Below are 57,671 nucleotides of genomic sequence, written 5' to 3' on the forward strand. Positions count from 1 at the left end.
TGCCAGCTGGCCGGATTCGAGCAACTGGTACGGCACACCGGCATCTTCCAGCACGGCGATATCTTTCGCCGCGCTTTCAAACTGCTGCGCGGTGCGGAAAAGCTGTAACGTGCCGCCCTGACGCCCTTCGTACTGAATGCCGGTGTCATCGCGCAAGGCCTTCATGCAATCGCGGCTGTATTCCGCCAGACGAACCATGCGGCTCTTGTTGGTCTGATAGTGGTCCATGTCGCAGTTACGCAGCATCTGCCACATCCATTTCAGCTGGAACTGCGTGCCATCGAGACGGATCGCCAGCGGCGCGTGTTTCTGAAACATCCACTTCACGGCTTTCACCGGCACGCCCGGAGCCGCCCACGGCGCGGCATAGCCCGGTGAGATCTGTCCTGCATTCCCTGCGCTGGTTTCTTCTGCCGGGCCTGACTGACGATCAATGACTGTCACCTGATGACCCGCTTTAGCCAGATACCATGCACTGGCGACACCGACCACACCACTGCCTAAAATCACCACACGCATATCGACTCCACTCCACGACAAAACAAAGCATAATATTCTGATGACAGGAAATTAACCTGACTGAGAAAAATCACCAACACAGGCACGCATAACCGTGAGGTCTTTCACATTTATTTATCGTTCATGACGAGATTTATTTCAATAGTCATAAATAAATAACGATATCCCGCAACATTACGTCTAATGGAAGAGAAATTTATGGTTTTCTGACAGCATTGACTTCATTGAAGTCACCCGCCCCTTCCGATAAGAAAGCGCCTTCCTTTGCAGGGTATTATTCTTGTATACAAGGATAAAATTAGCATTAAACACTACAAAGCGCGCCACCCGTGATATTACCTCAGAGAGTGACGGAAGAGGTGATGACGGCAGACCGGGGATTTATAAAGGTCAGGTGAAACGAGGAAAATCCGATGTCTGCGAAAACTGTCATCCGTATCTCGTTGTGACCGGGCTGTCTGCTCTTTTATTCGACGATTGACAGGTCCCGGCCATAAGGATATAGATTTGTGAAAGAAGGGATTCATGGTGTTTATCTAACGGCACACTCAGATTGAGCTACGATTATCAATGGACGTGCGAAATCTTAAGAAAAGGTTGTGAATCAAACACTCTGTAGCGTCCATAACTAATGAGGGTGCGGCTTATGACGACAGTGACCCAAAAGCAAAAAACTGAGGACAAACGTCTTAACGATGGACCGGACTGGACGTTTGAGTTGTTGCAAACCTATCTCGCAGAGATTGACCGGGTAGCCAAGTCGTACCGGCTGGAAACGTATCCGCATCAAATCGAGATCATCACTTCTGAACAAATGATGGATGCCTATTCAAGCATTGGCATGCCGATCAATTACACTCACTGGTCGTTCGGTAAAAAATTTATCGAAACCGAACAGCTGTATAAACACGGGCAACAGGGTCTGGCGTATGAAATCGTCATCAACTCCAACCCGTGTATCGCTTATCTGATGGAAGAAAATACCATCACCATGCAGGCGCTGGTGATGGCACATGCCTGCTACGGACATAATTCTTTCTTCAAAAACAACTACCTGTTTAAGAGCTGGACTGACGCCAGTTCCATCGTCGATTATCTGCTGTTCGCCAAACGTTATATCAGTGAGTGCGAAGAACGTTACGGTGTCGATGAAGTGGAGCGCCTGCTGGATTCCTGTCATGCACTGATGAATTACGGTGTCGACCGTTATAAACGTCCGCAAAAAATCTCCCTGCAGGAAGAACTCGCCCGACAAAAAAGTCGCGAGGCATATCTGCAAAGCCAGGTGAACACACTGTGGAAAACGCTGCCACGTAAAGACAGCGTGGACGCACCGGAACAGGCGCGCCGCTTCCCGTCTGAACCTCAGGAAAACCTGCTGTATTTCATGGAAAAAAATGCACCTCTGCTGGAACCCTGGCAGCGCGAGATTTTGCGTATCGTACGTAAAATCAGTCAGTATTTTTATCCGCAAAAACAGACACAAGTCATGAATGAAGGCTGGGCCACATTCTGGCACTACACCATCCTGAATCATCTGTATGACGAAGGGAAAGTGTCCGACCGCTTCATTCTGGAATTCCTGCACAGCCACACCAATGTGGTGTATCAACCGCCGTATAACAGCCCCTATTACAGCGGGATCAACCCGTATGCGCTCGGCTTTGCCATGATGCAGGACATTAAGCGTATTTGTCAGGAACCGACCGAAGAAGATCGTTACTGGTTCCCGGACATTGCCGGTTCCGACTGGCTGGATACGTTGCACTTCGCGATGCGTGACTTCAAGGACGAGAGTTTTATCAGTCAGTTCCTGTCGCCAAAAGTGATGCGTGATTTCCGTCTGTTTACCGTGCTCGATGATGACCACAATAATTATCTCGAGATCGCCGCGATCCACAACGAGGAAGGCTATCGCGCCATCCGTCAGGAGTTATCAGCGCAGTACAATCTGAGTAATCATGAACCGAATATTCAGGTCTGGAACGTGGATTTACGCGGGGATCGCTCGCTGACCCTGCGTTACATACCGCAGGATCGTGCGCCGCTGGACAAGAGCCGTCGTGAAGTCATGAAACACGTTCATCGTCTGTGGGGGTTCGATGTGTTCATCGAACAGCTTAATGAAGACGGCAGCGTTGAATTGCTCGAACGCTGCCCGCTGCGCCCCGCTCCACTCTAACCCGCGCCGTTTTCAGCCAGTAAAAAAGGGCGCTAAGCGCCCTTTCTGATATCTGTCTGTCTCACACTCAACGATGCTTTTGTTCAGTCAGGTCACCGGGCATCGCGCTCTGCATGCTGTGCCAGATTTCACCACTCTGACGTCCATAATTGCGCACGCAATCCACAATCTGCTCGTAGCTTTTTTCGTGGCAGATATCTGACAGTTTCTTGTAGAAACTGATCGCCAGTTTACGCGCTTCAGGATTGGAGAAGTAATAGCGTCCGACGCGGGTATAAAGCCCACGCAAGCCGTTGATGATCAGGCCGTAAATCGGATTACCGGAAGCAAAGGCCAGACCACGGAAGATACCGTAATCAAGCGCGGTGAACGCTTCTGCATGATCTTCGACTTCAGCGGCTTTTGCCAGCACCTGTTGGGTTTCTTCCGGATTGGTGCGCATGGCTTTGCGGATAAAGATGGTGGCGATGTTGGTGCGGACTGACAGCAGATTATCAATCAGTTGCGGCACGCTGTCGTGATCGAGGCGCGCCAGGGTTTCCAGAATATTCAGCCCCGACGTTTCCCAGAAGTTATTCACTTTCGTCGGTTTTCCGTGCTGGATTGTCAACCAGCCATCCCGGGCAAGTCGCTGTAACACCTCACGCAATGTGGTTCTGGTCACGCCAATGAGTTCTGAAAGTTCTCTCTCAGCAGGCAAAATTGAACCCGGAGGGAATCGGCTGTTCCAGATACTTTCGATGATATACTCTTCGGCAAAACCGGCAGGACTTTGTGCCTTAATAACCATGTGTTTGTCGTTCCGTGTGGGACTTTTATTAGGGATATAGTTCAGCTCATCATACCAGATGAAAATCGCCTGTTATAGCGCTCCGGCGGAACTAATGTTGAAACTGTGCAGGGGTTGGCAGAATTTCACATTTCTTCGCATGTGATTGCCTCGTCTTTTGCGGTGAAAATTTTTGGCCGGAAGAATAAACTGGGCTATCGTTTTGATACATCTATAAATTACTTATAAAGGATCTTTGGGGACTATGGAAACTACCTTCAGTCGTGCATTCATCAGAAACTTTTTGGGTCAATCACCCAACTGGTACAAGATTACTATTCTGGCTTTCCTGATCATTAATCCGCTGGTTTTCTTTCTTGTCAGTCCGTTTTTAGCGGGCTGGCTGCTGGTCATTGAGTTCATCTTTACACTGGGCATGGCACTCAAATGCTATCCGCTTCAGCCAGGGGGTTTGCTGGCTATCGAAGCCGTGATGATCGGCATGACCAGTGCAGAGCGCATCCGTGAAGAGATTTCGGCCAATCTGGAAGTCATCCTGCTTTTGATTTTCATGGTGGCAGGCATCTATTTCATGAAGCAGTTGCTGCTGACCGTGTTCACCAAGCTGCTGTTAAACCTGCGCAATAAAATCGCCCTGTCGATGGCGTTTTGTTTTGCGGCCGCCTTTTTATCCGCCTTCCTCGATGCGCTGACAGTGATCGCCGTGGTGATCAGTGTTTCCGTGGGTTTCTATACGATTTACCACAACGTTGCCTCAAACCAGTCTGAAAAAGACGCTGTTGATGATGACAGTTCATTTACCGGCAGCCAGCAACATGCCGCGGTGCTGGAACAATTCCGGGCCTTTTTACGCAGCCTGATGATGCATGCCGGTGTCGGTACCGCACTGGGTGGCGTCATGACGATGGTCGGCGAACCGCAAAATCTGATTATCGCCAAAAGCGCGGACTGGCAGTTTGTGGATTTCCTCATCCGTATGTCCCCCGTCACCGTGCCCGTGTTTTTCTGCGGCTTTATCGTGTGTGCCCTGGTGGAACGTTTCCGCTGGTTTGGCTACGGCGCGCAACTGCCACAGCCTGTGTTTGAAGTGCTCAGGCAATATGATCAAAAAAACAGTGAGAACAATACCAAACAGGAACGCATTAAACTGGTCATTCAGGCTGTTATCGGTGTATGGCTGATTATCGCGCTGGCCTTCCATCTGGCCGAAGTCGGCCTGATCGGACTGACCGTCATTATTTTTGCTACCGCGTTTTGTGGCGTCACCGATGAACATGCGATCGGTAAAGCCTTTCAGGATTCCCTGCCGTTCACCGCCCTGCTGACGGTATTTTTTGCCATCGTCGCCGTGATCGTCGAGCAACATCTTTTCAGCCCGATCATTCACTTCGTGTTGCAGGCCGCGCCGTCGAATCAGCTTTCGTTGTTCTATCTCTTCAACGGATTGCTTTCTTCGGTATCAGATAATGTCTTTGTCGGTACGGTTTATATTAATGAAGCGAAATCTGCGCTGGTGAGCGGCGTGATCGACCTGAAGCAATTTGAGCTGCTGGCGGTAGCGATTAACACAGGCACCAACCTGCCGTCGGTTGCCACCCCGAATGGTCAGGCCGCATTCCTGTTCCTGCTGACCTCGGCTCTCGCCCCGTTGATCCGCCTCTCCTATGGCAGAATGGTCTGGATGGCGTTGCCTTATACGGTGGTCATGACGCTGGTTGGCTTGTTGTGCGTTCAGTATCTGCTGCCCGATATGACGCAGTGGTACACCGACATGGGATGGCTGAGCTTGCCACCGGTCAGTGAAGTGATGCCCGCACACTGATTCAGAGATTTACTGAAGTTAAAGTCGAATTGTCCGATTTATCGTAATTATTTACCGAATATTTATTCAGACAGGCTGGCAGCAGTGTGCAATTGGTTTACACTGCGTACCAGTTGCTCACTGCAGGGAAAATTTTTCTATGTTGCAATATCTTAACCGCTGCTCACAAGGACGCGGTGCATGGCTTCTGATGGCGCTAACCGCACTGGCTCTGGAGCTGGTTGCGTTGTATTTCCAGCACGTGATGTTGCTAAAACCGTGCGTCATGTGTATTTATGAGCGCTGCGCGTTGATGGGCATTCTGCTGGCAGGACTGGTGGGTGCGATTGCGCCTTCAACCTGGTTGCGTTATGCCGGTATCCTGATCTGGATTTACAGCGCTTACGAAGGGATCCGCCTGTCATGGGAACACACTATGATTCAGCTCCACCCTTCACCGTTCGCGACCTGTGATTTCGCCGCACGATTTCCGACCTGGTTGCCACTGGATAAATGGTTCCCGTGGATGTTTATCGCCAACGGTGACTGCGCAGAAAAACAGTGGGAATTCCTGTCATTGGGTATGCCACAGTGGCTGGTCGTGATTTTCAGCGTGTTTATGGTGATCGCGATTCTGGTGCTGATTTCTCAGTTCGTGAAACCGAAACGCCGCGATTTGTTCGGCCGTTAATTAGGCCCGGGCAATCCGTTTAGAAAGCGCCTCAGGGCGCTTTTTTTTATGCCCGTTTGAACGCCATATGACAGCCACAGCCTCTTCATAAAAAACTGTTCTTTATTTGTAAATTCAGTAATGCGCTCTATGCTACGAGGGCAACAGGATCATCTGAGGAACAATTATGGTAGTTAAAGGATTTTCAAAAGGTTTTTTCATCGCGATTCTTCTCATCGTGACTTTGGCTTTTTTTGATGTATTACGGCCTTACTATTCTTCCGTACTCTGGGCGATTATTCTGGCGGTTATTTTTAACCCGCTTAAAAACAGGCTCAAACAGTATGTAGGTGACCGTAACGGAATTATTTCGCTGATAACCGTCCTGGTCATTTGCCTGATCGTTTTTACTCCACTGGCGATCATTACGTCTTCGCTGGCGATTGAATTCAACGCGGTATACACAAAGCTTCAGGGCAATGAAACCCAGCTGCCCGTCGTTCTTTCGGATTTCATCCATCACTTACCAAGATGGGCGCGGCATTTCCTGACAGATCACGATCTGGACAGCACTGCGGAGATCCAGAAGAAACTTTCCGATGCGGCTATGCAGGGCAGTCAGTATCTGGCGGGAAGCGTCTTTGTCATCGGTAAGAGCACGTTCAGCTTCGTCGTGGGCTTCGGCATTATGCTCTACATCCTGTTCTTCCTGATTAAGGATGGTGCGTATCTGGTCAATCTGACGCTGGAAGCCCTTCCGCTGTCACGTCATGTCAAACATCACCTGTTTATGAAGTTTGCGGCAGTGTCACGCGCAACCGTCAAAGGTACGGTCGTTGTGGCTGTCGTACAGGGGGCTTTGGGCGGGCTGGCGTTCTATATTGCGGGGCTGGATGGCAGTCTGCTGTGGGGCGCGCTGATGGCTTTCCTGTCCATCATTCCGGCAGTAGGTTCAGCGATTATCTGGGTTCCTGCAGCGATTTATTTCTTTGCTTCAGGGATGCTGTGGCAGGGGATCTTTATTGTGGTCTTCTTCGTGGTGGTGATTGGTATCGTGGACAATGTCTTGCGTCCGTTGCTGGTCGGTAAAGACACCAAGATGCCGGATTATCTGATTCTGGTCACCACCCTGGGCGGTATGGAAGTGTATGGCATCAACGGTTTTGTCATTGGCCCGTTGATTGCTGCCCTCTTCATTGCCTGCTGGAATATCCTCTCCGGCCGGGACCATCAGAACAACACTGATGTCATCGATGAAGATTTTATCGAGGAAGGCAAAAACCATCCGGATGCCTGATGTGTATTGCGGCAAACTGAGCGGTCTCATCAGGGGCCTCTCAGTTTAACGAAATATGATTATGCAGTTTTCAGAACCTGGCGTAGAAATATAAGGCACAACCCTTTCGATCTGCAGGAGTGACAAATGAAAAATATCATCTTAGGAATGATTGCAAAAATCTCCCGGATGGAAGCCGATTCCAAACAACTTACCGCACAGGTTGAAGCACAGTCACTTCTGTTGAGTGCCGTATTTCTGACTGTCGGGAAAAATGGCGGGCCGCAGGAAATCATCGAAAGCGTGAACAAAGCCATTAACTCTGCGCTGGATTCGGCGGATGAAGTGCTTAAATCTGATGCCAAAATTTTATTTGAACAGTTTCAGGCCCTGATAGACATGACACGTCTGATTGATAAAGCGGATCCTGAACTGGATTCAGATGCGCTGAACGCCCTGAACGGTATACGACCGGACTCAGAAATTTAAACTCAGACGAGCATGAAAAATGCCCTGGCAATTGCCGGGGCTTTTATGTTTCAAAAACAACCAGAATAAAAACGCATAGCAAGTTTCAACATCGTCTTGAGATCAATTTTACGCCAGGTAAGTCTATGACGTTGCATAATATGACCGAGGTAATAAAGATTCTTCGCAAAGCCAAACTGGTCGCAGTGATCCTGACTAAGCTGATACCCTCCACCTTTTGTCAAAAATCTGTTAGAATAGACAATTATATAACATTGGAATTTCATATTACTTATCAAGACTTCATAAAATGGAAAAACTTACACCCAACCAATCTTTGTCGCTTGAGTCCTTACGTGGGGTCTCAGCTTTATCAGTTGTAGTTGCACATTTCTATCAGCTATTCCTGGCCAGATATGATGCATCTCTTTATAAATATTTTGCCTTAGTTGCCCAATCAAGTGTTATGATTTTTTTTGTAATGAGCGGTTTTTTGATTGGAAAATCCATTCAAAATAATTTTCAAAAAAATGTTTATTTCTCATTACCTGATTATGCTTCAAGTAGATTTTATAGAATATACCCACCACTTATCGCCTCAATCGTAATAACTTTCTGCTTATATCAACTGGCCTTTCATCTTTTCCAATCTGGTGGAGCTACCTTTTCCAATCCGGATCTTTGGCTTAAAGGAAGATCGCTATCATTCTATCCATCTCATATGATTGGAGTTATGACGTTTACAAATGGCATCCTTAATTCTCCCTTTTCATTCAATGCCCCTCTATGGAGTTTGCCATTTGAGGCTTGGTATTACGTCATAGCTGGTTTGATTTTCACAAGAAAGCCAATATTAATTGCAATAGCGATAATGATATTTGTTTTTATATGCAGCATAAAACATGAATTTTTTACCTATTCCAAGGTTTGGTTTTTTGGGCTAGCATTATCCTATGCAAAGATCAATTTTAATTACTCAAAACCGATAGCATTCATCCTGCTTGCCATTGTAGGTGTTCATGTATATAAGCATGCCGTTAATTTCATTTCGCACGGTGAAAACATTGAAACTTATAATATGTATTTCGGGTTATTTTTTGGTCTATTCTTATACCTGGTCATTCTGTGTAAAGATGTGAAAATAAATATATTACCGAAGTCTTCTAAGTATTCATACTCACTTTATATTATACACTTTCCTATTATGCTATTTTCAATTGGATGTTTTGAAAATGAAGTTTTAAACAACAGCCCATTTGCCATGTGGTATGGTATTTTTGTTTCTCTCTGTGCAGTTTTAATTGCAAAATTATTGTCACGATATATAGAAGACCCGGCATTCCTGAGGAAATATATGTAGTCGTCACTCACCATTCATCGAAATGTTCTGTATGAGGTAGGTTTTTTTGCTGGTATGACTACTCCTCTTTAACCTCTGCATGTCTCCTGGAAGTTGCTGTGATATTGCTCCAGCAACTTCCAGGAAACTGAAACGAACAAGTTCCTACTAATATCTTTCTCTATGGCAACATTTATGACAATAATACATATCAGTTATGAGTTGAAATTTTCGCACAGCTACGCATAGCATATGCCTCATGTTCAGAAAAAGGTAATTTTTCACGATCAATTATGCATCTTGCTCAAATCTCTATCAGCTATTAATTTTCTGCTTAGCCAGAAAGTTGGTATTTCTATATACTTATGAATTAAAAAGGCTAATACTATAACTATAATGATAAAAGCACCGCTAAAAAATAAAAAATGATTAGCTGCAATGGATTTATTAATGTTTAGCGCTTTAATTAAATACCAAAACACCACTGCATGAATGAGATAAATAGAATATGAAAGATCTCCTATTAACTTCAGCACACCGTGAATAAATTTATTTTTTATCTGCTTGATCATGAAAAAACCGGTGAACAATAAAATAGACATTATTGTATAAAAAACTCTATCCAAGCCAGTAACGATTTTAATTTGGTCACCTATTGTCGGGTAAAAATAGAAACCACTCATAGAGACCAGAATCAATCCAATAGAATATTTTTTTACATTACCGATTTTATTATAAAATAATTTAGTTACAAGAATTCCAGTTACAAAAAAAATAATATTATTTAGCGGGTTAATATATGTCAACCACTGGCTTGCCAAGGAAAAACCAGCATTTAGCAGATGAAATGAAAAATAATAGAATAGCGTGATTGTTATCGCAATGAAAATGAAGAGAGATAGTTTATTTCTCAAAGAAATAATAATTAGTGGGAATAACAGATAGTAAACCATTTCATTCCCAATGGACCAACCGCCAGAAACAATATAATTACCGCCATCCAAAAAACCAAATAACAACGTTATGTTTACTGCAGTTGTCCAAAAATCATAGCGATAAATATCATAATAAGTCCATGCGAAAATTACCACTAATAGCATGGAGAACCAATAAACCGGGGCAACTCTTAGAAACCGTTTAGCATAAAATATTGCAAGATTACGAATTGAAAAACTATCAGCTTTATGGGCAAGAAACAAAGCAGATCCGCTAATTAAATAAAATATTGAGACACCATACACGCCAAAGACCCCAATCATAGTTGATGAATCTGCATCATGTAGCAACCATGACCGAAGATGATAGAAAACAATGAGTAACGAAAGTATGCCTCGTAGATAGTCTATTGAATTAATGCGCATAAAACACCCAATTTGATAGTTCATCAAATCATATCACATTGTGATTCCGCGCACATTTAAGTTGTAATGATTGTTTTAACGCTATCTGTTTTGCCTTACTGAAACATATAAATCCTGTCATAACCAATATGCTCATGGTATTCCTAACGCCTTCTGCATATATAAGTATAAACGCCTCGCCTATTTTTTAGGCCATAACTCAAAAGATTAAAAAAAATTGAATTAATGCAAACTTCTGTTAAGAATCATGATGTGAGGGAATTTTTCTGTGCCTGGAGGGATTTTTTTTGTGTTATGACACTTCCCAATATGCATTTAACCCTTCAAGGGCTCCGTCCAAGTGGGACAATGGCTCTCAAGCGCCGCCTTTAGACGCAAAGAGTAGAAAGCACTTAATTGAAGTGGATGAGCGAGAATAACAGTAATCAGATGGACATTTTGAACGCAGGATTTACGGGTGATGCCCCGTATATGCCCCGCGCTATATCACAGTGATGAAGTTCTTCAATCACTTCAGGTAGTTACTTCGCCCAGCTTGGCTTATTCATAATGTGATCCTGCCAGTCTTCCACGTCGTCTTCACGCACGGCAATATAGCGCACGGAAATCTGCGCGGTGTGCATGGCGGATTTAGACGCTTTGTTCAGCAGTGGATGCCACGGCAGTAACGGGCGGCCTTCACCGATCAGGCGATACGCGCAGGTGGGCGGCAACCAGTCAAAAGTGGTCAGGTTTTCGCGGGTCAGTTTGATGCAATCTTCTTCCAGCGTAAAACGACGCTCGTAGTTGCGGCACTGACAGGATTTGATGTTGAGCTGATTACAGGCGACGTTGGTGAAATAAATTTCATCGGTGTCTTCGTCGATCAACTTATGTAAGCAGCATTGTCCGCAGCCGTCGCACAATGCTTCCCATTCTTCGTCAGTCATTTCAGACAGCGTTTTGTGCTGCCAAAAAGCGGGTTCAGTCATAGTGTGCATCCGGTATAAATAAAATGAGGGTGCTTATATAGACGCTTTGGCGAACAGATGCAAGCAAAGCCGCCGGAAATCCGCTCCGGCGACCTGCAACATTGCGCTAAATCACGCGAGTGGAAACTTGCTTACCGTTAAGTGTAGCTGAGATTTCATCACCGGCTTTTAACGGGCCGACGCCATGCGGTGTCCCGGTGAGAATGATATCACCGGCACGCAGTGTGAAGAACCGGCTCATATAGGCGATCAGCGGTAAAAGCGGCGTCAGCATGTCGCGGGTATTGCCTTGCTGACGCACTTCGCCGTTGATTTCCAAACGCAACTCAGCCTGCTGTGCATCACCGAATTCACTCACCGGAATAAATCCGCTCATCGGGCACGAGCCGTCAAACCCCTTGGCCTTTTCCCAGGGTTGTCCGGCTTGTTTGAACGTCGACTGCAAATCCCGCAACGTCAGGTCAAGCGCCACCCCGTAACCGGCAATGGCATTGGCAACGCGGTCTTCCGTCGCCTGTTTCAGCGGCGTTCCGATCAGCACAGCCAGTTCCACTTCATGATGTACCGAACCCAGATCCTTCGGGATCGCGACAGGCTGGCGGAAATCACACAGCGCGGTTTCCGGCTTAATAAATAAAACCGGTTCCGCCGCCTTCTGCCCCCCCATTTCTTTGATGTGATCGGCATAATTGCTGCCGACGCACACCACTTTATTGACCGGGAAATCCAGTAATGCGCCATGCCAGTCTCTGTGTTGGTACATACGCTACTCCTTGTTATGAGGAATATCAGCCGCTAAACGGATTATGCGGCGCTGGCGCTAAGGGCGCAGGTGTGGTCTGAGCCGGTGCAGTATCACCCGAAGCCAGCGGTGTCTGCGCGCCCATGATGCCATCCGCCATCATGCCGATACTCAATGCGAAATAAGTTGAACGGTTCCAGTGCATGATCGTACGGAAGTTATCGTAAACCAGGAACGCGCGCCCCTGCGTATCATCCGGTGTGATAACCCATGCGCGGGTCGCCGTTGACGTCAGAGGGGTGCCGTCCACTTGCGTCACGCCCAATTGCTGCCAGTAACTGGCCGGATGCATCTGGTTATTTTTTAGTCCCGCCAGAGTGCCATCAAAGTTAGCCGGTAATTTCACTTCCTGACCCCAGCCCTGATCGCCCTTCCAGCCTTCTTTTGCTAAGTAATTGGCCGTCGAGGCAAATACGTCGTCGGTGTTTTTCCAGATATCAATTTTGCCGTCACCGTTGCCGTCAGCCCCGTAAGTCAGGTAGGAACTCGGCATAAACTGCGACTGCCCCATTGCGCCAGCCCAGGAACCTTTCATCATGTCACTGCTGGCTTTTCCTGAATCGACGATCTTAAGCGCCGACATGAATTCTTTGGTGAAGAACGCTTCACGACGCCCTTCGAACGCCAGCGTGGCCAGGGCGGAGAATACGTCTTCTTTACCCTGAATTTTGCCGAAACTGCTTTCCATCGCCCACAGCGCCACGATGTACTGTGGCTGCACGCCGTAACGGTCGCTGGCCTTGGTCAGCGCGGGCAAATTGTTCTGAAGCTGTTCCTGACCTTGTTTAATCTTCCATTCAGGCAGAACGCGGGTCAGATAATCATCGAGGGTCACTTTCTTCTCGAGCTGATTGCGGTCGGAATTGATCACGCGATCAACGAAATGAAGATTAGCGAAGGTGCTGTCGATGGTTTGCTGGCTGATGCCTTGTGAAAGCGCCTGGGCTTTAAGTTGCTCGGCATAGGCCGGGAACTCGGCAGGGTCACGTCCCTGTTCGGCCAGTGACGTTTTGCCTGAGGTGGCGGCGGGTGCCGGTGCCGCCGTCTGGGTGGAGGTGGCTGACGGTGCGGGCGTTTGCCCTGAGGATGCTTTTTGTGCTGCACAACCACTCAGAATGATCAGCGGTGTTAACACGGCCAGTGCCGACAATTTCATCAATTTCTTCCTTTTGACTTCTGCAAATGATTCATCGTTGTAAGCTTTGAGCACGACAACGATGAATGCAAGTCATGACGTCTGAAAGTTCGAGAATTGCCGAAACAAATGTCAGGAATGTGTTATTTAGAGGTATCACCCAGATGGATATTCAATAAACTTTCTGCCGGCGGCGGAACTTGCAGATAATAACCTTGTTCTTCGAGCGACTGACGCACTTTGACAATATCGGCTGTGGCGAGTTTTTCGCGTTCGGCCAGATTGAGCATCATGGAGAACTGAGGCACACCGAAGCCTTTGAGTAATTCTTCCGGCACACGGGAAAAATCGTCTCTTTTTTCGACATACAGATAAGTCTGGTCGCGTTTAGTACTTCTATAGATCACACAAAGCATTTTTTTAACTCTATTTTATTGAAACGGTGGCTTGCCTAGATATAACTGTAACTATAACATGCTTATCGTACATCGGAATATCGCCCCCCGAGTGGTATTCCGGGGATTTAGAGTTGCTGAGACTGAGTCAGGATAGATGTCACAATCGCCAATAGAACTAAAAGGCAGCAGTTTTACCTTATCGGTTGTTCATTTACATAGTTCACAACCTGAGGTTATTTATCAGGCATTACAGGAAAAAGTGGAGCAAGCTCCAGCCTTTTTGAAAAATGCCCCTGTTGTTATCAACGTTGCCTCACTGACAGGTGAAGCAAACTGGAAAGACATTCAACAGGCTGTCGCTTCTGCAGGCTTTCGCGTTGTTGGCATCAGTGGTTGCAAAGATGAAGCGCAAAAACGCGCACTTTCCCGCACCGGTTTACCGCTGCTGAGTGAAGGTCGTGCCCAGCGAATCGCCGCAGAGCCACCGGTTCCTGTCGTGCCCGACAATGCCCCGGCCAAAACCCGCATTGTCAGTACCCCCGTCAGATCCGGCCAACAAATTTATGCCCGTAACAGCGACCTCATCGTGACCAACAGTGTCAGCGCAGGTGCGGAACTGATTGCCGATGGCAATATCCACATCTACGGCATGATGCGAGGCAGAGCGCTGGCTGGTGCCGCAGGCGATGCAAATTGTCAGATCTTTTGCACGCATTTAGGCGCTGAACTAGTCTCTATCGCAGGGCAATACTGGTTGAGTGATCAAATCCCGACTGATTACCTCGGTCAGGCAGCGCGCCTCAGCCTGTTAAATAATGTGTTAACCATACAACCTTTAAACTAAGCCCTTTTGACAAGGAATCCATTCATGGCACGCATCATAGTTGTTACATCGGGTAAAGGGGGCGTTGGCAAGACCACTTCAAGCGCGGCCATTGCTACCGGTTTAGCTCAAAAAGGCAAAAAGACCGTCGTTATCGATTTCGATATCGGTCTGCGTAATCTCGATCTGATTATGGGCTGTGAGCGCCGCGTGGTTTATGATTTCGTTAACGTGATCCAGGGCGATGCCACGTTGAATCAGGCGCTTATCAAAGATAAACGCACCGAAAACCTGTTTATTCTTCCGGCTTCGCAAACGCGCGACAAAGATGCGCTGACCCGCGAAGGCGTGGAAAAAATCCTGAACGATTTAGCCGAAATGGAATTTGACTTCGTGGTCTGCGATTCCCCTGCGGGTATCGAAACCGGCGCACTGATGGCGTTGTATTTCGCCGATGAAGCCGTGATCACCACCAACCCTGAAGTGTCTTCCGTTCGCGACTCCGACCGCATTTTGGGCATTTTGTCTTCAAAATCCCGCCGTGCGGAACAGGGCTTAGAGCCTATTAAAGAACATCTGCTTCTCACCCGTTACAACCCTGGACGTGTCAGCCGTGGCGACATGCTGAGCATGGAAGATGTGCTGGAAATCCTGCGTATTCCTCTGATCGGGGTTATCCCTGAAGATCAGTCTGTGCTGCGTGCGTCCAACCAGGGCGAGCCGGTCATTCTGGATCAGGAATCCGATGCAGGGAAAGCGTATGACGATACTGTCAGCCGCCTGCTTGGGGAAGAACGTGCATTCCGTTTCATTGAGGAAGAGAAGAAGAGTTTCCTGAAACGCCTTTTTGGGGGATAAACCATGGCATTGTTAGATTTCTTTCTGTCCCGCAAAAAATCGACAGCCAATATAGCCAAGGAACGGCTACAGATCATCGTAGCCGAACGGCGTCGAGGGGATAGTGAACCATCGTATCTGCCTGATCTGAAACGAGACATTCTGGCGGTCATCTGTAAGTATATTAAGATTGACCCCGAAATGTTGCAGGTTCAGTTCGAGCAAAAAGGTGACGATATTTCCGTACTGGAACTTAACGTCACCCTGCCAGAGTCGGAAGAAGCGCCTAAATGACAGCAGTCTATTTGCCTTGTTTGCAGGTGTTTTTTTCAGAATAGCGCCCTCTGTTTCCTCAGGGGGCCACTCACTTTTTGTTGATTTCCCTTCGCGTATTATTCCTTACCGCCAATAACCACTGTATATATAACCATTAAACGGATCTATTATTCGTTTATTTGCATCTATTCGTGAAAATTTTGATTAAGACTCATCTCATTCAGGCTGGAAATTAATATCCCTACACTGGCTTAATTCCCTGCTTTTTATCCTGAGTTACTGAAATTAATTCTTCAAAGTGCAGATTTTCAGAAGCCTGAATAAAAAAAGAGCGGGGAATTTACCCGCTCTTATTATCACGACCTGATGGCTAATCCCCCGCTGAGGAAAAAGAAATCAATAATTGCTCAGAATGGCATTCAATCTTTCGGCTAACAATTTTCCACGCCAGCCGCTGATTAATTCAGGCTGCGCTTCTTTATCTTTTAACTTCCAGTGGCTGTTGAGCAACTGGTTAATCTGACGACGTGAAGCCAGCAACTCAACACTCAGCTTACTCTCTTCACTGACGGTCTGGATCAGTGCTTTGATATCCTTGAAGACTTTACGGTAACCCGGCTGATCAATCAGATTCGAAATAGGTGCAGGCAGCTCTGATTCATCCAGTGCATTGGATTCCTCCACCAGCGCCAGCAACGTACGTCCATGATAGCGGATTTCAGGGCCGCTCAGCCCCAGAGCCTCCAGCTCGCCCAGTGATGTCGGCTGATAGCGCGCCACCTGCCAGAGGTTTTCCTCGCGTACCACAAAGTTAACGGCCAGATCACGCTGACGAGCCTGATTAAGACGCCATGCCGCCAGCAACTTCAGACAACCCAGTTGACGCGGACGCAGCTGGAAGGCGTTGCCGATTTCCAGATACGCCAGCTCCGGTTGCAGCACTTCGCTGCGGCGACGGCACAATGCCAGACATTCATCCAGCGCGGCATCCATCCACCCTGCTTCTTCTGTTTCCCGCATCAGTTGTTCAGCCAGCGGCAGCAAATACCACACGTCAGCCGCCGCATACACACACTGTTTTTCACTCAGCGGGCGGGCGATCCAGTCGGTGCGCGATTCACTTTTATCCAGCTCAACACCCGTGGTTTCCGCCACCAGACGCGCAAAACCACAGGACAGCGGGCGTCCGCTGAACGCGGCGAGGATCTGCGTATCAATCAACGGCGAAGGCATCACACCAAACGCATTCAGAAACACTTCCAGATCTTCACTGCCCGCGTGAAGGAATTTGATCACATCAGGATTAACCAGCAAATTGATAAAAGGCTGCCAGGCGGTGATCGGCAAAGGGTCGATCAGCGTGAGCCGTTCGCCATCGAATAACTGGATCAGACCCAGTTGCGGGTAGTAAGTGCGGGTGCGGACAAATTCGGTATCCAGCGCAATTTTGCTGTGCGCTTTTGCCTGAAGACAAACCTGCTCCAGCGCGTCATTGGTGGTGATCAACTGATAATTCAAATCTTAATTCTCTTAATCATTACTACGTTATAACGTGACAACGCCGGACTTCGCCGGCGTTAAGAAACTGACTATCACTGAACCCCTGAGCTGACGTTTATGCCGCATCCTGTTTCGGATCAGCCTTCGGCTTTGCCTGCTCGTCACGAAGCTCCCTTCTGAGAATTTTACCGACATTTGATTTCGGTAACTCGTCGCGGAACTCGACAATCTTCGGTACTTTGTAACCGGTTAATAACCGGCGGCAATGCGCGAGGATCTCTTCGCTGGTCAGCGACGGGTCTTTCTTCACCACGCAAATTTTGACGATTTCACCCGACGACTCGTTTGGCACACCGATGGCGGCAACTTCGAGCACTTTGTCATGTTGTGAAACCACCTCTTCAATTTCGTTAGGGTAGACATTAAAACCGGAAACCAGAATCATGTCTTTTTTGCGGTCAACAATCCGTAAAAAGCCCTGCTCGTCCACTGTAACGATATCGCCTGTCGATAACCAGCCATCTTTTAGCACCTCGTCGGTCGCCGCAGGCCGTTGCCAGTATCCCAGCATCACCTGAGGACCGCGCACCCAGAGTTCACCCGGTAATCCCGGCCCGACATCCTGACCATTATCATCGACCAGACGTACCTCTGTTGACGGCACCGGTAAGCCGATACTGCCGCTGTAATGTTTCAGGTCATACGGGTTACCGGCGACCAGCGGTGAACACTCGGTCAGCCCGTAACCTTCCAGTAAATGTTTACCGGTCAGTTTTTCCCATTTTTCGGCCACGGATTTTTGCACCGACATTCCGCCGCCAACTGAGAGGCGCAGCGTGGAGAAATCCAGCTCGCGGAAATCTTCGTTATTGAGTAACGCATTGAACAGCGTATTGACGCCACTGATCGCCGTAAACGGGTATTTACCCAGCTCCTTCACCATCCCCGGCACATCGCGCGGGTTGGTGATCAGCAGACTCTTCCCACCCAGTTCGAGGAACAGCAGGCAGTTCACCGTCAATGCAAAAATGTGATACAGCGGCAGAGCCGTAACCACCAGTTCGTGCCCCGGCTGCAACAACGGCGCGTACGCCGCTTTTGCCTGCTCGAGATTGGCCTGCATATTACGGTGTGTCAGCATTGCGCCTTTCGCCACGCCAGTCGTCCCGCCGGTGTATTGCAGAAACGCCAGATCGTCATTAATGATGTCGGGTTTGATGTACTGCAGACGACGCCCGCGCTGTAAGGCGGTACGGAACGAAATGGCATTCGGCAGATGGTATTTAGGCACCAGTCGTTTGACATATTTGACCACAAAGTTAACCAGCGTGCCTTTCGCTGCAGAAAGCTGATCGCCCATACGGGTCAGGATCACATGCTTAACCTGAGTTTTGTACACCACTTTTTCCAGGGTGTGGGCGAAGTTGGAGACGATAACAATCGCGCTCGCACCGCTGTCATTGAGCTGATGCTCAAGTTCACGCGGCGTATACAGCGGGTTGACGTTGACCACCACCATACCGGCGCGCAGCACGCCAAACAGGGCAATCGGGTATTGCAGCAGATTCGGCATCATCAGGGCAACGCGGTCGCCCTTTTGCAGACCCAGTTCATTTTGCAAATACGCAGCGAAAGCGCGACTGCGCTCTTCAAGCTTGCGGTAAGTCATCACCTCGCCCATGTTGATAAACGCCGGGGTATCTGCATAACGCAGCGTGGCATTTTCAAACATTTCGACCAGTGAACTGTAGCGGTCGGGATCGATGTTCTCGGGAACATCTGCCGGATAACGTTTTAGCCAAACCTTTTCCAAGGTATCACTCCTGAAATCATGTTCTGTTGCCGTCTCTATTCGACGAGTTTTATCACGTCTTTAACAATATTTTAACTCAGCTTACCAGTTGCGTTTCAAACAATGTCGAGGTTGAGAGGCGGGTCACTATTTCTGCAACCACTCGTTACAGCCATCCCTGGCTAAAAAAGAAAAAGGCGGCAATTAAGCCGCCTTAACAACGATCTTGTCTCAAAGTGTTTTCTTTGGCGGCGGCACAACAGGGTGTGCCGCCGCCGGTTTTACTGCTGCCGGAGGGGGCACGCCATGAGGGGGTGGCGGCGTTCCTTTTGGCGGTGGCGCGCCATGAGGAGGCGGGCTACCGTGCGGCGGCGGTTTATTCTGTGACGACGCTTTCGACCCGTGCGGGTGTCGTGTCATACCAGCCGGGACCCCAACCGGGCCCAAACCCTCGCCCCCAGGAATCATAAGGCCCACCAAAACCGTAGCCCCACGGGCCGATAGGTTGCGGAGGCATAACCACCTGCTGCTGTACCCGCCAGCGTTTATAGCTGTTGACGTTTACAGTGACAAAGTCATAAGACGTCTGCCCTACCGTGCCTTTTTCGACACCCGTAATCGGCCCGACCACGGTGACCAGTTGATCGCGGTAATCGACCGGATCGACGAAGCCATTAATGTAAGCCATGATGCGTCCGCGTGATGCCGCGCCTAATATCGGCCGGGCGGCATCATCAAGGGGAACGGTAGCGATTTCCAGACGTGTTTTGTTCTGCAGGTTGGTCACAGAGACCACCTTGCCACCAAAACGCGATTCCTGCCCGACATACAAATTCGGGGCGCCCTGTACCGCTTGTAAATTCATCTGCGGCGTTGCCGTCGTGCCGCGAATTTCTTCCGGTACGGTGACACAGCCTGATAACACCAGAACGCTGAGTGCCACCGCACTCAGGGCCATTCTCTTACCCGTCTTGCCTGATAACTGCTGAATGACAGACCACTTACGCATTACGATGACTCCTGTGCAAACTCTTCATTTTGACCGCTATTTAATGCACAAGTTGCCATCCCCTACCGGCCTGGCAGCTTTTTCCATGTCACTTCATTACGCAGATAGGTAGGTTCGGCATCTTCCGGATTGACCCGCACGCCGTTTTCCCAGAGCTGAAGCGCCAGCGGCAGCATGTCTTCCGCCTGTGGCAGTAACATTTTGCCATCAAATAAATCCGCCGCCGGAGATTCACCCAGCAAATGCGGATAGGCTTCCCAGCCCGTACCCACGGTGGCAAAACGTCCGTTTAGCTCAACGGCTCGCGCCAGCAGTTGTTCAGGTTTGATGACCGTCTCGGTATTTTCACCGCTCCAGACACCTTGTGCATTGCGGGTAAATTCACCCCAGTACACTTCGCCCATGCGGGCATCAATGGCGGCCAGCACCTGTTCCGCGCCGGTCTGGCGGTAAGCACCCTGCGCCATGGTTTGTAAGGTGGAAACGGGCAACAACGGCAACTCTGCGCCAAGTGATAAACCTTGCGCGATACCAATGCCGATACGCACGCCGGTAAAACTGCCCGGCCCCCGGCCAAATGCCAGTGCATCGAGTTGTTTCAGGGAAAGCCCCGCTTCGGCGAGGATCTGCTGCACCAGCGGCAGAATGCGCTGCGTATGCTCGCGGGCGCAGAGTTCAAAATGGGCGAGCGTTTCGCCCTGATCATAAAGCGCAACCGAACAGGCTTCTGTCGCCGTATCAATTGCTAAAATTCGCGTGGACATGCCAAACCTCAGGCGGGGAAATTAATAAGTTATACCCTCAATACGTCGCGCGCAGTCAACGCATCTGCAACGTGATATATGACGGGTACAAGAGCCTTTTTCGGGGCGGCATCTTAGCATAAACAAAGGGCTAATTCTGCTCTTCAACGTTTTGTAAAAAGCGGATCGCTTGCGTCAGATCACGCGTGCGTGGCGTCGGCGGCAAGCTGTTGAGGAAAACTTCGCCATACGGACGCATCACCAGCCGGTTGTCACAAATCACCATCACACCACGGTCATCCGTATCGCGGATCAGACGTCCGACGCCCTGTTTAAGGGTAATGACCGCATCCGGTAATTGTACGTCATTGAAAGGATCTCCGCCGCGCAGACGGCAATCTTCTATGCGCGCTTTGAGCAGCGGATCGTCCGGTGAGGTAAATGGCAGCTTATCGATGATGACGCACGACAGCGCATCACCGCGCACATCCACCCCTTCCCAGAAACTGCTGGTCGCTACCAGCAACGCATTACCGGCTTCGACAAACTGCGCCAGCAACTGTCCCTTACTGGTTTCGCCTTGTAATAAAACCGGCAGCGTCAGACTGGCCCGGAACTCTTCCGCCAGTTCACGCATCATTTTGTGGGAAGTACACAGAAAGAAACAACGGCCTTTATTCGCTTCAATCAGCGGACGCAACATTCGCGCCAGCTGCTTCGAACTGCCGTGAACGTTCGATTCGGGCAGAAAACGTGGAACACATAACAGGGCCTGTTTGGCGTAATCAAACGGACTCGGCAGCAGCAGCGTTTCTGCCTGATCCAGACCCAGACGTTCGGTAAAATGATGCAGCTGATCGTTCACCGACAGCGTTGCAGAGGTAAAAATCCACGCTCCCGGTTTTTCTTTCATCATTTCGCTGAATTTATCGGTGACCGACAACGGCGTCAGCGCCAGCACAAAATGGCGGGAATTACATTCGTACCAGTAGCTGTAGCCGGGAATGGAGACATCTTTCAGGCGCTTGAGACGGTTGCGGTAAAGCGTGGCGCGTTCGAAAGCTGCGTCCAGCAGTGCAGAACGGCCGAGTGATAATTTGACCACGTCATAGCACAGCTCCAGTGCGTCATCGAGCAGCAGCAAGGCTCGCTGGATGGCAGGCTGGCTGAGAACATCACGCAGATTGCCGCGAAAACCCGGCTCGCCGAGTGCGAGACGGAAATCCATGGTGCTCTGGCTCAGGCGGTCAGCACTTTTCTGCAACTGTACGGAGTCACGCACTTCGGTGCGGTAAGCGATGTTGATATCTTTTGCCATATCGAGCAACTGACGGCTGGTGACCTGCTGGCCGAAATACTGGCTGGCAATATCGGGGATCTGATGAGCTTCGTCGAAAATCATCACGTCAGCCTCGGGGATCAGCTCACCAAAGCCGCTCTCTTTCACCACCATATCCGCCATGAACAGGTGATGGTTTACTACCACCACATCGGCGTCCATGGCCTTACGGCGGGCTTTTACCACGAAGCATTCTTTATACAGCGGGCAGTCACTGCCGAGGCAATTGTCGTTGGTGCTGGTCACCAGCGGCCAGACAAAGCTGTCTTCCGGCACCACGGTGCAGGTGCTGATATCGCCCTCTTCCGTGCTGCTTGACCAGTGACGCAGATGTGCCAGTTCGCTGAGCGCCTGACTGGCGAGATCGCCGCCGGCCAGCGATTGTTGCTCCAGACGTTCAAGACATAAATAGTTTGAACGCCCTTTCAGCAGCGCCAGACGGCCTTTAAATTTCAGCGCATTGGCCACTTTGGGCAGATCGCGGGAATACAGCTGATCCTGTAAGTTTTTGGATCCGGTGGAGATGATGACTTTTTTGCCGGAACGCAGCGCCGGAGCCAGATAGGCATAGGTTTTCCCGGTCCCGGTACCGGCTTCCACCACCAGCCCTTGCTTACCGCTGATGGCTTTGCTGACAGCCTGCGCCATCAGACGCTGAGGTTCACGGGGTTTAAAACCTTCAATTTTCTGCGCCAGTGCGCCGTCTGTTGCGAAATCGTCTGTCACTCTGTCTCTCTACCTGTACGGATCAGCAGTGATTATGCCAACCCAACGCCGTTACGGCTACCGCCATCTGCCAATCCAACGCATTCAACCTTTGTGATACCCTTAGCGCCATCAAAAAAAGTGACTAACTGGAGCCAAAAATATGACCATCGAACGTATCCGCCCTGAGCCACGGATGTCCGACATTGTTATCCATAACGACACCATCTATTACACGGCGGTGCCGGAAAATCTGGAGGCGAATGCGAAAGATCAGACTGCGGAAACGCTGGCCATTATTGATGCTGCGCTGACTGAAGCCGGTTCAGACAAAAGCAAAATTCTGGATGCCACGCTGTTTCTGGTGAATAAAGAAGATTTCCCGGCCATGAATGAAGCCTGGGATGCGTGGGTGTCGCCGGGCAATGCACCAGTGCGCTGTACCGTGCAGGCCAACCTGATGAACCCGAAATACAAAATCGAAATCAAGATCATTGCCGCGCGTTAATTTCTGATTTTCAGACATAAAAAAACCTCCCGCGGGAGGTTTTATATTATCCGTGCAATGCCCGGTTACGCTTTTGCACCCGCGACAGCTTCTTTCGCGAGTTCAGTGATGCGTGCATAGTCACCGCTTTCCAGCGCATCGGCTGGCACCAGCCATGAACCACCGATACACAGCACGCTTTTCAGCGTCAGGTAATCACGGTAGTTCTTCGGTGAAATCCCACCTGTCGGGCAGAAACGCACCTGCGGGAACGGACCGGCAATCGCCTGCAACGCTTTCACGCCGCCGTTAGCTTCGGCCGGGAAGAATTTAAACTCGCGCAGACCGGCATCCAGACCCATCATCAGTTCGGACACGGTGCAAATGCCCGGAATCAGCGGAATAGAACCCGCGTTGGCGGCTTTGAGCAAAGCATCCGTCAGCCCCGGGCTGATGGCGAACCGGGCACCGGCTTCGGTCACTTCGGCCAGTTGCTCAGGATTCAGTACCGTGCCCGCACCAATGATGGCGTCCGGTACTTCTTTTGCGATAGCGCGGATCGCATCCATCGCGCACGGGGTACGCAACGTCACTTCCAGCACACGTACGCCACCGGCAACCAGTGCTTTGGCCAGCGGGACCGCATGCTCCAGTTTGTTGATAACAATCACAGGAACAACCGGCCCTGAGGTCAGAATTTGTTCCGCGCTTGTTTTCCAGTTTTTCATCTTGTTCTCCATTCATGCCCGCAGGCACCGTTGTGATTGATGGCGCGCCCCTGCCACAGGGACCCGCAGATTTCTCTGCAGGTGACCGACCACACCCGATTGGACGATACTACGCTCCCCGTCATACTTGACGCCGCAGCGGCATTGGCTGCGCTTGTTCACCCGAATCACTGACTCATGTCAGTTCATCGGGATTCTCTCACTTGCCGCCTTGCTGCAACTTCAATTATTTTGGGGAGTAATGACTTAAAGAATTATTCGTTACTCGAACTCGTTCCAGGAACGGCCGTCGCGGGTGATCATCGCCACAGACGCTACCGGACCCCATGTCCCGGACTGATACGGTTTTGGTGCTTCGCTTTCTGCCGCCCACGCATTCATGATGGAGTCGACCCATTTCCAGGCTTCTTCCACTTCATCACGACGCACAAACAGCGCCTGGATCCCACGCATGGTTTCCAGCAGCAGACGCTCGTAAGCATCGGCAATATGCTGTTCATTGAAGGTTTCAGTGAAGCTCAGATCCAGCTTGGTGGTTTGCAGACGGTGTTTGTGCTCAAGACCCGGCACTTTGTTCAGCACTTCGATCTCGATACCTTCGTCCGGTTGCAGACGAATGGTCAGTTTATTCTGCGGCAGTTGCTGATAAGAATCACGGAACAGGTTCAGTGCCGGGTTTTTGAAATACACCACGACTTCTGAACATTTGCTCGGCAGACGCTTACCGGTACGCAGATAGAACGGCACACCCGCCCACTGCCAGTTGTCGATATCCACGCGGATAGAAACAAAGGTCTCAGTGCTGCTGGTTTTTTTCGCGCCTTCTTCTTCCAGATAGCCCGGCACTTTCTTGCCCTGCACGAAACCTGCGGTGTACTGACCACGCACGGTGTTTTCACGCACGTTGGACTGGTCGATACGGCGCAGGGAGCGCAGCACTTTCACTTTTTCGTCACGGATGCGGTCCGTGCTCAGATCCGCCGGTGGTGACATGGCGATCATGGTCAGAATTTGCAGCAAGTGGTTCTGGATCATGTCGCGCATCTGACCCGCGTCATCGAAGTAGCCCCAACGGCCTTCGATACCCACTTCTTCCGCCACGGTGATCTGCACATGATCGATAGTGCGGTTATCCCAGTTGCTGGCGAACAGGTTGTTGGCGAAACGCAGTGCCAGCAAGTTCAGAACCGTTTCTTTGCCCAGATAATGGTCGATACGGTACACCTGAGACTCGGCGAAATACTCCGCCACCTGATCGTTAATGACCTGGGAAGACTCCAGAGAGTGTCCCAGGGGTTTTTCCATCACCACGCGCGCAGGCTCTTTATTCAGCCCTGCTTCACCCAGACCCCGGCAGATCGCACCGAAGTGGCTTGGCGCAATGGCGAAGTAGTTAATGGTGGCGCGATTTTGCTGGTCGAGCATTTTGCCCAACACTTTGAAATGCTTCAGATCATTGACATCAAGGTTACAGAAATCAAGACGGGCACTGAGTTTTTCCCACAGTTCCGGATCAATTTTTTCTTTCATGAAGGTGGTCAGTGCTTCTTTAACCACTTCGGTATAGGCCGCTTTGTCCCATTCCGCACGTCCGACACCGATGATGCGGGTGTCCGGGTGAATGTGACCCGCTTTCTCTAACTGATACAGGGAAGGCAACAGCTTACGGCGCGCAAGGTCACCCTTTGCACCGAAAATTACCAGATCACAAGCCTGGGCTGTCTGAGTTACCGCCATGTTCTTCTCCTCAATGCAGGAATACCCTTAGTTATTGGGGTACATATTGTAATTTTATTTCAGCAACAATGTACTCTGATTGCCCGTGAGCCGTAAACCTTGATCTGACAAGGGGATAACTCTGCGGAAAACCTTATTTTTATCATAAGTCTCTCAGGTGCTGTTAAAACCCACAACATTCTGTAATTTTATGACAAAACTGAACAGAATTTACCATACTGAAAGTTAGATCTCGGTCAAACTCTGACAAAAAAAGCGGTATTTTCGCCTGACTGACGCTGCCAACGGCATTAAGCGCGTAGTATATTTTCATCAAATCAACACGATTTCCTCTTTTCAAAGAAATCGTTGAAACCTATGAGTGTCATGCTTATGAATACGTTGGAAAAAATCCAGACTCACCTTGACATTCTGAGCAAGTCAGAACGCAAAGTTGCCGAAGTTATTCTGGCCTCGCCTCACATCGCTATCCACTCCAGTATTGCCACTCTCGCCCGCATGGCCGACGTCAGTGAACCTACTGTAAACCGTTTTTGCCGTCGCCTCGACACAAAAGGGTTTCCAGATTTTAAATTGCATCTGGCACAAAGTCTGGCAAACGGTACACCTTATGTGAACCGCAACGTGGATGAAAGCGACAGCGTCAGCGCCTACACCAGTAAAATTTTCGAATCGGCCATGGCCAGCCTCGATCAGGTGAAAAATACCCTCGATATTGCTGCCATTAACCGTGCGGTGGATTTACTTACTCAGGCGAAAAAGATTTCGTTCTTTGGTCTGGGCGCCTCCGCTGCCGTGGCGCATGATGCCATGAACAAATTCTTCCGCTTTAACATTCCCGTGGTCTATTTCGATGACATCGTCATGCAGCGCATGAGTTGCATGAATTCCAGCGAAGGCGATGTGGTGGTGCTGATTTCCCACACCGGCCGCACCAAAAATCTGGTGGAACTGGCACAACTTGCCCGCGAAAACGATGCCACCGTGATTGCCATCACATCCTTTAATACGCCGCTGGCGCACGAAGCGACCCTGGCGCTGTTACTGGATGTCCCGGAAGACACCGACGTGTATATGCCGATGGTCTCGCGGATCGCTCAGCTGACGCTGATTGATGTGCTGGCGACCGGGTTTACCTTGCGCCGTGGCGCAAAATTCAGAGATAACCTGAAGCGGGTCAAAGAAGCGTTGAAAGAATCGCGCTTTGATAAGGGGATGGTCGTCCCTAACCTGCCAGAGTAAGCTCGCCCTGCGGGTTGGCATACCGAATCATTCACAGATTATATGAACGAAGCACCATTGATTTAATAGGGAGTCTGGCGGGAAATCTACGCGCAACGTGCGCAGGGAGAAAGTCAGACATGAGGTCAGCGGGTCACACAGGTGAAACCCTTTTGTATTACAATTACACCAAACCCAATGTGGGCTCGCTGTTTTTTGCACTACCATGTTTCATCAGTTAACGGAGTACGGCATGTCCAGAAGGCTCAGAAGAACGAAGATTGTTACCACCCTCGGTCCTGCAACTGACCGCGACAATAATCTTGAGAAGATCATTGCTGCCGGTGCAAACGTTGTACGTATGAATTTCTCCCACGGTACCCCTGAAGATCACATCCTTCGCGCCAACAAAGTGCGTGAAATCGCGGCCCGTCTTGGCCGTCATGTTGCCATCCTCGGCGACCTGCAGGGTCCAAAAATCCGTGTGTCTACTTTCAAGGAAGGCAAAGTTTTCCTCAATATCGGCGACAAATTCCTGCTCGATGCCAACATGAGCAAAGGTGAAGGCGATAAAGAAAAAGTGGGCATTGACTATAAAGGTCTGCCTGCTGATGTGGTGCCGGGCGATATCCTGTTGCTCGATGATGGCCGTGTGCAGCTGAAAGTCCTGGAAGTTCAGGGCATGAAAGTCTTCACTGAAGTCACCGTGGGCGGTCCGCTGTCCAACAATAAAGGCATCAACAAGCTGGGCGGTGGTCTTTCTGCCGAAGCCCTGACTGAGAAAGATAAAGCAGACATCATTACTGCGGCCAAAATGGACGTAGATTATCTGGCAGTTTCATTCCCACGCACCGGCGAAGATCTTAACTATGCGCGCCGTCTGGCACGCGATGCAGGCTGTAACGCACAAATCGTCTCTAAAGTTGAACGTGCTGAAGCGGTAGCAACGGACGAAGCGATGGACGATATCATTCTGGCTTCCGACGTGGTGATGGTGGCCCGTGGTGATCTGGGTGTAGAAATCGGTGACCCTGAACTGGTCGGTATCCAGAAAAAACTGATCCGTCGCGCCCGTCAGCTGAACCGTGCGGTGATCACCGCCACGCAGATGATGGAATCGATGATCACCAACCCGATGCCCACCCGTGCGGAAGTCATGGACGTGGCAAACGCCGTGCTGGACGGTACCGATGCGGTGATGTTGTCAGCCGAAACGGCTGCCGGTCAGTATCCTGCGGAAACCGTGGCGGCCATGGCGCGCGTGTGTCTGGGTGCAGAAAAAATCCCAAGCATTAACGTCTCCAAGCACCGTCTGGATGTGGAATTCGATAACATCGAAGAAGCGATCGCCATGTCGGCGATGTACGCGGCGAACCACCTTAAAGGCGTTACCGCTATCATTTCCATGACAGAATCGGGGCGTACCGCCCTGATGCTCTCCCGTATCAGTTCCGGCCTGCCCATCTTCGCCATGTCCCGCCATGAACACACCCTGAACCTGACGGCGATTTACCGTGGCGTCACGCCGGTCTTCTTCGACAGCGTCAATGACGGCGTCGCAGGGGCGCAGGATGCAGTGAATTTGCTGCGAGATAAAGGTTACCTGCTTTCGGGTGATCTGGTCATCATCACGCAGGGCGATGTCATGAGCACTGTGGGCACCACGAATACCAGCCGTATTTTGCGTGTCGAATAACGGCGAAATGTAATAAAATATGTATATAAGGCCGATCATCATGATCGGCCTTTTTATTTTGCACTGCCCGGGGTTTTATTTTCACCTTCTTCACCTCGCTTCCATGATCTTAATTTGATCATTATTTTGCCATTTTCCTGAAATAATACTCTCCGGCGTATAAACCATCACATAGCGTAAATTCATTACACCTACATTCACTGCGTATAAATATAACTTTTCCTATCAAAAACGTTCACGAATAACAGTAATAAACGAATAACAAATACAGATTCATCCCATGGGATCTTAGCTGAACTCAGTGAGGTCAGGATTTTTATGTGAAGCAGATCACATTAGAACACCAAAAAATGCCGTTATGGGCAAATGTTCAATGTCGTTGTTGAATGATAATGATTTGCATTTATAATGATTCTCATTCGTTAAAACCTTGTATACGTCCGCACTAAGGAAATCACACAAGACATATCACTGATTATTTCAGATAACAAAACACATATATCCATACACTTTACAGGCGTGGCCATCAGCCCTGCCTGCTGATGCTTACGTTCACTGAAAAAATCCTGACTTTATCCGGGCGGCCTCCCCACGCCCGCTGCGGATAAAAAGGACACACATTAAGGGTCCATGATGAGCCAGATAAATAATTGGGAAATAATGCCGGTCAGCACCAAAGACCTTACAATGACTCAGGCGAAAATAAGCCAGAATGAGGGTTATATTTTTAACCAACACAGCACGCAGGAATGGCAGGCACACATTGAGCAAGGGATTGAATTAATTAAATCCCATATTAACCATACTGAGAAACCTTTTTCAGGTGTTTCTCCCGCGGAATTAGCCGAGCAATTTCGCCATATTGATCTGACTAAACCTTTAGACGGAACACGGCTGGCGCTTGAGGAACTGGATGATTTATATCTGCAACACGCCGTCTATTTTCATCATCCCAAATACCTCGCACACCTCAACTGTCCGACGGTGATCCCTTCCCAACTGGCGGAACTGTTTATCAGCGCCATTAACTCCTCGGTAGATACCTGGGATCAGAGCGCAGGCGGCACTTTAATCGAACAAAAAGTCATCGACTGGACACTGGCCCGTATCGGATTTGGTGCGCAATCGGATGGCATCTTCACCAGCGGCGGTACCCAGTCGAATCTGATGGCGATGCTGCTGGCGCGTGACAGCCACTGCAAACGTACCCGCCCGCAACACAGCATAAAATATCAGGGGCTGCCGCCGGAAGCTAACCGCTGGCGCATCTTCAGCTCCCAGGTAAGCCATTTCAGCATTCAGAAATCTGCCGCCCTGCTCGGCCTGGGTTATGACGCCGTGGTGCCGGTTGCCTGTGACAGCTCCTTCCGTATGGACATGAGTGCGCTCAAAGCCGAAATCGACCGTTGTCATGCCGAAGGGCTGATCCCGATTGCCGTTGTTGCCACCGCCGGTACGACAGACTTTGGCAGCATCGACCCGCTGAATGACATTGCAGAAATCTGCCGCAAAGAAAAAATCTGGATGCACGCTGACGCCGCATACGGCTGTGGCCTGCTGGTATCCCCTCAGCATCGCCAGCGTATTGAAGGCATTCATCTGGCAGATTCCGTCACCGTGGATTACCACAAATCCTTCTTCCAGCCGGTCAGTTGCAGCGCGTTCCTGGTTAACGATCACAGCCATCTGGAGCACGTCACCCATCACGCCGAATACCTGAACCCGCTGAGTGCAAAACTGGAAGGCACGCCGAATCTGGTGAACAAAAGCATTCAGACCACCAAACGTTTCGATGCGCTGAAAATGTGGCTGACGCTGCGGATTATGGGCCAGCAGGCGCTGGGGGAATCCTTCGATGTGCTGCTGGCGCGCGCAACCGAAACCCATCAGATGATGGAGCAGAACCCGAATATCGAGGTGCTGCACAAGCCGGAACTGAGCACGCTGGTGTTCCGTTTCGTCCCGCGTATGTCGATGAACCATGAACAAATAGATGCGATCAACGCCGGGATCCGCAAGGCGATTTTCCGCGACGGCAGTGCCGTGATCGCCGGTACCAAAGTGCATGACCGTCAGTATCTGAAATTCACCTTACTGAACCCGACCACCACCACGGAAGACGTTGCCGACGTGCTCAGCCTGATCACGCATTACGGCAAAGAACTGACAGCCGCCGCGCTGAGCGCCGCGAAAAACCGGTAACAGGAGCTGCATCATGAACATCACCCCAGACACGCAAATCTACGATTTTATCGCCATCGGCATCGGCCCGTTCAATCTCGGGCTGGCCTGCCTGACCGAGCCGGTGAAAGAGCTGAACGGTCTGTTTTTAGATCAGAATGACAGCTTCGACTGGCACACCGGCATGATGCTGGAAAGCGCGCATTTACAGACACCGTTTATGGCGGATCTGGTGACGCTCGCAGACCCGACCAGCCCATACAGCTTTCTCAATTACCTGAAAATGAAAGGTAAACTTTACTCTTTCTACATCCGTGAAGATTTCTTCATGATGCGCAAAGAGTTTAACCAGTATTGCCAGTGGGCCTGCCAGCAACTGACCAGCCTGCAATTCTCCACGCGCGTGGAACTGGTGACCTGGGATGCGGAACAGGAATGTTATCTGGTCGCGGCGCGCTCTACCAAAGGCGGTGATAAGCAGTTTTACCACACCAGACGGCTGGTACTGGGCACCGGTCCGTCGCCGTGGATGCCTGCCTGCGCCCGTGATGCGGGCAAAAACGTGCACCATTCCTCCGCCTATCTGCCGAACAAAGAGCAGGTACAGAACGCCCGATCCATCACCGTGGTCGGCAGCGGTCAGAGCGCCGCTGAAATCTACTACGACCTGCTGTCCGACATCGATAAACACGATTACCACCTGACGTGGGTCACCCGCGCGCCGCGTTTCTACCCGCTGGAGTACAGCAAACTGACGCTGGAAATGACCTCGCCGGAATACATCGACTATTTTCACGACCTGCCGATGGCCAAACGCGACCAGCTCAACCGGGAGCAAAAGTGCCTGTATAAGGGCATTAACATCAGCCTTATCAACGATATCTACGACCTGATGTACATCAAACGCCTCGACGGTCCGCTGAAGGTGGATCTGTACACCCATTCAGAACTGACCGCGATGACCCGCAACCGCAGCGGCGAACTGGAAATGAGCCTGCTGCATCACGAACAGCAGCAGGAATACCGCCACCGCACCGAGTCGGTGATCCTCGCGACCGGTTACGGCTATCAGCCGCCGCAATTTATCGAAGGCATTTACCCCCGCATTCAGTGGGATGAGGCAGGCCGTTATGCGGTCAACCGCAATTACAGCATCGATGCACACAACCAGATTTTTGTGCAAAACGCCGAGCTGCATACCCACGGTTTCGTCACCCCCGATCTGGGTATGGCCTGCTACCGCAACAGCACCATTATTCGCGAAATGCTGGGGCGCGAAGTCTATCCGGTGGAGAAATCCATCGCTTTCCAGACCTTCTGTGCCCGCGGCCTTGCCGGAAACTAACGGAGAACGTATCCATGTCTGAACCCTTACCCGCCCGCGTTTATTCGTGCCAGCGCGCCGCCGGAACAGTGACCTTCCGCCCGCTGGATTTGCAAAAAGATGCGGCCGTGTTACACGGCTGGATGATCCAGCCTTATGCGCATTTCTGGGGCATGCAGAACAGTACCGTCGCCGACGTCGACAGTTTTTACAGCGACCTGACAAGAGGAAAACCTCAGGCCGCGCTGATGGGCGAAATCGACGGTCAGCCGCAATTTCTGATCGAATGTTATCCGGTGCAGGACGACCCGCTGCATGAGCATTACGAGGTGCAGCCGGGGGATATGGGCATGCATATTCTGCTCTCTCCGGCGGACAAACCTGTCGCAGGTTTCAGCTGGCAGGTATTTTCCGCCGTGATGGAATACCTGTTCAGCCAGCCGGAAGTGAAACGCGTGGTGGTCGAGCCGGATGTGCGCAACGAGAAAATTCACAAGCTGAATAAGCGTGCCGGTTTCCGCTATCAGAAACAGATTCAACTGACACATAAAACTGCATGGCTGGCATTTTGCCAGCGTGAAGATTTCATTCAGGCCAGCCAGAAGGAAAAACACATTATGACTCCCGCGACTCTGCAAACCGGTCAGCACCTGCAACCGGAGATCTGGGCGAAAGCCAATGCCCTGCTGTTGCGTAAATGTCTGTCAGAACTGACGCACGAACGTCTGCTGGCCCCGCAGGCACTGAAAACTACCGGCACCTGGACGGATTACCAGCTGGCAGTGCCGGCGTCGGAAATTGAATATCGCTTCCGTGCGCGTCAGTTGCCCCTGAACGACTGGATGATTGACCTCGACAGCATTCAGCGTCTGGATAATTTCAACCCGCAGCCGCTGGATGCCGTCAGATTCATCATTGAATTCGCCGATCAAATTGGCATTTCCCAGGCCATGCTGCCGACCTATCTGGAAGAAATCAGCAGCACGCTGTACAGCAGCGCCTACAAACTGGTGAATAACCACACCACAGCCAAACAGCTGTCTGAAGCCGATTTCCAGACCGTAGAAGCCAGCATGACTGAAGGCCATCCGAGCTTTATCGCCAACAATGGTCGTATTGGTTTCGATGCCGGTGACTACGTGCGCTATGCGCCGGAAGCCGCCAATCCGCTGCCACTGGTGTGGGTCGCGGTTCACCACGACAAAGCGCATTTCGCCAGCGTCGCGGGTTTGCCGTATGAAAAACTGATCGCTGAAGAACTGGGTGATGCGCAAATTTGTGCCTTCACGCAAAAGCTGGTGGATACCGGTGTTGACCCGAAAAAGTACTATTTCATGCCGGTTCACCCCTGGCAGTGGCAGAACAAACTGCTGACTGTTTTTGCCCCGGACATCGCCCGCCAGTTCCTGATTTATCTCGGTGAAGGTGAGGATAACTATCTGGCACAACAGTCAATCCGTACCTTCTATAACGCCAGCCGTCCCAAAGGCCGCTACGTCAAAACGGCGTTATCGATCCTCAATATGGGCTTTATGCGTGGCCTGTCGCCTTACTACATGGCGACCACGCCGGGGATCAACGAATGGCTGGCCGATCTGGTCGAAAACGACGCTTACCTGCAATCCACCGGTTTCAGCATCCTGCAGGAAGTGGCTTCCCTCGGTTACCACAACCATTACTTTGAACAGGCCATTAAAGGCGACAGCGCGTATAAAAAAATGTTTGCGGCGCTGTGGCGCGAAAACCCTGTCGCCCGGTTGCAGCCAAATCAGCGTCTGATGACCATGGCCGCCCTGCTGCATACCGATAAACATGGCGATGCGCTGATTGTCGAGATGATCAAATCATCCGGTCTGGCGACCGGTGACTGGCTCAAACGCTACATGCACGCTTATCTCAGCCCGCTGTTGCACTGTTTCTATCAGTACGATCTGGTGTTTATGCCGCACGGTGAAAACCTGATCCTGCGCTTTGAAAATAACATCCCGGTGAATGCCTTCATGAAGGATATTGCCGAAGAAATCGCGGTAATGAACCCGGACGCCAATTTGCCTGAAAAAGCCAAACGTCTGGCGGTGGACGTTCCGGAGGATCTGAAAATCCTGTCGATCTTCACCGACGTGTTTGCCGGTGTGTTCCGCTTTATCGCCCGTATTCTTGAAGAGCATGGCGATTATCCGGCCGGTCAGTTCTGGCAGGTGGTCGCCGACGTGGTGCGTGATTACCAGATTCAGTATCCGGAACTGGCGGAGAAATTTGCCCGTTATGACATGTTCGGTGCCGAATTCACGCACTCCTGCCTGAACCGTCTGCAACTGGCGAATAACCAGCAGATGATTAACCTGTCGGACCCGGCACAGAACCTGAAATTTGCCGGAACGCTGGAAAACCCGATCGCGGCATACGCTAACCGCTACTGAATAAAACGTTAACGTAATGCACTTTAGCGCGGCTTTCACAGGCCGCGCTTTTTCAATGTTGAGTACCGGAGAATTATCGTTATGTCGTCCCTTTCACCGCCCGCCTCCACACTCAGCGCGCGCCAGTGGCTGTTCCCGTTGTCGCTGGTATTATTCGAGTTCGCCACCTATATCGCCCACGATATGATCCAGCCCGGCATGTTGCAGGTGATCAGTGACTTCAGCGCCAGCGCCGACTGGGTGTCGACCTCGCTGACCGCCTATCTGTGCGGCGGAATTTTGCTGCAATGGCTGCTCGGTCCGCTGTCCGACCGGCTGGGTCGCAGACCGGTTTTACTGGCTGGCGTGGCCTTTTTCACCGTCACCTGTTTGCTGACCGTTTTCACCCGAAATATCGAACAGTTCATTTTGATGCGCTTTTTGCAGGGCATGAGTCTGTGCTTTATCGGTGCTGTCGGGTACGCCGCCATTCAGGAAGCGTTCAGCGAAACCCTGAGCGTCAAACTGATGGCGCTGATGGCGAACATTACCCTGATCGCCCCGCTGCTCGGACCGCTGGCGGGCGCGGCGTTTATTCATTACGCACCGTGGAAAGCGATGTTTGCGTTGTTTGCTCTGGTCTCGGCTTTGTCATTCTGGGGATTATGGCGCAGCATGCCGGAAACCGTGTCAGGTCGCGGCGAACGCTTCTCGCTGCGCCGACTGCTGAGCGATTACCGTGAAGTCTTCAGCAATTCCGGCGTGGTGCTCGGTTCGCTGTCCATCGGGCTGGTCACCCTTCCTCTGCTGGCCTGGGTGGCACAGTCGCCGGTGTGGCTGATTCAGGATGCGGGAATGACGCCGCTTCAGTACGGAGGGTTGCAGGTGCCGGTGTTCACCGGGCTGATCATCGGTAACATCACCCTGAGCAAACTCAGCGGAAAAGTGAATATCCGCACACCGGTCTGGTCGGGCATCATTCCGATTGTCCTCGGCCTTGCAATCAGCGCGTATGCGTCGCTGTTTATGGTGCATGCCTGGCTGTGGATCATTGGCGGGCTGAGCCTTTATGCGCTGGGATCAGGGCTGGTGAATGCCGGACTTTACCGCCTGACGCTCTTTTCCAGCCCGACCGGCAAAGGCACCGTCGCGGCCGCGCTGGGGCTGATCACCATCGCCGTGTTTGCGGCGGGCATCGAAGTCGCCAAGCAATTCTATTTTGCCTGCGGCAACGGGATTTTTATGCTCACAGGCATGTTCTCCGGCGTGGCCGGGGCAGTGCTGATCGCGGTATTTCTCCGACGTTCCGTGAAAAAAGCTTAAAAAAAAGCTGAGGTGCGAGCCTCAGCTTTTCAGATCTTTATTCGCTTACTTTTTAGGGTAAAGTTCTTTGCGCGAATAGGGTTCCGGCTCGCCCGGTTTACGGGTTTTCAGCAGTTTGAGGATCCAGGTGTATTGCTCCGGATTCGGCCCGACCAGCACCTCCACTTCCTCATTCATTCTGCGCGCGATACGGTTATCGTCCGCCGTCGCCAGATCGTCCATCGGCGGGCGTACGTAGATATCGAGACGTTGTTCATGGCCGTTATACACCGGGAACAGCGGCACGATCGCGGCGCGGCAGACTTTCATCAGGCGACCCACCGCAGGCAATGTCGCTTTATAGGTCGCGAAGAAATCCACGAATTCGCTGTGTTCAGCACCGTGATCCTGATCCGGCAAATAGTAGCCCCAGTAACCCTGACGTACCGAACTGATAAACGGCTTGATGCCGTCGTTGCGGGCATGCATGCGGCCACCAAAACGGCGCCGCACGGTATTCCACAGATAATCAGTCAGCGGGTTTTTCTGATTATGGAACATGGCCGCCATTGGCTGACCTTCTGCCGCCATCAGCATCGCCGGAATATCCACCGCCCAGCCGTGTGGCACCAGGAAAATCACATTTTTACCTTCCGCCTTCATCTGATCGACAATTTCTTTGCCGTGCCAGTGAACGCGCTGCATGACTTTTTTGGGATCGCGGATCGCCAGTTCAGCCATCATCACCATCGATTGCGGCGCTGTCGCGAACATCTCATCGATGATGTGCTCACGCTCAGCTTCCGCGGTTTCCGGCAGGCAATACAACAAATTGATTTGTGCACGGCGACGCGCGCCTTTGGCAAACTTTCCGGCCAGACGGCCGAGACTGCCTAAGATCGGGTCACGGACTTTTGCGGGCAAATACGCCATACCGGCCATCGCACCGACGCCCAGCCAGACGCCCCAGTAACGTGGATGATAAAAGGTTTTCTGAAACTGCGGGATAAACTCTACGTTGGATCGTTTTTCTTTTTCTGGCTGCATGCTCAGGCTCTTATATCAAATTCTGGCTTAATGATAAGTGCCGTGAGTTATTTTGCAATAAATCACGGCGGCTAATCATTAAAACCTAAGCGATCAGTCAAACTTCAGCTGAGGAACAACCTGACGAACGGTGGCCAGATAAGTACTGCGATCTTTACCTGTCAGTCCTTCGGTACGCGGCAATTTAGCGGTCAGCGGATTCACTGCCAGCTGGTTAATCCACATTTCGAAGTGCAGATGCGGGCCGGTGGAACGGCCGGTATTACCGGAAAGCGCGATGCGGTCACCGCGTTTAATTTTCTGACCCGGTTTCACCAGAATTTTGCGCAGATGCATATAACGGGTCATGTACTGACGACCGTGGCGGATCGCCACATAGTTACCCGCTGCGCCGCCATTTTTGGCAACCACCACTTCGCCATCACCGACAGCCAGCACCGGCGTCCCGACAGGGACGGCGAAATCGACACCACGGTGTGGCGCAATGCGGCCCGTCACCGGATTAAGACGACGCGGGTTGAAGTTAGAGGAGACACGATATTGTTTGCCGGTCGGGAAACGCAGGAAGCCTTTCGCCAGCCCGCTGCCGCTGCGGTCATAGAACTTGCCGTCTTCGGCACGCACGGCGTAATAATCTTTGCCGCCGGTACGCATACGCACGGCCTGCAATTCGCTTTGCTCGTTCTTACCGTCCAGCACTTCGTGGGACATCAGCACGGCAAAATCGTCGCCTTTCTTCAGTTTGCGGAAATCAAGTTGCCATTGCAGTGCTTTAATCACCGCGCTGACTTCGCCGCTGCTCAGCCCCGCCGCTTTCGCGCTGGTGACAAAGCTGCCGTTCAGCGAGCCTTTGACGACGGAATCCCGCCATTCGCCTTTCAGGGTTTCCAGCGAGGCTTTAAAACTGTTGCCGGAGCGGTCAAAGGTGTACGTCTCACGGCGCGATTTCTCCCAGGTCAGACGCTGTAAATCACCGGCATCATTGAGTGTCCAGGAGATCTGCTGCCCGACTTTCAGGTTGCGTAAATCGCGATTAGCGTCAGACAGTGCGGCGATTTCCGACATATCAATGCCGTACTGATTCAGGATGCTGCTGAGGGTATCGCCGGTTGACACGACATATTCATGAACACCCGCTTCATTGACGGTTTTATCGTCAAGGTCATCTTGCGGGATATCGTCGTCTGCGGGAGGAGACTGGTCGATAGGTTCACTGGCTTCAGGAAGCAATGAACGCAACTGCTGATTATCGAGGGTAATGTTTTTAACCAGCGGTCTGGTATCAGAAAGGTCGTTGTCCGGGTGATAAGCTAACGGTTTCCATACGGCCACAGCCAGTGTGACGACGGTAAGTGACCCCAGCATAATGCGGTGGGGCCGTGGAAGGTTGCTATACGCCAGAGCGATAGATCGGGCTATCAGCTGCACTTAAATTCTGTCCTTTTAGCTTACTTCAGGCAGCTCAGGTACTGGTTCGTCAGCTGTGACAGAAAGTTCACATAGCTGTCCGCACCCAGTGCAATGCCGCTCCCCAGCGGATCCAATGTGCCCATACGCACTTTTGTTCCCTGGGCAACAGCCGTGATGACGGCTGGCCTGAATTGTGGCTCAGCAAAAACGCAGGTCGCTTTTTGCTCAACCAACTGTGTTCGAATGAGGTGTAATCGCTGTGCACCGGGTTGAATTTCAGGGTTGATCGTAAAGTGACCAAGTGGCGCGAGGCCGAAGTGTTTTTCAAAGTAACCGTAAGCGTCGTGAAAAACAAAATATCCCTTACCCTGCACAGGCTGCAGCATAGTACCAATATTTTTGTCAGTTTTTGTCAATCCGTCTTCAAATCGTGCCAAATTTGCATCTAATTGTTGCTTTTTCTGCGGGACCAGCTCTGCGAGCCGGTCATGGATCACAATTGCCGCTTCACGGGCGATTTCCGGCGACAGCCAGACGTGCATATTATATTCGCCATGATGGTGTTCATCGCCGTCATGATCATGGCCGTGATCATGGTCATGCTCGTCATCATCACTGCCTTTGAGCAGCAGCGGTTTCACCGCCGGTAACGTGGCGATCGCCACCTGACGGTTTGGTGGCAACTGGGCCACTGACTTGGTCATAAAGGCTTCCATTTCCGGCCCGACCCACACCACCAGATCGGCGCTGCGCATACGCTGAATGTCGGAAGGACGCAGGGCAAAATCATGTGGCGATGCGCCATCCGGCAGCAAAATCTCGGTCGGCATCACCCCGTCAGCAATGGCTGATGCGATAAACCCCAGCGGACGGACGGAGGCAAGAACGGCAGCCTGCGCGCTGAAAACGGCTCCTGAACTCAATATTGCGGCGGCCAGAAACATCCGTTTAACGCTTTTTTTCTGTATCATGCGGGGTGAACTCATCTTCAGGTTGGGGGAAAACTGGTTATTTTTCGCGAAACGCAATATTATAACATCCGATTTGTTCTGCAAGACCCTATGACATGCCCACTTTAGCTACGCTCCAAAATATTTCAGTGACCTTCGGTTCGCGACGCGTGTTGTCTAACATCTCGCTCAGCTTGCAGCCGGGAAAAATTCTGACCCTTCTCGGCCCGAATGGCGCGGGAAAATCGACCTTAGTGCGCGTTGTGCTTGGCCTGATCTCGCCAACGGAAGGCACGATGACCTGTGAACCGGGTTTACGCATCGGCTATGTGCCGCAAAAAATCCATCTCGATCCGACCATGCCCCTGACCGTCAGCCGCTTTATGCGCCTGAAACCGGGCGTGAAGAAAGACGATATTCTGCCTGCGCTGAAACGCGTACAGGCCGCGCATCTGCTGGATCAACCGATGCAGAAATTGTCCGGCGGCGAGAATCAGCGAGTCCTGCTGGCGCGTGCATTAATGAACAGCCCGCAATTGCTGGTGCTGGATGAACCGACGCAAGGCGTTGACGTCAACGGGCAACTCGCGCTTTACAACCTGATCGACAGCCTGCGCTGCGAACTGGGTTGTGCGGTGCTGATGGTGTCGCATGATTTGCATCTGGTGATGGCAAAAACGGATGAAGTGCTGTGCCTGAACCAGCACATCTGCTGTTCCGGCTCGCCGGAAGTGGTCTCCACGCATCCGGAATTTATTGCCATGTTCGGCAACCGCGGCGCGGAGCAACTGGCGATTTATCGCCACAATCACAACCATCGTCATGATTTAAAAGGGAAGATCATTTTACGTAATACCGGAGGTCGTGACGCATGATTGCGCTGTTATTACCGGGCTGGCTTGCCGGTGTGTTACTGGCTGTCGCGGCCGGTCCGCTGGGTTCGTTCGTGGTCTGGCGTCGTATGTCCTATTTTGGCGACACGCTGGCGCACGCGTCACTGCTCGGTGTCGCTTTTGGCCTGCTGCTCAATATCAATCCGTTTTATACCGTTATCGCCGTCACGCTGTTACTGGCTATCCTGCTGGTCGCGCTTGAACGCAAACCGCATCTCGCGGTGGATACCCTGCTGGGGATCATGGCGCACAGCGCGCTGTCGCTCGGTCTGGTCGTGGTCAGCCTGATGTCCGGGGTGCGGGTGGATCTGATGGCGTATCTGTTCGGCGATTTGCTGTCAGTCACTTACAGCGATATCTGGATGATTGCGGCCGGTGTCACGGTGGTCATTGCGGTACTGTGCTGGCAATGGCGCGCGTTGCTTTCCATGACCATCAGTCCGGAACTCGCCCATGTCGATGGCGTGAATCTGCAACGGTCGCGGATCATTCTGATGCTGGTCACCGCCCTGACCATCGGGCTGGCAATGAAATTTGTCGGTGCGCTGATCATCACCTCCCTGCTGATTATTCCTGCTGCCACGGCGCGTCGTTTCGCCAAAACGCCGGAACAGATGGCCTCCGTTGCCGTGGCCGTGGGCATTATTGCCGTCACTGCGGGCCTGACCTTCTCCGCGTTTTATGACACTCCGGCAGGCCCTTCGGTCGTACTCTGTGCCGCCGTGCTGTTCATGCTCAGTCTGGGCAAAAAACAGATCGCCTGACAGCAAAACGGACGCCATCGGGCGTCCGTTTTTTATGCCTCTTTTTCCTGATTTTTTTCCCGTTCTTCGCGTTCTTCCCGGGCCGCTTCCTGTCTCGCCTGCCGCCAGTGTAATACCGGCGACACCGTCACGCCGTGGATCACCACGCTGGTAACAATCACCGTAAAGGCAATATTGGTCATGTAATTGGCGTCCGCGCCATGCAACCCGTGCGTCCAGGCGTAGGCGATATAGTTCATGCTGCCGATGCCCCGGATACCAAACCAGCCGATCATCAGCCGCCTGCCCTTAGGCACATGGACGCCAAGGGTGGTGATATACACCGCCAGCGGACGGATGACGATAAACAGCAGCGCCGCGATCAGTAATCCCATCGGTTCCCAGTGCTCAGCCAGCGTGATGCCGAGCACCATGACAATCCCGGCGGCAAAAATGCGTTCAATGGTATCGCCAAAGGAAAGCGCATCGCCGACCATCAGCCCGATAGAATTACGCGGCATTTCTGCCTGCATCGAATGACGCTGATGCGGATTGACCATCCCTTCGGCCGGTGGCGGACGCGAGCCGTCGGTCAGATCCTCCGGCGGATGCATTGAAACCACCCGCACCTCGGCGCTGCGCAGCCCGACACCGGCCGCAAAGGCGGCCAGAAAACCGGAAGCATCGAGAGACTGCGCGGCGGCATAACTGAGCGCAATCAGCGACAGCGCCAGAAAATCACTGGGAGCGACCGTGCGCTGACGGCTGTGAAAACGTGTCGCGCTCAGCCCCACCAGTTTCCCCATCGCAAATCCTATCGCCAGCCCGCCCAGTAAAGCCCACACCACATCGCGGCCCGCCCAGTGCCACAGTTCCTGCGAGGACACCCCGTCGTGCGCGGTAATCAGCATCAGGGCCAGCATCAGGATCGGCAGCGCGGAACCATCATTCATTCCCGCTTCGCTGGACAGCGCGACGCGCAATCCGTCATCGTCATTGGCGTCATTCACTGCGATCATGCTGGCCAGCACCGGATCCGTTGGCGCGATAATCGCACCCAGCGCCAGTGCCAGCGGCCAGGAAATCCCGGTGATGTAATGGGCAATCACCGCGACACAAAGCACTGTCAGTAACATCGCCGGAAAGGCCAGCAACACGCCGACGCGCCAGCTTTGCGCACGAAACGGCAGCCGCAGCTTCAGGCCGGTAATAAACAATGACGCCGCCATGGCGATCTCAGTGAAATGGGCGGTGAGGGTGGAATACGCCACCAGATCGATATGCAATAAATCCAGAACCCAGGGGCCGCAGACAATACCCGCCGCCAGATACAAACCAAACGTCGTCACCGGTCCGCGGGAAATCCACCCCGATGCCAGTGACATAATCAATAGCAGTCCTCCGACCGCCGCTGTCCAACCTAAAAATCCCATGCGTATCCCATACTTAATATCAATCTATTAAGCGTAGTACATATGGATAGCTGAATGATTTTTAGGACAAAGCCCAGCGGGCACAAATGGCGCGGCACGACGCCAGCCGCTGCGCTAAAATTGATTTTTATCCGGGAAAAAGGTGAGACATAAGTGATTAAATACAGCGTGCTGTACCCAAATATCGAAAACGGAACCTTTGATCATGATTACTATCGCGATGTGCATTTACCGCTGATCAAGCGCCGTATGGGTGAGTTCTGCCATTCTTACGCTATCGACAAAATGCAGGAAGGCGCACCCGCCGACACGCCGTTTATCGCCGCCTGCCACATCTATTGCAACTCAATGGAAGACTTTGAAAAGGGCATGAAAGACAATGCTGCGGATTTCATTGCGGACGTACCGAATTTTACCAATATCGAACCGGTGAAGATGATTTTTGACGTCGTTGTCTGAGCCATTCACCCTGCCCTGAAGGCAAAAAAGGCGATTAACCCGTCAGGTTAGCCGCCTTTTTTATTGTCGCGTGGACGCTGTATAAAACCCTGACAGCGCCATTATTTCATCAGTAACTTTTTGATTGGCGCACTCGGCTCGCGCCTGATGGTATGCAAAAACTCCTGCGCCTTATCATTGACCGCATAATCGGCGGTGACGCCAAAATCCTGCACCATTGCCCACTTTTCAAACAGTGCTTCATCACTCTTACGCATAAACCACAGCATTCTGACTGCCGTTACTGCCACTTGTGGGATCTGCGTCACCGTGCCGTTAATCCACTTATTTAACGTGCTGCGGGGCAGTCCAAGCAGGATACACAACGCGGGCTGGTCGATATCCAGCCTCCGGACATAGTCCAGGAACTCATTTGCGTTATCTGCCATAAAGTTATCTCCAATTTACATAACCCTGCGCATTGTACAGGAATCTCATAGAGATTTCATCCCGTCGCTATTCGCTACGAAAATTCCTAGTTCTTTACATTCCAGACACTCAAATTTGTGTCCATTAGCGACAAATAAGCACGCTAAGTGAAACAAATTCATGTAGCGCTATAACTTTACGTTTCTTGACATAAGTCAAACGTACGGTGAATGCGTGAAGCAAGTCACATTCACCGCATGTATGATTTTCGTGAAGAGACAAAAAGAGCGTTCTGATAATGCTTCTTATTTGTCGCTAACAGATACTTATTTCAATGTCGGAAAAAACAAATGAACACTCAGCTTACAGAACGCAACACTCAGATCATCGCTGCCTACACAGCAGGGAATATAAATAAAACGGAATTAGCGCGGTATTTTGGCGTGTCGGCTTCGACTGTAAGGAGGGTTCTGGCTGGGGTTGTGATCATCTCTGCTGGCGCAGTGACGCCTGGTGCTGAAGCAGCCCTGACGGGGAATGATTTAGCAATAGCAAATCAATATATTTCAGATCACCAAAATTATCCTGAGTACATCAAACAAGACATATTGACGTCTAATAGTCTTCAACAAGTACATGATGTTTTACTTAGAAATACATACTGGAATGGCAGTGCTACAGTTCCGGTCGAAGAAATACCTATGCAACTTAAAAACGTTGTGGCTCCCGTTGTTACTCCTCCTGTAACTCAGCCTCTGGCGCCGGTAAAACTTGATGTTGTTCCCGCTGTTACTTTGAATGTGGCACAACAAACACCTGTAGCTCCTGCCCAGACTCAGCAACTTACTCCGACACTGATTACTCCATCGGCGCCGCAAAAAACGCCGGTCGCACCGGTTCAGACCACGCAACTGACGCCGCAGGCAACGCCACAAATCGCTCCGCAGAAAACCCCGGTGGCACCGGTTCAGACCGCGCAACTGACGCCGCAGGCAACGCCACAAATCGCTCCGCAGAAAACCCCGGTAGCTCTGGTTCAGACCGCGCAACTGACGCCGCAGGCAACGCCACAAATCGCTCCGCAGAAAACCCCGGTAGCTCTGGTTCAGACCGCGCAACTGACGCCGCAGGCAACGCCACAAATCGCTCCGCAGAAAACCCCGGTAGCTCTGGTTCAGACCGCGCAACTGACGCCGCAGGCAACGCCACAAATCGCTCCGCAGAAAACCCCGGTAGCTCTGGTTCAGACCGCGCAACTGACGCCGCAGGCAACGCCACAAATCGCTCCGCAGAAAACCCCGGTAGCTCTGGTTCAGACCGCGCAACTGACGCCGCAGGCAACGCCACAAATCGCTCCGCAGAAAAAACCGGTGGCTCTGGTTCAGACCGCGCAACTGACGCCGCAGGCAACGCCACAAATCGCTCCGCAGAAAACCCCGGTAGCTCTGGTTCAGACCGCGCAACTGACGCCGCAGGCAACCCCGCAGGTTGAGCAGAAAACACCTGCGCTACCAACTCCTCATCTCGATGGCCAGCACATCGAAGTGGCTCCAAAACCAGAAGCAGATAAAGTACCTGCAAAATTACTCACAGCTTCAGGCGGCCAGACAGTACAACAATTGACTTCAACAGCGGCTCAACAGCCCGTAGTCAAACAAGTGGTACGCTCCGCCTATTACGATCAACAGATCACTGCCCTCAATGCTGAGGCAGAACAAAATCACGTTGAAATCCTGGCTGAATCTCACAGCCGCGCGGTGGCAGATGCACAAACCCTGGGGCAGGCAAATGACTATACCAACAAGAAATTCAACGACCTGAAATCTGAGGTTGATGGCAATAAGAAAGAAGCCGCCGCAGGTTCTGCTTCCGCTATGGCGCAGGCCAATATCCCTCAGGTGCAGGAATCTCAGCAATTCGCGGTGGGTGCCGGTGTCGGCGGTTATGATTCACAAAACGCCCTGTCCGTGGGCGCTTCATTCCATGCCAGCAGATCCACCATTGTCAAAATGTCAGTCTCCGACGATACGCAAAGTAACTTCGGTTACGGCGCTGGCGTGAGTGTCGGCTGGTAAAAATTCAGGGGGGACTCGTCCCCCATCTTTCCAATACGGGTAAATCAAAATGAAAAAACTTTTAGTCATTGCTGCGCTGGCCGTCCTTGCAGGCTGCTCCACTCAGGCCTCCAGAATGGCGGACTGTCAGTCACAAGGCGTTTCAAAAGATACGTGTTACATGGCAGAGCAAAATCGCCAGACGGCCATTCAGAGCGCAGCGTTAAAGCAATCAATGGAAAATGCAGCCGCGCAATATGCACAGACTGCAAAAAAGATTGTGCACGCACGTATTAAAGGCATCGATGTCAAAATCTTTCCCGCTGACAAGCAGGGATATATCGAAGGCACTGCAGCATACCTTGATGAAGATAACGCGGATGCTCAGGTCTATCGCAAAGGTGTTTTCACAGCGATTTATTACAAGCGCACCCATAAGCTGGTTTTGATGCGTGACGGCCAAATTTACGGAAGGATGCCGATATGAAGAAACGGCACACCGATCAGTTCAAACATCTGCCGCCAGAGCAGCAATATACCTGCCTGAAAATGTTACAGCGCGTCGAGGAAACCCCGCTGACCGACGGGGTGACCGGCGTCGCCGTGTCAGTGATGATGAAGGACGGACACACAGCCACGCTGAGCAAATTCATTGCGAAGCCGGATGAAGTCTCAGTGCTGGTCAGCTGGGAAAAAGAAAGAGAATAATGCACTCTGACTACGTTTATATCTCCCCCCTTCTCTCCCGCCAGTCCCGCACTTCTGTTCTAGTATATAGAGGTGCGAAACCTACCTTCTCTGCACGCATTGCCCTAATTAATTGATGAGCCTGTTCAAAAATTTGCGTTTGTAACTCAAAGCCTGTGAGCGGACGATGGACACTCTTGCCCATCACAACCGCCGGGCCGGCGGAGGAGTAAACGTGGGATTTTTAAGCGGATTTTTCGCCCGTATTGCAGGTCAGAAACCCGCACAAGATACGGAAAAAACATCACCTCATGAGGAGTTAAAGATGGCAAAAGTACTGGTTCTCTATCATTCCATGTATGGTCATATTGAAACAATGGCACAAAGCGTTGCCGAAGGCGCACGCAGCGTCCCCGGGGTTGAAGTCACGATAAAACGCGTCCCTGAAACCATGCCTGAAGAAGCCTTTAAGGCTGCTGGTGGCAAAACTGGTCAGACGGCAGAGGTCGCCTCTCCGGCTGAACTCGCTGATTACGATGCCATTATTTTCGGTACGCCGACCCGCTTCGGTAACATGACCGGCCAGATGCGCACCTTCCTCGATCAGACCGGAGGCCTGTGGGCCAAAGGCGCACTGGCAGGCAAAGTCGCCAGCGTATTCAGCTCAACCGGCACCGGCGGCGGTCAGGAAATGACCATCACCTCGACCTGGACCACCCTCGCCCACCACGGCATGATCATCGTCCCGATCGGTTACACCACACCTGAACTGTTCGATATTTCACAGGTTCGCGGCGGCACGCCTTATGGCGCCACCACTATCGCCGGTGGCGACGGTTCCCGTCAGCCAAGCGCGGAAGAACTGCGTATTGCCGTGCATCAGGGCAAACACGTGGCAACCATCGTCAGTAAACTGGTCAGCTAGATGACCGCGTAAAATAAGGCGCAGAATTCTGCGCCTTAAATTCCCATCACCAGTAAGTCCAGTGCTGCCACAACATCAGCACGATGAATATCTGCATTTAACACAGGTTCATGGCGTAGCTGCGTCGCACTCACGCTGGTCAGGAGATTAGTCATCAACACGTATTGATGATTTTGGATCCTGATAAGGGGATGCAGATGCCTGATGGGTTTCAGGTTGCTAAGTGCAGTTAGCGGCACCACGATCCGCTCATTGAGTCTTTCAAATAAGGGATTCTGAATATCCATAAAATAGGGATAAAGATTTTTTCCTTCTCCCTGATTTTCGTATACATCAAATTGCGCCATTACAACACTCCACGTCCCTGAGAGAAGAGTCCTGCTTTTTCAGTAAAGGCATTGCAGGAATCCATTGCTTGCTGATTTTCCTCTAAGAAAAGTTTCCTTTGCTTCTCTTTCACCGCTTCTCCTAACGCTTTATCAAACGTTGCTGAAAGATTAATGCCGAACACTTTGGCCTGTTCTAGTAAATCGGCACTCAGCGTGACATTGGTTCGTTTTTTATTTCCGGCTACTGATGACATAACATCCTCTTCATACACACCTGAGATGCGCATTAGCGTGTCACACAATGAAGTCATAAACTATTAAATCCTTTTCTACGGCCAAAAAAACGGCCCTTGCGGACCGTTTTGTCTCTGGCGAAGATTACGCCGTTTTTGCTTATTTACCACGCGACGCAATGATGTTTTCAGCAACATTGCGTGGCGCCTCGGCATAGTGGTTGAATTCCATGCTGTAGGTTGCACGCCCTTGCGACATCGACCGCAAAACGGTGGAGTAGCCGAACATTTCAGACAGCGGCACTTCGGCTTTGATAATTTTACCGCCGCCGCCCGCGATTTCTTCCATGCCCTGCACCGTGCCGCGACGCGATGACAAATCGCCCATCACGCCACCGGCATACTCTTCCGGTGTTTCTACTTCCACTCTCATCATCGGTTCGAGGATCACCGGATCTGCACGTTTCGCCGCTTCCTTGAAACCAAAGATCGCGGCCATTTTGAACGCCATTTCCGAGGAATCGACCTCGTGGTAGGAACCGAAGGTCAGCGTCACTTTCACATCCACCACCGGATAACCGGCCAGAATGCCGTTGTTCAGCGCTTCCGTGACCCCTTTTTCTACCGCCGGGATATAGTCGCGCGGCACCACGCCCCCTTTGGTCGCATCGACAAACTCAAAACCTGTGCCTGCCGGCAACGGTTCGAGCGTGAAGACCACATGACCGTACTGACCTTTACCGCCGGACTGACGCACAAACTTGCCTTCGACATCTTTGACCGTTTTGCGCACCGTTTCACGGTACGTCACCTGCGGTTTGCCGATGTTGGCTTCCACGCCGAACTCACGTTTCATGCGGTCGACGATGATTTCCAGATGCAATTCGCCCATCCCGGAAATGATCGTCTGACCGGATTCCTCATCCGTACGGATGCGGAACGACGGGTCTTCCGAGGCCAGCCGTGACAGCGCGATGCCCATTTTTTCCTGGTCGGCTTTGGTCTTCGGCTCGATGGCCTGCGAGATCACCGGATCCGGGAACTCCATGCGCACCAGCGTAATAATATCCGACGGGTCGCACAGGGTTTCGCCGGTCGTCACATCTTTCAGCCCGACGCATGCCGCAATATCACCGGCACGGATTTCGTCAATCTCGATACGGTCATTGGCATGCATCTGCACGATACGGCCAATACGTTCTTTCTTGCCGCGCACCGGGTTATACACGCTGTCGCCTTTTTTCAGCACGCCGGAATAAACGCGGACAAACGTCAGCTGGCCGACATAGGGGTCAGTCATCAGTTTGAACGCCAGCGCCGAGAATTTCTCGCTGTCATCGGAATGGCGGAATGCTTCGTTACCGTCTTCGTCTGTACCGGCAACCGGTGGAATATCCAGCGGAGACGGCATCAGTTCGATCACGGCATCAAGCATCCGTTGCACACCTTTATTCTTAAACGCACTGCCGCACAACATCGGCTGAATTTCACCGGCGATGGTGCGCAGGCGCAGACCTTCGGTAATTTCATCCTCGGTCAGCGTGCCTTCTTCAAGATATTTATCCATCAGCGCGTCGTTGGCTTCGGCCGCAGCGGAGACCATTTTTTCGCGCCACTCTTCCGCCAGCGCCTGCAATTCTGCCGGAATGGCGTCATAGGTGAAGGTCATGCCTTGTGTCGCGTCGTCCCACAAAATGGCGCGCATTTTGCGCAAATCCACCACGCCGGTGAAATGCTCTTCCTTGCCGATCGGGATCACAATCGGCACCGGATTGGCTTTCAGGCGATCGACCATCATCTGACGGACACGGAAGAAATCGGCACCCTGACGGTCCATTTTGTTGACGAAGGCCAGACGCGGCACTTTGTATTTATTGGCCTGACGCCATACGGTTTCAGACTGCGGCTGCACGCCGCCGACGGCGTCATACACCATGACGGCACCATCGAGAACACGCATGGAACGTTCCACCTCAATGGTGAAATCCACGTGCCCCGGGGTATCGATAATATTGATACGGTGCTCATCGAACGAGTGATCCATCCCGCGCCAGAAACAGGTCACGGCGGCAGACGTAATGGTGATACCGCGCTCCTGTTCCTGAGCCATCCAGTCTGTGGTCGCACCGCCGTCATGCACTTCTCCCAGCTTATGATTCATGCCGGTATAGAAAAGAATACGCTCGGTGGTGGTGGTTTTACCTGCGTCGATGTGTGCTGAGATACCGATATTGCGGTAGCGCTCGATTGGCGTTTTGCGAGCCATATAACGTCCTTACTGGTTGATGGCTAAGTTGGCGGAGAGTGGTTTTCACGTCCCGTCACAAAGTATTGAGTACTAAAATTCTTAATGCGGAGAGTATACTACAATTGTACGTGTATATTCGTACAATTATTTTATTCTATCGATGAAATTGGTCTGAGGCCGTCGCGTTGTACAGCAGCAAAGGGATAGGCTATATTGCGCGGCCGCCGATGAACGTCGTGAAAGTAAAGGAACAATATGATAGCCAACCACCCTGAGCGCGAGCAGATCCGCCTCGAAAATGTCCTGACTGCGCTGGGCAACCCGTTACGTCTGGCGGTGGTGCGCACGCTGGCGAAAGGCGGCGAACATCCCTGCGGCACCTTATTGCAGGGCCTGTCGAAATCAACGCTGACTCACCACTGGCGCGTATTGCGGGACAGCGGCGTGATCTGGCAGCGTCCGGATGGCCGCGCCAATTTGCTCTCCCTGCGCCGCGAAGACCTCGACGCCCGCTTCCCCGGCCTGCTTGATTCCCTGCTCAGCGCCATCGAATCCGACGGCATCACGCTGGAATCCACCCAGAAACATATTTCTGAGCAACATCTTTAATCTGGCGTTAACTGCGATTTTACCAGCGCACAAAACGTATTGATTATAGCCGATGAATGGCTGTCTTCCCGCCGCGCGAGATACAGTGGCGCACTGAGTTGCGTGGCAGCATCCAGCGGTAAAAACACCACGCCCTCACCGCCGAGACGGGTCATGGATCCCGGCACAATCGAAATCCCCAGCCCCGCGCCGACCAGGCTCAGACAGGAGGTTAACCGCGGCGCTTCCTGCACAATATGCGGGCTGAAACCGGCGCGGACATACGCTGCCAGTATGGCATCGTACAACCCCTGCCCGGCGCGGCGGCGATATAACACAAAAGGCTCATTGCTCAGATCTTCCAGTCTGAGCGGCTGACCGGCGGTTTGCGACGCCAGTTTGTGTCCGGCCGGCACCGCCACCCACATCGGTTCTTCCAGCACTTTCTCCATCTCTAATTCCGGCATATCTTTGACCCGCATGCGCACAAACGCCACATCCAGCTCACCCGCCACCACGGCGCTGAGTAACTCGCCGCTGCCGCTTTCTTCGAGTTGTGTACTGACCGCCGGATAGATTTCCCGATAGCGCCGCAGCAGTGCGGGCACAAAAGTATGCAACGCGGCGGAGCTGGTAAAACCAATACGCACGCGTCCCTGCTCACCCTGCGCGGCACGCTGCATGGCGGCGCTGAGTTGCGCGGCTCGCGCCAGTACCGCACGGGCTTCCTGCAATAACACTTCGCCCGCTTCGGTCGGGATCACCCCGCGCGGTAGCCGGTTTAACAGCGCAACACCCAACTCCTGCTCCAGCCCCTGTAACAAACGGGTCAGCGGCGGTTGCTGGATAAACAGCCGTTCTGCGGCACGGGTAATACTGCCCGCTTCCACCACGGTGACGAAGGCATGCAGACGTTTCAGTTCAATCATATCCATACCCTCAGGGTATCTTTTGGCATTAATAAAGGCATTAGACATCATGGCACATCCACGCGCATGATCCTTAACAGAATTTACGCCTCTGGCGGCTTTGAATTACATTTGAGGGAGTGGGTGAAAATGTCAGCACAAACGCAGGAAAAATTAATGCCAGATACTGATGACCAGACCGCGCCGCAACCCGGTTGCGGACAACTGTTTATGGGCTTTTTCGTCCTTGGCCTGACCGGTTTCGGCGGCGTGTTGCCCATGGCGCGACACATGCTGGTGGATAAACGCCGCTGGCTGACCGCCGGACAGTTCACCGAACTGCTGGGTCTGTGCCAGTTCTTGCCCGGCGGCAATATCATTAACCTGTCGGTGGCGCTGGGCATGGAGTTTCGCGGGTTGCGCGGTGCGTTATCCGCCTTACTCGGGCTGATCCTCGCACCGACGATTTGCGTCGTGCTGCTCGGACTGGTGTATGCGCGTTATCAGAATGAACCGCTGGTGGAACATTTGTTTGCAGGGATGGCGGCAGCGGCGGCCGGTTTACTGCTGTCGACCGGCATCAAAATGCTCGCCCCTTTGCGCGGTAAATGGCTGCAACTGGCGCTGGTGGCGGTGGGGGTGATTGCCATTGCCGCGTTCCGCATGCCGATGCTGCCGGTGATGCTGGTGCTGGCACCGGTCAGTATTTTCATCTGCGCGAGAGGTAAATTCTGATGCCGGTTTTACTTTCTCTTGCCCTGTTATTTACCGAACTTTCCGTGATGGCCTTTGGCGGCGGAAATACCATTCTCCCCGAGATGCAACGTGCGGTAGTGGACGTGCATCACTGGATGAGCGCGCAGGAATTCAGCGCCCTGTTCGCGCTGGCGCAGGCGGCGCCTGGCCCGAATATGATGATCGTGCCGCTGATTGGCTGGCAGGTCGCGGGATGGTCAGGATTGCTGGTGTCTTCGCTGGCAAAATTCGGACCGTCTTCCATTATCACGCTGATCGTGATGGGCGGCTGGAAGCGTTACAAAGACCGTCCGTGGCGACAGACCATCCAGCGCGGGCTGGTGCCGGTGACCGTCGGGCTGGTGGTATCGAGCGGATTACTGATTGCCAAAGCCTCGGCGACCACGCTGACGCTGGCAGGCGTGATCGCCCTGTGTACCCTGCTCGCGCTCAATAAACGCATTCATCCGCTGTGGGTACTGGCCGTCGGCGCAGTGCTCGGGCTGATATTAGGTTGAAATCATTGCGAAGCAGATCGCAATATTGAGCAGGTAAACTGCCGTCATCCATGGAAGCCGTACTCAAACAACAGTCTGATATGCCGCATGACAGCGAAAATCCATTGTTTGACATTGGCTTTGGTCTGGCGCGTTAAAGCCTTCGGTTAACGGATCACCCGCGCCAGCACAAACCCGTCCCAGCCTTTGCTGCCGACGGTTTGCAGCGCGGTCGCCGATAACCGCGGTTCCTGCTCAATCATCTCAATAAAGCGACGCACGCCCTGCACCCGGGCGTCGTCGCTGTGCGGATCGGCCACCGCCCCGTCCCGCACCACGTTATCACCGATAATTAATGTTCCCGGCTTCGACAATTTCAGCGCCCATTCCAGATAAAGCGGGTTGTTCGGTTTATCAGCATCAATAAAAATCAGATCAAACGGCGCTTCAGCCGCCAGTGTGGGCAACGTTTCTGACGCGGGTCCGCTATGCAACGTAATTTTGTCCTGCAGACCCGCGAGGTCAATATTGGTCTGCGCGACACGGGCGTGATGCGGATCGGCTTCCAGCGTCACCACTTTACCCAGCGCCGGTAAGGCCCGCGCCAGCCAGATGGTGCTGTACGCCCCCAGAGTGCCAATCTCTAACACTTTTTGCGCGCCAGTGATCTGTGCGAACAATGCCAGTAATTTCCCCTGATTCGGCGCCACATCGTGCGCGGGTAAACCGGCGTGATGATTGTTTTTCAGCACCTGTTCTAACACAGGATCGCTTTCGACTAAATGGCTCACCAGATAGTGATCAACCGCCGCCCATTTATCGCTGTATTCCGCCTGCCTCTCCTGAACCATTCCTGCCTCCCGGCCGTGACTTATGCGTAAATAAAACGTTAAAAAACTCACTATTAACCCTAATCGCTTCCGACGAGTTTGCTCAGTTTTTTCAGCCGCAACTCAAAAAACCATCAATTTCATACGGATAAAAATGCGTCACTTCACACTTTTGGCGTAAAGTTCCCTTGAGTTTATAAAATAATAATGATAACAATTATCATTAAGTTTAACATTCGTCTCGATTCTGTTAAGTTGCCGCCCTTCAATGTGCGGCGGCTTTCGTGCGGAACATATGTTGGCTTTTGGGTTTATTACACACGCATAAATTAATCACTCGATAATTAATTGAGTTATTTATAGGGACTATGAATATGTTGTTGGCTTTCCCCCTCAAACGCTCGGTGCTTATGTGCGCCCTGGCGCTGGCTGTGCCGGCTGCCTCTATGGCTGCTGAAGATACCGTCGTTGTCAAAGCCGCACCTGCGGATACCGCAGATGCACCGACGCAGGGTTACAGCGCGAAAACCAGTAAAAGCGCGACGAAAACCGATCAGCCACTGATCACCACCGGACAGGCAGTTTCTGTTGTCACCCGTCAGCAAATGACCGACCAGAACGCCACCACCGTGAACGCCGCGCTGAACTACACGCCGGGCGTCTTCACCAACTTTGCCGGTGGTGCCACGCGTTATGACACCATTTCCCTGCGCGGTTTCCACGGCGGTGACGTCAACAACACCTTCCTCGATGGCCTGCGTATTCTCAGCGATGGCGCGACCTACAACTCCATTCAGGTGGATCCGTGGTTCCTCGAACGTATTGATGTGGTAAAAGGCCCGTCCTCTGCCCTTTATGGTCAGAGCATTCCCGGCGGTGTCGTCGTGGAAACCACCAAGCGCCCGCAGTTTGCTGAAGAAGGTCACTTCCAGCTTTCCGGCGGCACGCAAAATACCAAAGGTGGCGCGTTCGATTACACCAACGCCATCAACGATCAGCTGGCCTTCCGCCTGACCGGTATGACCCGCAGCAGCGACACGCAGTACGATCACCAGCGTGAAGAGCGTTACGCGATTTCTCCACAGTTACTGTGGACGCCGGATGAAAACACCTCGCTGTTGCTGCGCGCTTATCTGCAAAAAGATCCGTCCGGTGGCTATCACGCCGCAGTTCCGGCTGACGGCAGCCTCTACGGTCAGAAACTGAGCCGTGGATTCTTCGATGGTGAAAGCACGCGCAACCAGTTCAAACGCTGGGAGCAAATCTACAGCTACGAATTCCAGCACGCATTTAACGACGTCTGGTCATTCCGCCAGAACGCCAACTACACCCATTCCAATACCGAACTGGATCAGGTGTATCAGGCGGGCTGGAATGCGGATCGTACCGAGATGAGCCGTTACTATTCCGGTGAAAAATCGTCTCTGGATACCTTCGCGATTGATAACCAGCTGGAAGCCGATTTCGCCACCGGTGAACTGGCGCATAAAGTGGTGCTGGGCTTTGACTACTCCCACTTTATCAATGACGTGAAATCTGACGGTGCCTACGCAGAAAACCTCAACCCGTATACCGGTGTGGGCGGTGATGCGCTGGATTATTACAGCCTTAAGCGCGGTAAAAACCGTTATGAGCAGATGGGCACTTATCTGCAAGATGAGATGAACTGGAACAAATGGTATCTGACTCTGTCAGGCCGTTACGACACGCTGAAAACCTCCAGCCGCAGCTACGAAAGCATCTACGGCACCACCAGCAACAGCGAACGTAAAGACAGTCATTTCAACAGCCGTGCTTCCCTGCTGTACGCCTTTGACAGCGGCATTTCTCCGTACGTCAGCTACAGCCAGGCGATGACACCGTCTGCCCTGCCGGGCGCTGATGGCACCCTGCTGAAACCGATGCAGAGCGAGCAATACGAAGCCGGGATCAAATACCAACCGGTCGGCACCTCCGATATGTACAGCGCGGCGTTGTATGATCTGACGCAAAAAGACGTGGGTAACCGCGTGGTGGTCGGCAGTTATTACGAGCCGGCAGGGAAAATCCGTTCGCAGGGTCTGGAGCTGGAAGCCAAGAAACAGGTTACCGAACGCTTCAACGTCATGGCCGGTTATACCTATAACAAAGTGCGTATCCGTGATTCCGCTGAAAACAACGGCAACACGCCGTATGTGACGCCAAAACAAATGGCGTCCATCTGGGGTCAGTACAACACACCGATTGGGGTAGATATGGGTGCGGGCGTGCGTTACATCGGCACACAATGGGCGGATAACGAAAACACCCGTCACATGCCTTCTGCCACGCTGGTCGATGCGTCACTGCGTATGAATCTGGTGCAGTTTAATCCGCAGCTGAAAGGCGCGTATGTACAGCTGAATGCCAACAACCTGTTCGACAAGAAATATGTCGCAGCCTGTTACGGCACCAGCTACTGCTACTGGGGTCAGGAACGTACCGTGGTAGCCACTGTAGGTTATGACTTCTGATAGATTTTTCAGCTCCTCCCCCTGCGAAGGGGGAGGAGAGTCCCCCAACCCTCCCCTTCGCAGGGGAGGGAGCAATTCTGAGAGTTTATTCTTCCTGCAAATTTAACCGCGCTTTCAGCGACGTCTTCGCCCTTTCCAGCAGGGCATCGGATACCTGCCTGTCCGGCTCGCAACGCGCCAGCGACAAACTGCCCATCAGCTCCGCACTGACCGATATTGCCAGCGTTTGCGGATCCTCCACGCCCATTTCCGTTAACTGGCGGATAATCATGCCACGAATACGTTCGATGCCACGCGCGAACTCTGCCTGACAAGGCGCAGGCATTCGCGGTGTTTCCGACGCCAGCGCGGACACCGGACAGCCCTGTGCGCGGTTATCACGGTGCCATGGCGACAGGTAGAAATCGATATAGCCCGCCAGTTGCTGTTTCGCCGTCAGTCCCTGATTATCTTTATCCCAGCGCGCCATCACCTGATTAAACATCTGTTCGATCGCCGCTTCGATCAGGGCATCTTTCGAGGCAAAGTGTGCATAGAACCCGCCGTGGGTCAGACCGGCTTTGCTCATCACCCCCGCCACACTGACCTGTAACGGGCCTTTGGCGCGAATGGCTTTCGCCGCTTCCTTCACGATCCGCTCGCGGATTTTCGGTTTATGTTCACTTTCGTAGCGCATAGAAACACCCTGATAATCAGAAAATTGCCGTCACAGTTTACCTGACGGGGTCGGTTAACGAAACGCGCGCATCGACGGATAATCCGGGGCGCAGGATCGCTAAATCCGGCTGACCGGCATCAAGGTGGATCCGTACCGGCACCCGCTGAACAATCTTGGTGAAGTTACCGGTGCCCGGCTCAAAAGGTAACAGTGCAAACGTTGAACCGGACCCCGGCGCCAGACTGTCGACTTCACCACGAAACGTCACGCCCGGCACCGCATCGACCTGCACCTCCGCCCGCTGTCCCGGCTGCATTCTGCCGGTCTGCGTTTCTTTGAAATTAGCGGTCACATAAATGCCCTGCTGCGGTACCAGCGTCATCAGCCGCTGACCGGGCGTAACGTAGTCGCCAACCTGCACCTGCCGGTTGCCCGCCACGCCATCAACGGCGGCAAAAATGGTGGTGTGATTAAGATCCTGTTGCGCCAGATCTTCCGCCGCCTGCGCCTTCACCACGGCGGCTTTCGCCAGTGCCAGCGCCGCCAGAATTTCTGCCCGCTGCGCGTGCGTGACCGCCGCCTGATTTTGCGCGACATCCAGCATCGCGGCGGCGTGCGCCGACGTTTGTTCTGCCGTCACTGCCACCGTTTTATAGCGGTCGGCATCATTACGGGACGTCGCACCGCTGGCCGCCAGCGACTGATAGCGTTGCTGTTCGGCTTCGGCATGTTGTTGTTCCGCACGCGAAGAGCGGATCGCCGTGCGTGCCGCGTCTATCTGGGTCAGCGCCAGTTGCTCCTGCGCCTGCTGACTCAGCAATGCCGCTTCCTGTTGTGCCACCTGCGCCCGGGCATCTTCCAGTTCACCCTGCGCCGAGGCCAGACGCGCCGTGAACTCTTCGCTGTCGATCAGCACCAGTTTATCGCCGGCATGAACCTGCTGGTTATGGCGAACCAGCACCTTCGAGACAAAGCCTTTTACTTTTGGCGCAACCGTGGTGGCATCCGCCGTCAGATAGGCATCATCGGTGGATTCAGACGCAGGCGCCGCCAGTAACCATGCCGCCCCGCCCAGCGCCACCGCCAAGGCAATGCCGCTGACCACAAAGATCCGCTTTGACCGTTTATTCGCTTTCACTGCCGGGACCGGGATCCCTTCACCTGCCGTTGCTTCACTCATTTTTTATTCCGCTCATTGCATGATGGTCATCATATTAATATGATACTCATCATACAAACAAGCCCCGGGATCTCACAACATGTCTGCCACCCTGACTCCAGCCGCGGCGCTCTCGCCCGCGGATTATCCGACGTCGCGCAAGTTTTTGATTTT

At 52.1% G+C, this 57,671-nt stretch carries 54 protein-coding genes and 1 pseudogene (2 of these 55 only partly in view); 29 read left to right on the forward strand and 26 right to left on the reverse strand.

What is annotated here, in order from left to right; genetic code table 11:
- A protein-coding gene (locus J9880_RS19290) for a D-amino acid dehydrogenase (protein ID WP_232769793.1) crosses the window boundary here: on the reverse strand, window positions 1-519 show its beginning. Its footprint begins 783 nt before the window's first position; 519 of the gene's 1,302 nt are visible here — the first part of the coding sequence; its start codon is at window positions 517-519; its stop codon lies beyond the left edge, outside the window.
- 646 nt (window positions 520-1,165) lie between these two features.
- Between J9880_RS19290 and J9880_RS19295 the strand changes: the two genes are divergently transcribed.
- Complete coding sequence (locus tag J9880_RS19295) at window positions 1,166-2,701, forward strand: SpoVR family protein (RefSeq protein ID WP_232769794.1); 1,536 nt, start codon at window positions 1,166-1,168, stop codon at window positions 2,699-2,701.
- 67 nt (window positions 2,702-2,768) lie between these two features.
- On the opposite strand, the gene fadR is transcribed toward J9880_RS19295, so the two are convergent.
- On the reverse strand, window positions 2,769-3,491 hold the full coding sequence (fadR, locus tag J9880_RS19300; protein ID WP_131692706.1) for a fatty acid metabolism transcriptional regulator FadR: 723 nt from the start codon (window positions 3,489-3,491) through the stop codon (window positions 2,769-2,771).
- Window positions 3,492-3,735: 244 nt separating this feature from the next.
- Between fadR and nhaB the strand changes: the two genes are divergently transcribed.
- The 5 genes from nhaB (at window position 3,736) to J9880_RS19325 (ending at window position 9,066) form a co-directional block, all read left to right on the forward strand.
- Window positions 3,736-5,313, forward strand: coding sequence for a sodium/proton antiporter NhaB (nhaB, locus tag J9880_RS19305; RefSeq protein ID WP_095921814.1), 1,578 nt, complete (start codon window positions 3,736-3,738; stop codon window positions 5,311-5,313).
- Between the two features lie 139 nt (window positions 5,314-5,452).
- Window positions 5,453-5,983: a disulfide bond formation protein DsbB gene (gene dsbB, locus J9880_RS19310; RefSeq protein ID WP_095921813.1), complete on the forward strand. Its 531-nt coding sequence runs from the start codon at window positions 5,453-5,455 to the stop codon at window positions 5,981-5,983.
- A 166-nt stretch (window positions 5,984-6,149) separates the two neighbouring features.
- The gene (locus tag J9880_RS19315; RefSeq protein ID WP_131692705.1) at window positions 6,150-7,259 is read left to right on the forward strand and encodes an AI-2E family transporter; all 1,110 of its coding nucleotides are present in this window, start codon (window positions 6,150-6,152) and stop codon (window positions 7,257-7,259) included.
- A gap of 126 nt (window positions 7,260-7,385) precedes the next feature.
- A complete protein-coding gene (gene iraP, locus J9880_RS19320; RefSeq protein WP_119827192.1) occupies window positions 7,386-7,727 on the forward strand; it encodes an anti-adapter protein IraP in 342 nt (113 codons plus the stop codon).
- A gap of 289 nt (window positions 7,728-8,016) precedes the next feature.
- Window positions 8,017-9,066 carry an acyltransferase family protein gene (locus J9880_RS19325; RefSeq protein WP_232769795.1) on the forward strand — a complete coding sequence of 350 codons (1,050 nt, stop codon included), beginning with the start codon at window positions 8,017-8,019 and terminating at the stop codon, window positions 9,064-9,066.
- 266 nt (window positions 9,067-9,332) lie between these two features.
- Here J9880_RS19325 and J9880_RS19330 read toward each other — a convergent pair whose 3' ends face one another.
- Window positions 9,333-10,430 (reverse strand): acyltransferase family protein, encoded by a 1,098-nt coding sequence (locus J9880_RS19330; RefSeq protein ID WP_232769796.1) that lies wholly within the window; start codon window positions 10,428-10,430, stop codon window positions 9,333-9,335.
- 375 nt (window positions 10,431-10,805) lie between these two features.
- Here J9880_RS19330 and J9880_RS19335 point away from each other — a divergent pair.
- A pseudogene (locus tag J9880_RS19335) lies at window positions 10,806-10,901 on the forward strand (defective integrase); the annotation flags it as partial.
- A 26-nt stretch (window positions 10,902-10,927) separates the two neighbouring features.
- On the opposite strand, the gene J9880_RS19340 reads toward J9880_RS19335, so the two are convergent.
- The 4 genes from J9880_RS19340 to J9880_RS19355 form a co-directional block, all read right to left on the reverse strand.
- Complete coding sequence (locus tag J9880_RS19340) at window positions 10,928-11,377, reverse strand: YcgN family cysteine cluster protein (RefSeq protein WP_095921810.1); 450 nt, start codon at window positions 11,375-11,377, stop codon at window positions 10,928-10,930.
- A 106-nt stretch (window positions 11,378-11,483) separates the two neighbouring features.
- Window positions 11,484-12,140: a fumarylacetoacetate hydrolase family protein gene (locus J9880_RS19345; protein WP_119827196.1), complete on the reverse strand. Its 657-nt coding sequence runs from the start codon at window positions 12,138-12,140 to the stop codon at window positions 11,484-11,486.
- Between the two features lie 25 nt (window positions 12,141-12,165).
- Complete coding sequence (locus tag J9880_RS19350) at window positions 12,166-13,335, reverse strand: lytic murein transglycosylase (RefSeq protein WP_232769797.1); 1,170 nt, start codon at window positions 13,333-13,335, stop codon at window positions 12,166-12,168.
- Between the two features lie 122 nt (window positions 13,336-13,457).
- Window positions 13,458-13,730, reverse strand: a complete 273-nt coding sequence (locus J9880_RS19355; protein ID WP_095921807.1) for a YcgL domain-containing protein — start codon at window positions 13,728-13,730, stop codon at window positions 13,458-13,460.
- Window positions 13,731-13,866: 136 nt separating this feature from the next.
- Between J9880_RS19355 and minC the strand changes: the two genes are divergently transcribed.
- The 3 genes from minC to minE are packed head-to-tail and all read left to right on the forward strand — an operon-like array spanning window position 13,867 to window position 15,666.
- Window positions 13,867-14,556 carry a septum site-determining protein MinC gene (gene minC, locus J9880_RS19360; RefSeq protein WP_095921806.1) on the forward strand — a complete coding sequence of 230 codons (690 nt, stop codon included), beginning with the start codon at window positions 13,867-13,869 and terminating at the stop codon, window positions 14,554-14,556.
- Between the two features lie 24 nt (window positions 14,557-14,580).
- Window positions 14,581-15,393, forward strand: coding sequence for a septum site-determining protein MinD (gene minD, locus J9880_RS19365; protein WP_013575324.1), 813 nt, complete (start codon window positions 14,581-14,583; stop codon window positions 15,391-15,393).
- Window positions 15,394-15,396: 3 nt separating this feature from the next.
- Window positions 15,397-15,666, forward strand: a complete 270-nt coding sequence (gene minE / locus J9880_RS19370; protein WP_095921805.1) for a cell division topological specificity factor MinE — start codon at window positions 15,397-15,399, stop codon at window positions 15,664-15,666.
- A 378-nt stretch (window positions 15,667-16,044) separates the two neighbouring features.
- On the opposite strand, the gene rnd is transcribed toward minE, so the two are convergent.
- The 5 genes from rnd to J9880_RS19395 form a co-directional block, all read right to left on the reverse strand.
- On the reverse strand, window positions 16,045-17,166 hold the full coding sequence (rnd, locus tag J9880_RS19375; RefSeq protein ID WP_095921804.1) for a ribonuclease D: 1,122 nt from the start codon (window positions 17,164-17,166) through the stop codon (window positions 16,045-16,047).
- A 97-nt stretch (window positions 17,167-17,263) separates the two neighbouring features.
- Entirely contained in the window at window positions 17,264-18,961 is a 1,698-nt protein-coding gene (fadD, locus tag J9880_RS19380) for a long-chain-fatty-acid--CoA ligase FadD (RefSeq protein WP_095921803.1), read from the reverse strand.
- 355 nt (window positions 18,962-19,316) lie between these two features.
- Window positions 19,317-19,949 carry a Slp family lipoprotein gene (locus tag J9880_RS19385; RefSeq protein ID WP_131692701.1) on the reverse strand — a complete coding sequence of 211 codons (633 nt, stop codon included), beginning with the start codon at window positions 19,947-19,949 and terminating at the stop codon, window positions 19,317-19,319.
- Window positions 19,950-20,011: 62 nt separating this feature from the next.
- Window positions 20,012-20,713: a tRNA (adenosine(37)-N6)-threonylcarbamoyltransferase complex dimerization subunit type 1 TsaB gene (tsaB, locus tag J9880_RS19390; protein ID WP_095921801.1), complete on the reverse strand. Its 702-nt coding sequence runs from the start codon at window positions 20,711-20,713 to the stop codon at window positions 20,012-20,014.
- A 130-nt stretch (window positions 20,714-20,843) separates the two neighbouring features.
- A complete protein-coding gene (locus J9880_RS19395; protein ID WP_095921800.1) occupies window positions 20,844-22,757 on the reverse strand; it encodes an ATP-dependent DNA helicase in 1,914 nt (637 codons plus the stop codon).
- 142 nt (window positions 22,758-22,899) lie between these two features.
- On the opposite strand from J9880_RS19395, the gene J9880_RS19400 reads away from it, so the two are divergent.
- Complete coding sequence (locus J9880_RS19400) at window positions 22,900-23,244, forward strand: RidA family protein (RefSeq protein WP_119827204.1); 345 nt, start codon at window positions 22,900-22,902, stop codon at window positions 23,242-23,244.
- A 65-nt stretch (window positions 23,245-23,309) separates the two neighbouring features.
- Here J9880_RS19400 and J9880_RS19405 read toward each other — a convergent pair whose 3' ends face one another.
- Window positions 23,310-23,951, reverse strand: a complete 642-nt coding sequence (locus J9880_RS19405; RefSeq protein WP_232769798.1) for a bifunctional 4-hydroxy-2-oxoglutarate aldolase/2-dehydro-3-deoxy-phosphogluconate aldolase — start codon at window positions 23,949-23,951, stop codon at window positions 23,310-23,312.
- Window positions 23,952-24,212: 261 nt separating this feature from the next.
- Window positions 24,213-25,688, reverse strand: coding sequence for a glucose-6-phosphate dehydrogenase (gene zwf / locus J9880_RS19410; protein WP_056770028.1), 1,476 nt, complete (start codon window positions 25,686-25,688; stop codon window positions 24,213-24,215).
- 372 nt (window positions 25,689-26,060) lie between these two features.
- On the opposite strand from zwf, the gene J9880_RS19415 reads away from it, so the two are divergent.
- From J9880_RS19415 to J9880_RS19440, 6 genes are all read left to right on the forward strand, one after another.
- On the forward strand, window positions 26,061-26,930 hold the full coding sequence (locus J9880_RS19415) for a MurR/RpiR family transcriptional regulator (protein WP_013575314.1): 870 nt from the start codon (window positions 26,061-26,063) through the stop codon (window positions 26,928-26,930).
- A 232-nt stretch (window positions 26,931-27,162) separates the two neighbouring features.
- The gene (gene pyk, locus J9880_RS19420) at window positions 27,163-28,605 is read left to right on the forward strand and encodes a pyruvate kinase (RefSeq protein ID WP_095921797.1); all 1,443 of its coding nucleotides are present in this window, start codon (window positions 27,163-27,165) and stop codon (window positions 28,603-28,605) included.
- Window positions 28,606-29,292: 687 nt separating this feature from the next.
- On the forward strand, window positions 29,293-30,807 hold the full coding sequence (locus tag J9880_RS19425; protein ID WP_232769799.1) for a pyridoxal phosphate-dependent decarboxylase family protein: 1,515 nt from the start codon (window positions 29,293-29,295) through the stop codon (window positions 30,805-30,807).
- 13 nt (window positions 30,808-30,820) lie between these two features.
- Entirely contained in the window at window positions 30,821-32,131 is a 1,311-nt protein-coding gene (locus J9880_RS19430) for a lysine N(6)-hydroxylase/L-ornithine N(5)-oxygenase family protein (RefSeq protein ID WP_119827208.1), read from the forward strand.
- A 14-nt stretch (window positions 32,132-32,145) separates the two neighbouring features.
- The gene (locus tag J9880_RS19435) at window positions 32,146-34,530 is read left to right on the forward strand and encodes a GNAT family N-acetyltransferase (RefSeq protein WP_232769800.1); all 2,385 of its coding nucleotides are present in this window, start codon (window positions 32,146-32,148) and stop codon (window positions 34,528-34,530) included.
- Between the two features lie 81 nt (window positions 34,531-34,611).
- Entirely contained in the window at window positions 34,612-35,832 is a 1,221-nt protein-coding gene (locus J9880_RS19440) for an MFS transporter (RefSeq protein WP_232769801.1), read from the forward strand.
- A 45-nt stretch (window positions 35,833-35,877) separates the two neighbouring features.
- Here J9880_RS19440 and lpxM read toward each other — a convergent pair whose 3' ends face one another.
- The 3 genes from lpxM to znuA all read right to left on the reverse strand — a co-directional run bounded on the left by lpxM (window position 35,878) and on the right by znuA (window position 39,239).
- Complete coding sequence (gene lpxM, locus J9880_RS19445) at window positions 35,878-36,858, reverse strand: lauroyl-Kdo(2)-lipid IV(A) myristoyltransferase (RefSeq protein WP_232769802.1); 981 nt, start codon at window positions 36,856-36,858, stop codon at window positions 35,878-35,880.
- Between the two features lie 93 nt (window positions 36,859-36,951).
- Entirely contained in the window at window positions 36,952-38,286 is a 1,335-nt protein-coding gene (mepM, locus tag J9880_RS19450) for a murein DD-endopeptidase MepM (protein WP_119827214.1), read from the reverse strand.
- A 20-nt stretch (window positions 38,287-38,306) separates the two neighbouring features.
- Window positions 38,307-39,239 carry a zinc ABC transporter substrate-binding protein ZnuA gene (znuA, locus tag J9880_RS19455; RefSeq protein WP_095921790.1) on the reverse strand — a complete coding sequence of 311 codons (933 nt, stop codon included), beginning with the start codon at window positions 39,237-39,239 and terminating at the stop codon, window positions 38,307-38,309.
- Window positions 39,240-39,334: 95 nt separating this feature from the next.
- On the opposite strand from znuA, the gene znuC reads away from it, so the two are divergent.
- Both znuC and znuB read left to right on the forward strand, forming a co-directional pair.
- Window positions 39,335-40,093, forward strand: coding sequence for a zinc ABC transporter ATP-binding protein ZnuC (gene znuC, locus J9880_RS19460; protein ID WP_232769803.1), 759 nt, complete (start codon window positions 39,335-39,337; stop codon window positions 40,091-40,093).
- The gene (gene znuB, locus J9880_RS19465) at window positions 40,090-40,875 is read left to right on the forward strand and encodes a zinc ABC transporter permease subunit ZnuB (RefSeq protein ID WP_119827216.1); all 786 of its coding nucleotides are present in this window, start codon (window positions 40,090-40,092) and stop codon (window positions 40,873-40,875) included. Before znuC ends, znuB begins: the two co-directional genes overlap by 4 nt.
- A gap of 32 nt (window positions 40,876-40,907) precedes the next feature.
- On the opposite strand, the gene J9880_RS19470 is transcribed toward znuB, so the two are convergent.
- Window positions 40,908-42,287, reverse strand: a complete 1,380-nt coding sequence (locus tag J9880_RS19470; RefSeq protein WP_119827218.1) for a cation:proton antiporter — start codon at window positions 42,285-42,287, stop codon at window positions 40,908-40,910.
- A gap of 153 nt (window positions 42,288-42,440) precedes the next feature.
- Here J9880_RS19470 and J9880_RS19475 point away from each other — a divergent pair, with 153 nt between their 5' ends.
- A complete protein-coding gene (locus tag J9880_RS19475; protein WP_119827220.1) occupies window positions 42,441-42,746 on the forward strand; it encodes an EthD family reductase in 306 nt (101 codons plus the stop codon).
- A 101-nt stretch (window positions 42,747-42,847) separates the two neighbouring features.
- On the opposite strand, the gene J9880_RS19480 is transcribed toward J9880_RS19475, so the two are convergent.
- A complete protein-coding gene (locus J9880_RS19480) occupies window positions 42,848-43,174 on the reverse strand; it encodes a hypothetical protein (RefSeq protein WP_037034705.1) in 327 nt (108 codons plus the stop codon).
- A 681-nt stretch (window positions 43,175-43,855) separates the two neighbouring features.
- On the opposite strand from J9880_RS19480, the gene J9880_RS19485 reads away from it, so the two are divergent.
- The 4 genes from J9880_RS19485 (at window position 43,856) to wrbA (ending at window position 46,820) form a co-directional block, all read left to right on the forward strand.
- Window positions 43,856-45,229, forward strand: a complete 1,374-nt coding sequence (locus tag J9880_RS19485) for a YadA C-terminal domain-containing protein (protein ID WP_232769804.1) — start codon at window positions 43,856-43,858, stop codon at window positions 45,227-45,229.
- 49 nt (window positions 45,230-45,278) lie between these two features.
- A complete protein-coding gene (locus tag J9880_RS19490) occupies window positions 45,279-45,695 on the forward strand; it encodes a hypothetical protein (protein WP_195816978.1) in 417 nt (138 codons plus the stop codon).
- Window positions 45,692-45,916: a hypothetical protein gene (locus J9880_RS19495; RefSeq protein WP_195816977.1), complete on the forward strand. Its 225-nt coding sequence runs from the start codon at window positions 45,692-45,694 to the stop codon at window positions 45,914-45,916. Before J9880_RS19490 ends, J9880_RS19495 begins: the two co-directional genes overlap by 4 nt.
- A gap of 304 nt (window positions 45,917-46,220) precedes the next feature.
- Entirely contained in the window at window positions 46,221-46,820 is a 600-nt protein-coding gene (wrbA, locus tag J9880_RS19500; protein WP_165497931.1) for an NAD(P)H:quinone oxidoreductase, read from the forward strand.
- Between the two features lie 35 nt (window positions 46,821-46,855).
- On the opposite strand, the gene J9880_RS19505 is transcribed toward wrbA, so the two are convergent.
- The 3 genes from J9880_RS19505 to fusA all read right to left on the reverse strand — a co-directional run bounded on the left by J9880_RS19505 (window position 46,856) and on the right by fusA (window position 49,648).
- A complete protein-coding gene (locus tag J9880_RS19505) occupies window positions 46,856-47,167 on the reverse strand; it encodes a CcdB family protein (RefSeq protein WP_095921782.1) in 312 nt (103 codons plus the stop codon).
- Window positions 47,167-47,460: a type II toxin-antitoxin system CcdA family antitoxin gene (locus tag J9880_RS19510; RefSeq protein WP_220669817.1), complete on the reverse strand. Its 294-nt coding sequence runs from the start codon at window positions 47,458-47,460 to the stop codon at window positions 47,167-47,169. Before J9880_RS19510 ends, J9880_RS19505 begins: the two co-directional genes overlap by 1 nt.
- A gap of 82 nt (window positions 47,461-47,542) precedes the next feature.
- Window positions 47,543-49,648: an elongation factor G gene (gene fusA, locus J9880_RS19515; RefSeq protein WP_232769805.1), complete on the reverse strand. Its 2,106-nt coding sequence runs from the start codon at window positions 49,646-49,648 to the stop codon at window positions 47,543-47,545.
- Between the two features lie 237 nt (window positions 49,649-49,885).
- On the opposite strand from fusA, the gene J9880_RS19520 reads away from it, so the two are divergent.
- Complete coding sequence (locus tag J9880_RS19520; protein WP_013575288.1) at window positions 49,886-50,239, forward strand: ArsR/SmtB family transcription factor; 354 nt, start codon at window positions 49,886-49,888, stop codon at window positions 50,237-50,239.
- On the opposite strand, the gene J9880_RS19525 is transcribed toward J9880_RS19520, so the two are convergent.
- Window positions 50,236-51,153, reverse strand: a complete 918-nt coding sequence (locus J9880_RS19525) for a LysR family transcriptional regulator (RefSeq protein WP_195817035.1) — start codon at window positions 51,151-51,153, stop codon at window positions 50,236-50,238. The genes J9880_RS19520 and J9880_RS19525 overlap by 4 nt on opposite strands.
- Before the next feature lie 123 nt (window positions 51,154-51,276).
- Between J9880_RS19525 and J9880_RS19530 the strand changes: the two genes are divergently transcribed.
- Together J9880_RS19530 and J9880_RS19535 are read left to right on the forward strand one after the other, a co-directional pair.
- Entirely contained in the window at window positions 51,277-51,861 is a 585-nt protein-coding gene (locus J9880_RS19530) for a chromate transporter (protein WP_119827236.1), read from the forward strand.
- Window positions 51,861-52,379 (forward strand): chromate transporter, encoded by a 519-nt coding sequence (locus J9880_RS19535; protein ID WP_133823440.1) that lies wholly within the window; start codon window positions 51,861-51,863, stop codon window positions 52,377-52,379. The genes J9880_RS19530 and J9880_RS19535 overlap by 1 nt, the downstream gene beginning before the upstream one ends.
- Before the next feature lie 146 nt (window positions 52,380-52,525).
- Here J9880_RS19535 and J9880_RS19540 read toward each other — a convergent pair whose 3' ends face one another.
- The gene (locus tag J9880_RS19540) at window positions 52,526-53,209 is read right to left on the reverse strand and encodes an O-methyltransferase (protein ID WP_133823439.1); all 684 of its coding nucleotides are present in this window, start codon (window positions 53,207-53,209) and stop codon (window positions 52,526-52,528) included.
- Between the two features lie 353 nt (window positions 53,210-53,562).
- On the opposite strand from J9880_RS19540, the gene J9880_RS19545 reads away from it, so the two are divergent.
- Window positions 53,563-55,680: a TonB-dependent siderophore receptor gene (locus J9880_RS19545; RefSeq protein ID WP_095921776.1), complete on the forward strand. Its 2,118-nt coding sequence runs from the start codon at window positions 53,563-53,565 to the stop codon at window positions 55,678-55,680.
- An 85-nt stretch (window positions 55,681-55,765) separates the two neighbouring features.
- Here the strand turns inward: J9880_RS19545 and J9880_RS19550 are convergent, their stop codons facing one another.
- Together J9880_RS19550 and J9880_RS19555 are read right to left on the reverse strand one after the other, a co-directional pair.
- Window positions 55,766-56,356, reverse strand: coding sequence for a TetR/AcrR family transcriptional regulator (locus J9880_RS19550; protein ID WP_133823438.1), 591 nt, complete (start codon window positions 56,354-56,356; stop codon window positions 55,766-55,768).
- Between the two features lie 37 nt (window positions 56,357-56,393).
- The gene (locus J9880_RS19555) at window positions 56,394-57,518 is read right to left on the reverse strand and encodes an HlyD family secretion protein (RefSeq protein ID WP_095921774.1); all 1,125 of its coding nucleotides are present in this window, start codon (window positions 57,516-57,518) and stop codon (window positions 56,394-56,396) included.
- A 79-nt stretch (window positions 57,519-57,597) separates the two neighbouring features.
- Here J9880_RS19555 and J9880_RS19560 point away from each other — a divergent pair, with 79 nt between their 5' ends.
- Window positions 57,598-57,671: the beginning of a DHA2 family efflux MFS transporter permease subunit gene (locus J9880_RS19560; protein ID WP_095921773.1), read on the forward strand. Its footprint extends 1,486 nt past the window's final position; the window shows 74 of its 1,560 coding nt (coding positions 1-74); its start codon is at window positions 57,598-57,600; its stop codon lies beyond the right edge, outside the window.

Source organism: Rahnella victoriana (genome assembly GCF_021276285.1).
Lineage (GTDB): Bacteria > Pseudomonadota > Gammaproteobacteria > Enterobacterales > Enterobacteriaceae > Rahnella > Rahnella victoriana.

What these genes read in the sequence shown, in the direction of transcription:
- J9880_RS19425 (WP_232769799.1), top strand. Translation starts at nt 29,293, where the DNA reads ATGACTCAGGCGAAAATAAGCCAGAATGAGGGTTATATTTTTAACCAA.
- J9880_RS19295 (WP_232769794.1), top strand. Translation starts at nt 1,166, where the DNA reads ATGACGACAGTGACCCAAAAGCAAAAAACTGAGGACAAACGTCTTAAC.
- J9880_RS19550 (WP_133823438.1), bottom strand. Translation starts at nt 56,356, where the DNA reads ATGCGCTACGAAAGTGAACATAAACCGAAAATCCGCGAGCGGATCGTG.
- pyk (WP_095921797.1), top strand. Translation starts at nt 27,163, where the DNA reads ATGTCCAGAAGGCTCAGAAGAACGAAGATTGTTACCACCCTCGGTCCT.
- J9880_RS19525 (WP_195817035.1), bottom strand. Translation starts at nt 51,153, where the DNA reads ATGGATATGATTGAACTGAAACGTCTGCATGCCTTCGTCACCGTGGTG.
- J9880_RS19485 (WP_232769804.1), top strand. Translation starts at nt 43,856, where the DNA reads ATGCAACTTAAAAACGTTGTGGCTCCCGTTGTTACTCCTCCTGTAACT.
- J9880_RS19355 (WP_095921807.1), bottom strand. Translation starts at nt 13,730, where the DNA reads ATGCTTTGTGTGATCTATAGAAGTACTAAACGCGACCAGACTTATCTG.
- J9880_RS19490 (WP_195816978.1), top strand. Translation starts at nt 45,279, where the DNA reads ATGAAAAAACTTTTAGTCATTGCTGCGCTGGCCGTCCTTGCAGGCTGC.
- znuB (WP_119827216.1), top strand. Translation starts at nt 40,090, where the DNA reads ATGATTGCGCTGTTATTACCGGGCTGGCTTGCCGGTGTGTTACTGGCT.
- J9880_RS19495 (WP_195816977.1), top strand. Translation starts at nt 45,692, where the DNA reads ATGAAGAAACGGCACACCGATCAGTTCAAACATCTGCCGCCAGAGCAG.
- J9880_RS19555 (WP_095921774.1), bottom strand. Translation starts at nt 57,518, where the DNA reads ATGAGTGAAGCAACGGCAGGTGAAGGGATCCCGGTCCCGGCAGTGAAA.
- J9880_RS19480 (WP_037034705.1), bottom strand. Translation starts at nt 43,174, where the DNA reads ATGGCAGATAACGCAAATGAGTTCCTGGACTATGTCCGGAGGCTGGAT.
- J9880_RS19510 (WP_220669817.1), bottom strand. Translation starts at nt 47,460, where the DNA reads ATGACTTCATTGTGTGACACGCTAATGCGCATCTCAGGTGTGTATGAA.
- znuC (WP_232769803.1), top strand. Translation starts at nt 39,335, where the DNA reads ATGCCCACTTTAGCTACGCTCCAAAATATTTCAGTGACCTTCGGTTCG.
- J9880_RS19345 (WP_119827196.1), bottom strand. Translation starts at nt 12,140, where the DNA reads ATGTACCAACACAGAGACTGGCATGGCGCATTACTGGATTTCCCGGTC.
- J9880_RS19330 (WP_232769796.1), bottom strand. Translation starts at nt 10,430, where the DNA reads ATGAACTATCAAATTGGGTGTTTTATGCGCATTAATTCAATAGACTAT.
- J9880_RS19340 (WP_095921810.1), bottom strand. Translation starts at nt 11,377, where the DNA reads ATGACTGAACCCGCTTTTTGGCAGCACAAAACGCTGTCTGAAATGACT.
- J9880_RS19540 (WP_133823439.1), bottom strand. Translation starts at nt 53,209, where the DNA reads ATGGTTCAGGAGAGGCAGGCGGAATACAGCGATAAATGGGCGGCGGTT.
- nhaB (WP_095921814.1), top strand. Translation starts at nt 3,736, where the DNA reads ATGGAAACTACCTTCAGTCGTGCATTCATCAGAAACTTTTTGGGTCAA.
- J9880_RS19520 (WP_013575288.1), top strand. Translation starts at nt 49,886, where the DNA reads ATGATAGCCAACCACCCTGAGCGCGAGCAGATCCGCCTCGAAAATGTC.
- J9880_RS19440 (WP_232769801.1), top strand. Translation starts at nt 34,612, where the DNA reads ATGTCGTCCCTTTCACCGCCCGCCTCCACACTCAGCGCGCGCCAGTGG.
- J9880_RS19435 (WP_232769800.1), top strand. Translation starts at nt 32,146, where the DNA reads ATGTCTGAACCCTTACCCGCCCGCGTTTATTCGTGCCAGCGCGCCGCC.
- dsbB (WP_095921813.1), top strand. Translation starts at nt 5,453, where the DNA reads ATGTTGCAATATCTTAACCGCTGCTCACAAGGACGCGGTGCATGGCTT.
- lpxM (WP_232769802.1), bottom strand. Translation starts at nt 36,858, where the DNA reads ATGCAGCCAGAAAAAGAAAAACGATCCAACGTAGAGTTTATCCCGCAG.
- J9880_RS19350 (WP_232769797.1), bottom strand. Translation starts at nt 13,335, where the DNA reads ATGAAATTGTCGGCACTGGCCGTGTTAACACCGCTGATCATTCTGAGT.
- znuA (WP_095921790.1), bottom strand. Translation starts at nt 39,239, where the DNA reads ATGATACAGAAAAAAAGCGTTAAACGGATGTTTCTGGCCGCCGCAATA.
- wrbA (WP_165497931.1), top strand. Translation starts at nt 46,221, where the DNA reads ATGGCAAAAGTACTGGTTCTCTATCATTCCATGTATGGTCATATTGAA.
- fadR (WP_131692706.1), bottom strand. Translation starts at nt 3,491, where the DNA reads ATGGTTATTAAGGCACAAAGTCCTGCCGGTTTTGCCGAAGAGTATATC.
- J9880_RS19530 (WP_119827236.1), top strand. Translation starts at nt 51,277, where the DNA reads ATGTCAGCACAAACGCAGGAAAAATTAATGCCAGATACTGATGACCAG.
- J9880_RS19405 (WP_232769798.1), bottom strand. Translation starts at nt 23,951, where the DNA reads ATGAAAAACTGGAAAACAAGCGCGGAACAAATTCTGACCTCAGGGCCG.
- J9880_RS19315 (WP_131692705.1), top strand. Translation starts at nt 6,150, where the DNA reads ATGGTAGTTAAAGGATTTTCAAAAGGTTTTTTCATCGCGATTCTTCTC.
- J9880_RS19400 (WP_119827204.1), top strand. Translation starts at nt 22,900, where the DNA reads ATGACCATCGAACGTATCCGCCCTGAGCCACGGATGTCCGACATTGTT.
- J9880_RS19415 (WP_013575314.1), top strand. Translation starts at nt 26,061, where the DNA reads ATGAATACGTTGGAAAAAATCCAGACTCACCTTGACATTCTGAGCAAG.
- fusA (WP_232769805.1), bottom strand. Translation starts at nt 49,648, where the DNA reads ATGGCTCGCAAAACGCCAATCGAGCGCTACCGCAATATCGGTATCTCA.
- J9880_RS19385 (WP_131692701.1), bottom strand. Translation starts at nt 19,949, where the DNA reads ATGCGTAAGTGGTCTGTCATTCAGCAGTTATCAGGCAAGACGGGTAAG.
- minC (WP_095921806.1), top strand. Translation starts at nt 13,867, where the DNA reads ATGTCACAATCGCCAATAGAACTAAAAGGCAGCAGTTTTACCTTATCG.
- J9880_RS19505 (WP_095921782.1), bottom strand. Translation starts at nt 47,167, where the DNA reads ATGGCGCAATTTGATGTATACGAAAATCAGGGAGAAGGAAAAAATCTT.
- iraP (WP_119827192.1), top strand. Translation starts at nt 7,386, where the DNA reads ATGAAAAATATCATCTTAGGAATGATTGCAAAAATCTCCCGGATGGAA.
- minE (WP_095921805.1), top strand. Translation starts at nt 15,397, where the DNA reads ATGGCATTGTTAGATTTCTTTCTGTCCCGCAAAAAATCGACAGCCAAT.
- J9880_RS19325 (WP_232769795.1), top strand. Translation starts at nt 8,017, where the DNA reads ATGGAAAAACTTACACCCAACCAATCTTTGTCGCTTGAGTCCTTACGT.
- zwf (WP_056770028.1), bottom strand. Translation starts at nt 25,688, where the DNA reads ATGGCGGTAACTCAGACAGCCCAGGCTTGTGATCTGGTAATTTTCGGT.
- J9880_RS19545 (WP_095921776.1), top strand. Translation starts at nt 53,563, where the DNA reads ATGTTGTTGGCTTTCCCCCTCAAACGCTCGGTGCTTATGTGCGCCCTG.
- J9880_RS19535 (WP_133823440.1), top strand. Translation starts at nt 51,861, where the DNA reads ATGCCGGTTTTACTTTCTCTTGCCCTGTTATTTACCGAACTTTCCGTG.
- J9880_RS19470 (WP_119827218.1), bottom strand. Translation starts at nt 42,287, where the DNA reads ATGGGATTTTTAGGTTGGACAGCGGCGGTCGGAGGACTGCTATTGATT.
- minD (WP_013575324.1), top strand. Translation starts at nt 14,581, where the DNA reads ATGGCACGCATCATAGTTGTTACATCGGGTAAAGGGGGCGTTGGCAAG.
- J9880_RS19430 (WP_119827208.1), top strand. Translation starts at nt 30,821, where the DNA reads ATGAACATCACCCCAGACACGCAAATCTACGATTTTATCGCCATCGGC.
- tsaB (WP_095921801.1), bottom strand. Translation starts at nt 20,713, where the DNA reads ATGTCCACGCGAATTTTAGCAATTGATACGGCGACAGAAGCCTGTTCG.